Source organism: Clostridium sp. (genome assembly GCF_036569345.1).
In the GTDB taxonomy this organism is placed as follows: domain Bacteria; phylum Bacillota; class Clostridia; order Clostridiales; family Clostridiaceae; genus Clostridium_AD.
On the sequence record NZ_DATCQT010000088.1, the window covers coordinates 1 to 46,914 of the forward strand.

Annotated in this window: 50 protein-coding genes and 2 pseudogenes; 11 read left to right on the plus strand and 41 right to left on the minus strand. The window is 27.6% G+C overall.

The genetic code is table 11. The features are described 5' to 3' along the window. Positions 1-229: 229 nt before the first annotated feature. From VIM70_RS08630 to VIM70_RS08680, 11 genes are all read right to left on the minus strand, one after another. A complete protein-coding gene (locus VIM70_RS08630) occupies positions 230-1,072 on the minus strand; it encodes an HNH endonuclease (RefSeq protein ID WP_331945345.1) in 843 nt (280 codons plus the stop codon). Positions 1,073-1,225: 153 nt separating this feature from the next. Beyond that, positions 1,226-3,751: an AAA family ATPase gene (locus VIM70_RS08635; protein ID WP_331945396.1), complete on the minus strand. Its 2,526-nt coding sequence runs from the start codon at positions 3,749-3,751 to the stop codon at positions 1,226-1,228. Between the two features lie 8 nt (positions 3,752-3,759). Continuing rightward, positions 3,760-4,281, minus strand: a complete 522-nt coding sequence (locus tag VIM70_RS08640) for a hypothetical protein (protein WP_331945346.1) — start codon at positions 4,279-4,281, stop codon at positions 3,760-3,762. Further along, on the minus strand, positions 4,247-5,836 hold the full coding sequence (locus VIM70_RS08645; protein WP_331945347.1) for a hypothetical protein: 1,590 nt from the start codon (positions 5,834-5,836) through the stop codon (positions 4,247-4,249). The genes VIM70_RS08640 and VIM70_RS08645 overlap by 35 nt, the downstream gene beginning before the upstream one ends. Before the next feature lie 213 nt (positions 5,837-6,049). Next, on the minus strand, positions 6,050-7,507 hold the full coding sequence (locus VIM70_RS08650) for a TnsD family Tn7-like transposition protein (RefSeq protein WP_331945348.1): 1,458 nt from the start codon (positions 7,505-7,507) through the stop codon (positions 6,050-6,052). 1 nt (position 7,508) lies between these two features. Next, positions 7,509-9,137, minus strand: a complete 1,629-nt coding sequence (locus VIM70_RS08655; RefSeq protein WP_331945350.1) for an ATP-binding protein — start codon at positions 9,135-9,137, stop codon at positions 7,509-7,511. Beyond that, positions 9,127-11,268, minus strand: a complete 2,142-nt coding sequence (locus VIM70_RS08660; protein WP_331945351.1) for a Mu transposase C-terminal domain-containing protein — start codon at positions 11,266-11,268, stop codon at positions 9,127-9,129. The genes VIM70_RS08655 and VIM70_RS08660 overlap by 11 nt, the downstream gene beginning before the upstream one ends. Then, entirely contained in the window at positions 11,258-12,031 is a 774-nt protein-coding gene (locus VIM70_RS08665) for a TnsA endonuclease C-terminal domain-containing protein (protein ID WP_331945352.1), read from the minus strand. The genes VIM70_RS08660 and VIM70_RS08665 overlap by 11 nt, the downstream gene beginning before the upstream one ends. Positions 12,032-12,109: 78 nt before the next feature. Next, complete coding sequence (locus VIM70_RS08670) at positions 12,110-12,637, minus strand: DNA topology modulation protein (protein ID WP_331945353.1); 528 nt, start codon at positions 12,635-12,637, stop codon at positions 12,110-12,112. Positions 12,638-12,708: 71 nt separating this feature from the next. Next, a complete protein-coding gene (locus VIM70_RS08675) occupies positions 12,709-13,275 on the minus strand; it encodes a site-specific integrase (RefSeq protein ID WP_331945354.1) in 567 nt (188 codons plus the stop codon). Positions 13,276-13,742: 467 nt separating this feature from the next. Beyond that, on the minus strand, positions 13,743-15,236 hold the full coding sequence (locus VIM70_RS08680; RefSeq protein WP_331945355.1) for a PIN-like domain-containing protein: 1,494 nt from the start codon (positions 15,234-15,236) through the stop codon (positions 13,743-13,745). A gap of 545 nt (positions 15,237-15,781) precedes the next feature. Between VIM70_RS08680 and VIM70_RS08685 the strand changes: the two genes are divergently transcribed. Continuing rightward, positions 15,782-16,096, plus strand: a complete 315-nt coding sequence (locus VIM70_RS08685) for a hypothetical protein (protein WP_331945357.1) — start codon at positions 15,782-15,784, stop codon at positions 16,094-16,096. A gap of 1,423 nt (positions 16,097-17,519) precedes the next feature. On the opposite strand, the gene VIM70_RS08690 is transcribed toward VIM70_RS08685, so the two are convergent. From VIM70_RS08690 to VIM70_RS08820, 27 genes and pseudogenes are all read right to left on the minus strand, one after another. Further along, positions 17,520-17,975, minus strand: a complete 456-nt coding sequence (locus tag VIM70_RS08690; protein ID WP_331945358.1) for a GNAT family N-acetyltransferase — start codon at positions 17,973-17,975, stop codon at positions 17,520-17,522. Between the two features lie 67 nt (positions 17,976-18,042). Further along, a complete protein-coding gene (locus tag VIM70_RS08695) occupies positions 18,043-18,570 on the minus strand; it encodes a GNAT family protein (protein ID WP_331945359.1) in 528 nt (175 codons plus the stop codon). Positions 18,571-18,848: 278 nt separating this feature from the next. After that, positions 18,849-19,472, minus strand: a complete 624-nt coding sequence (locus VIM70_RS08700) for an HD domain-containing protein (protein ID WP_331945360.1) — start codon at positions 19,470-19,472, stop codon at positions 18,849-18,851. An 87-nt stretch (positions 19,473-19,559) separates the two neighbouring features. Further along, complete coding sequence (locus VIM70_RS08705) at positions 19,560-20,066, minus strand: hypothetical protein (protein ID WP_331945361.1); 507 nt, start codon at positions 20,064-20,066, stop codon at positions 19,560-19,562. Positions 20,067-20,190: 124 nt separating this feature from the next. Next, on the minus strand, positions 20,191-20,922 hold the full coding sequence (locus tag VIM70_RS08710; protein ID WP_331945362.1) for an immunoglobulin-like domain-containing protein: 732 nt from the start codon (positions 20,920-20,922) through the stop codon (positions 20,191-20,193). Between the two features lie 218 nt (positions 20,923-21,140). Further along, entirely contained in the window at positions 21,141-21,617 is a 477-nt protein-coding gene (locus VIM70_RS08715) for a GNAT family N-acetyltransferase (protein WP_331945363.1), read from the minus strand. A gap of 98 nt (positions 21,618-21,715) precedes the next feature. Next, positions 21,716-22,105, minus strand: coding sequence for a carboxymuconolactone decarboxylase family protein (locus VIM70_RS08720; RefSeq protein ID WP_331945364.1), 390 nt, complete (start codon positions 22,103-22,105; stop codon positions 21,716-21,718). Between the two features lie 78 nt (positions 22,106-22,183). Then, positions 22,184-22,312: pseudogene (locus tag VIM70_RS08725) on the minus strand (dCTP deaminase); the annotation flags it as partial. A 101-nt stretch (positions 22,313-22,413) separates the two neighbouring features. Continuing rightward, a complete protein-coding gene (locus tag VIM70_RS08730; protein ID WP_331945365.1) occupies positions 22,414-22,788 on the minus strand; it encodes a DUF4440 domain-containing protein in 375 nt (124 codons plus the stop codon). 149 nt (positions 22,789-22,937) lie between these two features. Beyond that, entirely contained in the window at positions 22,938-23,450 is a 513-nt protein-coding gene (locus VIM70_RS08735; RefSeq protein WP_331945366.1) for a GNAT family N-acetyltransferase, read from the minus strand. Between the two features lie 84 nt (positions 23,451-23,534). Beyond that, positions 23,535-24,383 carry a Nif3-like dinuclear metal center hexameric protein gene (locus VIM70_RS08740; protein WP_331945367.1) on the minus strand — a complete coding sequence of 283 codons (849 nt, stop codon included), beginning with the start codon at positions 24,381-24,383 and terminating at the stop codon, positions 23,535-23,537. A gap of 140 nt (positions 24,384-24,523) precedes the next feature. Then, on the minus strand, positions 24,524-25,036 hold the full coding sequence (locus VIM70_RS08745) for a GNAT family protein (protein ID WP_331945368.1): 513 nt from the start codon (positions 25,034-25,036) through the stop codon (positions 24,524-24,526). A 120-nt stretch (positions 25,037-25,156) separates the two neighbouring features. After that, complete coding sequence (locus VIM70_RS08750; protein ID WP_331945369.1) at positions 25,157-25,336, minus strand: hypothetical protein; 180 nt, start codon at positions 25,334-25,336, stop codon at positions 25,157-25,159. Positions 25,337-25,416: 80 nt separating this feature from the next. Continuing rightward, complete coding sequence (locus VIM70_RS08755; RefSeq protein ID WP_331945370.1) at positions 25,417-26,220, minus strand: hypothetical protein; 804 nt, start codon at positions 26,218-26,220, stop codon at positions 25,417-25,419. 147 nt (positions 26,221-26,367) lie between these two features. Continuing rightward, positions 26,368-27,360 (minus strand): S66 peptidase family protein, encoded by a 993-nt coding sequence (locus VIM70_RS08760; RefSeq protein WP_331945371.1) that lies wholly within the window; start codon positions 27,358-27,360, stop codon positions 26,368-26,370. A 20-nt stretch (positions 27,361-27,380) separates the two neighbouring features. Continuing rightward, complete coding sequence (locus VIM70_RS08765) at positions 27,381-27,899, minus strand: GNAT family N-acetyltransferase (RefSeq protein WP_331945372.1); 519 nt, start codon at positions 27,897-27,899, stop codon at positions 27,381-27,383. Positions 27,900-28,191: 292 nt separating this feature from the next. After that, positions 28,192-29,049 carry a DUF2268 domain-containing putative Zn-dependent protease gene (locus VIM70_RS08770; RefSeq protein ID WP_331945373.1) on the minus strand — a complete coding sequence of 286 codons (858 nt, stop codon included), beginning with the start codon at positions 29,047-29,049 and terminating at the stop codon, positions 28,192-28,194. 124 nt (positions 29,050-29,173) lie between these two features. Next, complete coding sequence (locus VIM70_RS08775; protein WP_331945374.1) at positions 29,174-29,728, minus strand: histidine phosphatase family protein; 555 nt, start codon at positions 29,726-29,728, stop codon at positions 29,174-29,176. A 123-nt stretch (positions 29,729-29,851) separates the two neighbouring features. After that, entirely contained in the window at positions 29,852-30,412 is a 561-nt protein-coding gene (locus tag VIM70_RS08780; RefSeq protein WP_331945375.1) for a GNAT family protein, read from the minus strand. A gap of 95 nt (positions 30,413-30,507) precedes the next feature. Then, on the minus strand, positions 30,508-31,074 hold the full coding sequence (locus tag VIM70_RS08785) for an AAA family ATPase (RefSeq protein WP_331945376.1): 567 nt from the start codon (positions 31,072-31,074) through the stop codon (positions 30,508-30,510). A gap of 117 nt (positions 31,075-31,191) precedes the next feature. Continuing rightward, a complete protein-coding gene (locus VIM70_RS08790) occupies positions 31,192-31,644 on the minus strand; it encodes a GNAT family N-acetyltransferase (RefSeq protein WP_331945377.1) in 453 nt (150 codons plus the stop codon). Positions 31,645-31,910: 266 nt separating this feature from the next. After that, positions 31,911-32,279, minus strand: a complete 369-nt coding sequence (locus tag VIM70_RS08795) for a hypothetical protein (RefSeq protein WP_331945378.1) — start codon at positions 32,277-32,279, stop codon at positions 31,911-31,913. Positions 32,280-32,330: 51 nt separating this feature from the next. Then, positions 32,331-33,173 (minus strand): hypothetical protein, encoded by an 843-nt coding sequence (locus tag VIM70_RS08800; protein ID WP_331945379.1) that lies wholly within the window; start codon positions 33,171-33,173, stop codon positions 32,331-32,333. A gap of 213 nt (positions 33,174-33,386) precedes the next feature. After that, positions 33,387-34,031 (minus strand): GNAT family protein, encoded by a 645-nt coding sequence (locus tag VIM70_RS08805; RefSeq protein ID WP_331945380.1) that lies wholly within the window; start codon positions 34,029-34,031, stop codon positions 33,387-33,389. Between the two features lie 35 nt (positions 34,032-34,066). Next, positions 34,067-34,525 carry an NUDIX hydrolase gene (locus tag VIM70_RS08810; protein WP_331945381.1) on the minus strand — a complete coding sequence of 153 codons (459 nt, stop codon included), beginning with the start codon at positions 34,523-34,525 and terminating at the stop codon, positions 34,067-34,069. Between the two features lie 241 nt (positions 34,526-34,766). Continuing rightward, positions 34,767-34,994: a hypothetical protein gene (locus VIM70_RS08815; protein ID WP_331945382.1), complete on the minus strand. Its 228-nt coding sequence runs from the start codon at positions 34,992-34,994 to the stop codon at positions 34,767-34,769. A gap of 421 nt (positions 34,995-35,415) precedes the next feature. Then, positions 35,416-35,778: a hypothetical protein gene (locus tag VIM70_RS08820; protein ID WP_331945383.1), complete on the minus strand. Its 363-nt coding sequence runs from the start codon at positions 35,776-35,778 to the stop codon at positions 35,416-35,418. A 491-nt stretch (positions 35,779-36,269) separates the two neighbouring features. Between VIM70_RS08820 and VIM70_RS08825 the strand changes: the two genes are divergently transcribed. The 6 genes and pseudogenes from VIM70_RS08825 to VIM70_RS08845 all read left to right on the plus strand — a co-directional run. Beyond that, on the plus strand, positions 36,270-37,253 hold the full coding sequence (locus tag VIM70_RS08825; protein WP_331945384.1) for a ParM/StbA family protein: 984 nt from the start codon (positions 36,270-36,272) through the stop codon (positions 37,251-37,253). Further along, on the plus strand, positions 37,240-37,521 hold the full coding sequence (locus VIM70_RS08830; protein WP_331945386.1) for a hypothetical protein: 282 nt from the start codon (positions 37,240-37,242) through the stop codon (positions 37,519-37,521). The genes VIM70_RS08825 and VIM70_RS08830 overlap by 14 nt, the downstream gene beginning before the upstream one ends. A gap of 213 nt (positions 37,522-37,734) precedes the next feature. Next, the gene (locus VIM70_RS08835; RefSeq protein WP_331945387.1) at positions 37,735-38,184 is read left to right on the plus strand and encodes a helix-turn-helix transcriptional regulator; all 450 of its coding nucleotides are present in this window, start codon (positions 37,735-37,737) and stop codon (positions 38,182-38,184) included. 106 nt (positions 38,185-38,290) lie between these two features. Beyond that, complete coding sequence (locus VIM70_RS23420) at positions 38,291-38,542, plus strand: DUF2651 family protein (protein ID WP_414648694.1); 252 nt, start codon at positions 38,291-38,293, stop codon at positions 38,540-38,542. A 186-nt stretch (positions 38,543-38,728) separates the two neighbouring features. Next, complete coding sequence (locus tag VIM70_RS08840) at positions 38,729-39,433, plus strand: hypothetical protein (protein ID WP_331945388.1); 705 nt, start codon at positions 38,729-38,731, stop codon at positions 39,431-39,433. Positions 39,434-39,597: 164 nt separating this feature from the next. Next, positions 39,598-40,049 (plus strand): annotated as a pseudogene (locus tag VIM70_RS08845) (IS1595 family transposase); the annotation flags it as partial. Positions 40,050-40,301: 252 nt separating this feature from the next. Here the strand turns inward: VIM70_RS08845 and VIM70_RS08850 are convergent. After that, complete coding sequence (locus VIM70_RS08850; RefSeq protein ID WP_331945389.1) at positions 40,302-40,481, minus strand: DUF7662 domain-containing protein; 180 nt, start codon at positions 40,479-40,481, stop codon at positions 40,302-40,304. A gap of 80 nt (positions 40,482-40,561) precedes the next feature. Beyond that, on the minus strand, positions 40,562-40,972 hold the full coding sequence (locus VIM70_RS08855) for a PC4/YdbC family ssDNA-binding protein (RefSeq protein ID WP_331945390.1): 411 nt from the start codon (positions 40,970-40,972) through the stop codon (positions 40,562-40,564). 498 nt (positions 40,973-41,470) lie between these two features. On the opposite strand from VIM70_RS08855, the gene VIM70_RS08860 reads away from it, so the two are divergent. Continuing rightward, complete coding sequence (locus VIM70_RS08860; RefSeq protein ID WP_331945391.1) at positions 41,471-42,451, plus strand: hypothetical protein; 981 nt, start codon at positions 41,471-41,473, stop codon at positions 42,449-42,451. After that, a complete protein-coding gene (locus tag VIM70_RS08865) occupies positions 42,444-43,352 on the plus strand; it encodes an S-4TM family putative pore-forming effector (RefSeq protein WP_331945392.1) in 909 nt (302 codons plus the stop codon). The genes VIM70_RS08860 and VIM70_RS08865 overlap by 8 nt, the downstream gene beginning before the upstream one ends. Positions 43,353-43,638: 286 nt before the next feature. Here VIM70_RS08865 and VIM70_RS08870 read toward each other — a convergent pair whose 3' ends face one another. Then, positions 43,639-44,226: a hypothetical protein gene (locus VIM70_RS08870; RefSeq protein ID WP_331945393.1), complete on the minus strand. Its 588-nt coding sequence runs from the start codon at positions 44,224-44,226 to the stop codon at positions 43,639-43,641. 426 nt (positions 44,227-44,652) lie between these two features. Here VIM70_RS08870 and VIM70_RS08875 point away from each other — a divergent pair, with 426 nt between their 5' ends. Both VIM70_RS08875 and VIM70_RS08880 read left to right on the plus strand, forming a co-directional pair. After that, a complete protein-coding gene (locus tag VIM70_RS08875) occupies positions 44,653-45,084 on the plus strand; it encodes a hypothetical protein (protein ID WP_331945394.1) in 432 nt (143 codons plus the stop codon). Positions 45,085-45,311: 227 nt separating this feature from the next. After that, positions 45,312-46,196: a hypothetical protein gene (locus tag VIM70_RS08880; RefSeq protein ID WP_331945395.1), complete on the plus strand. Its 885-nt coding sequence runs from the start codon at positions 45,312-45,314 to the stop codon at positions 46,194-46,196. Positions 46,197-46,914: the final 718 nt, after the last annotated feature.

The following is a 46,914-nucleotide window of genomic DNA, read 5'->3' on the forward strand; positions in this document are numbered from 1 at the left end:
AGCCCCGCATTTAGCCAATTATTACTAAATGTGGGGCTTGTCCGTCATCTATTTTTCCCAAACTTTATTATGAGTTTGTGGAACTTTATTATTAGATGGGGAACTTTATTATTAGATGGGGAACTTTATTATTATGGTACATAGTTAGGAAAGAAGTCTTAAATATAAATATAGTTATTTATTAATAAATAAATATCACAAAAATATTTTTTTAATTACAGTATTTCATTTAGCTATCAATATACTTTAAATTTAGATTTACTAATAAATCATAAAAATATTGACAGTTATCAATGTATTTTAAAATTTTAAATAAGATGTATCCTCTTTCTTTTAATTGCCATATGCCATTATACATTTTATATGGATAATTCTCAGAAACTATTTCAATGTTATCTTCATCAGATTCAATAAAACTTCTCATGGAGTTATCATAATAAGTTTCATCTATAAAGTCATTTTGTACAAGTAACCTTAACTGTGATGAAAATTCAATGTCACTAAGGCCTGTTTCATTGCAAATACATTCCATATTAAGATTACTATTTTCATAATAATATTCTATTATTTTATACAAGATTTCAAGTGTAACTGGTTTTTGACTACTAATCTTTTTAAATAATTTATTTAAATATTTTTTATCTAAATTATAGTCTGGATTGCTATTTATATATTCAATTAACGAATCACACCCAATGTTATCAAAATTTATAATTGGAGCATTAAGTATCTTCTTATACAATAGGCAATCTATCTTCTTCTCGTGAGATTCTTTAAGACTTTTAAGAAAATCAACAGAATATATATCTTCATTTTGGTCAATATATCCATGATGAATTGTACATAATAAAATAAGATTTGAAACATCATTAGCTTTAACCTCAGATAAATTGGCATTATATCTTGCACTCTTTTCATTATATCCTTCAATATGACAAATATTACTTATATGATTTCTTCCATTTTCATCATCAGAGAACAGCTTATTAGTACATCCTATAAAAGCACATGTGTTACCACATTTGGAGTATAATTCCTTAATGGCACTTGATTTAATATCTTTTCTTCCCAATACATCCCCACCCTTCACTACCTTTAATAATATTTTAAAAAACCTAAATTTATATATTTCCCCCTGATTAGCTCATTGTATCAATACACAACTTATAAATTATTATTTATAAACTATTTTTATTATAGTCTTTCGTTTTTCTATAATCATTAATTAAATTATTCTCTCATACCTTCCCTGCCCTTGAAAGTTATAATTACATATTGGTATATTAAAGCTTTTAATTTTATGCACTATTAATTTTTCTAAATCGTTATCACAGGTAGAAATAATTAACTGGTCAATAAACCTATCTTCTTCATCTCTCTCTAATTCAAATCTAATTAAATCAATAAATGATATTATATTTAAGTCATCCATTGTCTGTATTGGTTCATCCATTAAATAACATCTCAAATCTCCATTATTCAATAATGCTTTGGAAAGAAAAATTGAAAGTGATAGTGTCGAAAGCTGACCTGCACTTAAAATATTAGCAAATGGTGCAACCTTACCGTTTGAATCTAAAATTTGTAACTCAGATAAGTTTTGACCATTTCCCCTATTCAATTTTATTTCCTTAATATTTGTATTACGTGTAATCTTTCGGTATATCTTATCTAATGGTTCTGCAATTCTTTCTATTTCCTTTTTTTCGTTTTCTCTAATTGTTTTATTAATACTACTTACAATACTATTTAATTTAGTTATCTGTTTTCGGGTATCTATAAATTGTTTTTCCTTGTCTTTCCCTTTTTTTTCAAGTTCAATAATCATTTGATATATTTTATTTTTATTAATTATTGAATTAATAAATTTGCATATATTGAGCTTAGTCTCTATATTCTTCAAATCTAAAGATTCAATATTTATTTCTAATGTATTTTGCAATTTTATATCGTGACTTTTGAACTCTTGCATAATCTTATTTAATAAAATGGAACACTCTTCAAGTCCAAGTGTAGAGCACCTTTTTAAATCTTCTTTATATTTAATTACAGATGGTAAATCAATCATTTCTAAAGCAAATATTGTTTGTTGCACATTATAGCTATCAATAATATTAACCTTTTCAATTTCTTGTGCATAAAATACCTTTGTTGTTGCAATTGATATGTTAGAAGTATCTTTTAATGACATATTTAATAAATTGCATAAATGGAATGTAACTTTCAAATCATCTTTTAATAATAAAATTTCTTCATAATGCTTATCTAACTCTTGAAATTTCAGTGTTAATAAATCACAGAATTTTTTAAAAATAACATCATTTTCTGCTTGAATATCCTTAATCAGTTTTGAAACTTCTTGTCTTACTATGTCTTTATCGCCTAAAAACTTCTTAGCAATAGCTCCCACTTCACTATTTTTAAACTCTATACTACCACATACAGGACATTCATCGTTTTCTTTTCTATATTCTTTTAAAGTTTCAGTATTATCTACAATGTGTCTCATTACTAACATAACTGGACTTTTAGTATCATATAACAGTTTTTTCTCGTTATACAAATTCTTTTTACTTAAATTACTTTCTATATTCTTTTTATAACCTAATAGAATATCAATATTTTTCTTTTTTATGTATTCATTAATCTTTTCTTCTTGTATTACTTTTTTTAAATATATTTCTATATTTTCTGCTGTTAACGATTTTTTAATGTTATTATACAGCCCTTTTGTTTTTTCTTTTTCAATCATAATATCTTCAAAATTAACTTTCTTAACCTTCTCTATTACATCTTTCTTTAACTCTATTTCCTCTTCTAATTTGTTTAATAACTGTAATTTATATTGATAAGCTAATTTTAAATGAATTTTTTCTATATTATCTTTAATTTTTAAGTAAAACAAGCTCTGTAAAATATCTATCTGTATTTTTAAATTTTTAAGAGAATCAACTAATATATTATCTATAAATTGATAAGGTGTAATCACTTCAATATCAAACAATTTATTTATCGGATATTGCTCTCTTAATTCAAAATTAATATTCTCAATTTCCTTACTTAATTTTTCATATTTACTTTTTTCTATAGAAACACTGGTAATTTCTTTATTTAAATTATCTTTTTCTTCTGATAATTTACCTTTAACCGTTACTAATGTATTTTTAATAATATTAGCCTCTTTGAATTCTGTATATAAACACGAAAATATGTCATATATATCTCTTCGACCTTTAGTATACATTTCTATATTTTTATCATAAGAACAAATAAAGTTATCATTAAACTTTTCTATTTTCACTTTTAAAATTTTTAACAATTCTTCTACAATACTCTTATCATCACCTTCAATATTAGGTGTAGATAAGAGTTTTAATCCATCAACCTCTTTATCAATTACATGAAACTTTCTTTCTAAAAATACGCCTTTACCTTTATAAATAATATTAATCCTTACGTAAATTTCTTCATCTAAGCTATTTATATTTTTAATTAATCCCTTATCTGAATCTTGAATCTGTTGTTCCTTTGCATTAGAACACCTTTTTAAATAATCATCGTATATCCTTTTTATTGTTCCCGTTAAACACCATTCTATTGCATCTAACAAAGATGTTTTACCATAACCATTCGCTCCCGAAAGTAAAATTAAATTATTTGGTTGATTGTTAGTAGTAAAATCAAATTCTTTTTCTCCTTCATAGCCTCTGAAATTCTTTAGATAAATTCTTCTAATATATAAATTTTTGATATAATCACCTACCTACTAAATAATTCCTTTTTTAATAAATCTAAATCAAATTCATCTTTTAAAAGTTCCTTATATACTATATCTGTATTTAATATATTAATGATTTCTTTTTTTAAATCACTGGCACTTACCTTGCTATCTGATAATTGGATTTTGTTAAATGGTAATAAATCAATGCAATTATCATTATCTAAATTCAAAAAAATTTTCCTACATATATGAGAATCTCTCTCAAATTTAAATATATATTTATTGACTTCTTTCTTGTTTACTTGTGAAGATTTATATGGGATTAAAATATTTATATTATATCTTAAAACCTCATTATCATTCCAATTTTGAAACCAAAGAATCTTTTTTTGACATTCATATATAGACTCCTCACTAATTAATCCATCAAATAATATATACGCCTCTTTATTATCTTTCAAATATATATTTTCGAAAACTTTAACACCTTCTCCAATCTCTAAGTTACTTTTATTAAATCCATTGCTAATCAAAAGATTCTCTATCTTTGCTTTGTCCATTTAGTTTACACCTCTCACAAAATATGCAACTTATTCTACCATTTTCAAATGGGTATTTTAAATCCAAACACTCCATACATTCTATATAATACTTATCATCATAAGGCTCTTTTATATCTATATTTACACTTTTAGGTTTAAATATATTTAAATCATACACTGGATTAGGTATATCTAATTTATCGAAATACCATACTTTTGGCTTTATCTTAGATTGATTGATTCTCTCCAATACCATCTCATGGTCATATTCTGGATTTTTAATTGTATTAGGCAATAATACACAACTTCTTTTTTCAAGTGGATGTTTAAAGAATAATATATCGTTATTAAAATCAAGCATAATATTAATATCTAAAATACTATTAATACCATTTTCTACATTTTGATTTATAAATTTCAATATTCTATTAATATATGATTCTAAATATACTTGTTTCTTTGAAAAATACACATATTCCTCAATTAAACTTAATTTAAAATATTCCTCTTTACCTATAAATTCATTTAGAGATATAGTATTTAATAATTTACATCTATTCAATTTATCCTTTAATATTACACTTAGTTTTTCAAATAGTTTATCTGCATATTTATAATAAGTATTTTGTAATAATACTTTAACCTTTTCTTCATCTTTATCCTTATCTTGTTTGAGCAATGTCCATGTTATTTCTTTTAAATTCTGGTCTATTGCCTCTTTTATGTTATTTATAATGGAGTAAGTGATAACCTTCTCCTCACTTATCACTATTTCCTTTACATAATTAATTATGTCATCTATTTTTATTTCTACTGTATCTATTTTACTTTTTTTACTTTGCCATTTATCTATGATGAAGCTTATAGACAGGGAATATAAAATATCTTTTTTATTTTGATTTGAAAAGTTAATAAATTCATCATTAAATATTTTATCTAATCTTACTTTAATAAGATTAATAAGTTTTTGCCTTTGCTCCTCCCAATGAATTATCAAACTATGATTCAAAAAATTCTCTAAAGCTATTTCGGAGTGGTACTTATTTAATATATTTATCACTCGCTTATTATGATTATCTTCGTTGATATTCACACTACTCATTGCCACTTCTTTCATATAAATTGAAATAAAATTTCCAATTATTTCTTTGCCATTATCAATTATTTGTTGTTTCTCAAATGATACCTTTCTAATTGTATTAAAAATAATTGCACATTTTATGTTTATATCTCCCTCAGACATATTACTTAAATATAAGTAATCATAATATAAATCAATGATTACCCCCCAGTTATTAAAGTCTTTTGCTAATGAAGAATATTTTACTTGTGCGATTCTAATATAATCTTTATTCAGTAACGAAAATGTTTTTATATAATCCTCAATTACCTCTATCTGGTATGTTGCTTTGCTACTATTAGGTTCATCATTAAATAAATCATTTTCTGTGTTATGACATAACATATCATACAATGTTAAATCAAATTGATATAAATATCCCCATATTGAATAATCAGCTTTTCTATTTACTTCTAATTTATCCAGACTCCTAATACATCCATCAGCATTCATCAGTTATCCCCCTGCACACAAAATACTATAGTCAACATTATATCACAAATTAGGTTTTTATGTAATATTTTATATATTTTTTATATATTTTGTAATAAATGCTTTGTCTATTTTTTACGAAATAACTCATGGTTAATTTCACTATATATATTTTTTTGTTGATAGCTATAGTATTTTAATTGCTTGAACTATTTAATTAATAATTACTACATATCATCTTATTCCACCAAGTCTCTTTATTTCCCATTCTCTCGGTATTCTTTCATCATCAAAATTTAATATAATCCAATTCATCCTTCTATTTTGGAATTCCTGAACACATTCAATTTTATTTTCTAAATATTTTTTAACTTTTGGCATTTTGTCTAAGTATTTTTGCAATAAATATAACTTATCTATTTTCCTACCAACTAACCCAACAGTAACTCTCTCTGGTTTTCCCTTACTACTATATATATCATCTACCACAACTCTTATTTCTTTCAAAATATCTTTATCCCTTTTATCCCAGTCAATCTTTTTACTAAACCCATAAGTTTTCATACAAGGTGAATTATCCGATAACCATTTTGTATCATGCCTAATTAACCAAGTATATGTGGCAATATCCATGTCTCTTATAAAGCTTTTACTCTTATCTGGATACGTTTTTCTGAATTTCAGCCACTTACATCTATATTCTACCTTTTCTTCATCAGTTTTAACTTGGTATGACTTGCTTTTCCTTACCTCAACATAATTAGACTCAAATAAATTCACAATGTCGATACCAAGGTAATCTATGATAAGTAAGTGCTGAATTGGTTGAAAGCTCGTCCTATGTTTTCTTGAAATTGCAGTAACCCAATTATATTTATTAGTAATTTCAAAATTACAACCTATTAAGCTTAAATACTCTTCACCATAATAATATTTAAAACCTTCTAATAAATCTTCTTGATTGATGTTACTTCTACTTTGAGCTATGTTCTTCTCTATTAATTTACTTAAATAAAATTCTCTAAAGAAATTTATTTCTCTATTCTTTAAATCTCCATTTAAGATTTTGTTTACATTATTACAAAATAATGTTTGATGTCTTCTTATGTTATCATTTAATTCTACCATTATTTTATCTTCACCACATATACTAAATTCTAAATTTAAATACGCTTGTCTGTTTTTATAATCCATGGACTTTTCACAAACCCTTAATTCGGTAAAATGTTTATGACACATCAATATTCCAGCAATTTGATGTTCTAAATGAAAGTATGCCTCACCCAAGGTATATCTATCTTCTTCAACACAAGTGGAACAATATTTCAAGTTAGTATCCATCTTTATGGTATTATTGCACATGCCTAATGTTGTATAGATTAAAGAACCTTCCCCCTTATCCATTAAATCATATACACTCTTAGCTTTTTCATTGGGTAAAAACGCAGTATAATATTTGTATAAGGTGTGCTTCGTAATAATTTCATCTACAGTAAGAGTACAATCTTCAGGTAAATTACTTAGCAATAAATTAATATTAGCAGGTAATTCCCTACCTGCTGTTACTGAGGTTGTATTAAATAAATCCCGTAAAGTTGTTTTGCAATTTACATTTCCACCCCACACATGAAATCTTGATATAACTCCATATAAAGTTTCCCCTAAATATGGAGTAGGAAAGAAGGTAGGCATATTAAACAACCTCCCTTATTAAACTTTCAAAATCTTTAATATAACTATTATTCTTTAATCCATCATATATTGATGTCTCCTCTTTTTTACACCGTCTTGCAATAAATCTTATATCATCTTCATCTTTTAAAACTATTTTTTCTCTTTTTGATGTCTTTTTTTTCGCAACATTACTATTCCCTGTTTTCATTAAGAGATTTAGTAATGTTCTTGTTAATTTATTAATACCCGTTTCATCCAAATTTGGAATTTGCTCTATATATCTATTAATTTCACTTTCTTCAAATCCTAAATCTATTAATTTAATGACTACCACTTCTTTTATATCAATATCTTGTATTTTCCTTTTTTCTTCTTTTGCCCTTTTAAATTCATCAACGCTACTATTTAAATTAATCTGATTTTGTTCATTATTTATAAAATTTGAAACATCTAATACCATAAAATCGTTGTATGAGGTCATATTTCGCCCATTTTTTAATGATTGTAGCATAGGCTTAACTAATTTTAAATTTTCATCTGCTACCTTTTTAATTAATGCACAAGTAATAATTTCTTTTCTTGAAGAAATAGCCCTTACCTGTGCCATGAAAAATATTTTTATGGCGATGTCAATTATTCCCTGACTTTCATCATATAACACATCTAAAAACTCTTGTGATATTTTTTGTGGTTTTTTAACCCACTGATAATCCCACAAACCTTCTATTAATAAATTCCAATGTTCATCTTTATGAAGTCTATCCCACACCATATCACCCTGGCCCCTACGTGCTTGTCTAAATTCACTTTGTAAAATTGGCATTGCCTTTGGAGTTCCTACTAATATAACTGGAATTGATAAATTAATGAGAGAAACAAAATAATTTAACATTTTTTCAGACCCTCCCCCTTTTGATAAACTGAGGTTCTGTATTTCATCCACTACAATTAAGCCTAACCCAACCGTCCTCGATATTTGATTAATAATTGGTAGCATTGCATTTGCAGATAATCTCGCTAAATGATATTTTTGAAAATAGTTACTTCCTAATATAGAATCAATCTTTCCAAAATATTCTAAGCAAAGAGCTTTAAGTGAACCATCAAATGGACAATCGAGCTTTAAATAAGTAAGTTGTGTCATTGTGAATGGTTTGCCTTTATATTTTGAATGTACAATAACTTCTGGCATTAAATTCAATATTTTAGATATTATGGTTGACTTTCCCATACCGCTTACCCCAATTAACGAAAATCCACTGGATGTGGTTACAAAATTATCTGAACTGTTATAATTAAGATTTCCACTTTGTATATCTCTATACCCATTATTAAAACTTCTAACATACTCAGGTGTAATTGGATTTCTACTAATATATCCACCTCTAATTATCCTCGATATTTTAGCTTCTAAATCTAAATGAACAGGTAATGGTTGGAAATATTGAAATATTCGTTGCACTAAATGTAGCCTGATATGTGCCTCATATTCCCGTTCCTTTCCATCAAATTTAGGATAACATGCTATCATATTTATTACATCTGGTTTACTGTTTATTAATGGCAAAGCTTCTATGAACGGATTCCCCGAATATTCATCAATTATTTGTTCATTATATATAGCTTCAACATTATTGTTATTCCTCATTATATTTTCCTCCCTTTTGCCTTACTTTTAACATCATCAAGTCATCTTCACTTTCATCTTCCACTTTATAATTTATAACTACTCCACGTTTTTCTTCTTTGTTACCAAGTATAAAAGTTTCTTTTTTTCTATTAATAAATTTCTCTGCCTGTCTATTTTCCCTAATACCTTTCATATCTGATGGTTTTAATTCTATTCCACTTGATTGCATTGTTGCCTCTTTTACAATTGCTTCTATATCATTTATCAGATTTATTTTCTTCTCTACCTCCACTTTATCAACATCTTTTAACATTAATAATTCCTTTTGCCTTAGATATTCAACCTCTTCAATTGCTTTATCTAAATATCTATATTCCTTATTCAATAAAAAACATTTTTCATATTTCGTACTATCTTTATTAATCCAATAAATATTATTAAGACTACGTGGGTCATAAACTATATCTATTGGGAAATTCCCCTTTGACCTTGCAGTCTCAAAAATTCTATCCTTTATAGCTGTTAAAGAGCTATAAAAGATACCTTTAAACCTAATTCCATTTTTTGTAACTATAGCTTTGTCTCTGGGCATTAAGCTCAGCTTTATTACATCCTCTTGAACTGTTCTTAGTATTCCACTTTTGTTTTCAACTCCCCAATTCCACAATTTAACTGGAATAGATTCAACCTCGTCCGCAATCATTCCTTTTTCTCTTTTATATCCTTTTAAAATATGATGATTGTTATGATATAAAATACACCGTATTATTATTTTAGTAAATTGCTTTATGTTGAGTTTAGCGTCTAAAGAATAACACTTTGCACCTCTTTCTCTGAAATCTGGGGATATTGAACCTGGAATTCCGTTAGTATCTATATTTAGTAGATTAAATGTTTGTTCGACTATTGGTTTCCATTCAGGGCGAAATGGTGGTGTATTGGAGAGCTTTATGCCAAGATTATTAACTAAATTGTCAGAATTAAATCCCATTACTTCCGTTCCTCTATCCCCTAATATAGAAAATGGAACATGTTTTGATGGCCACTCTTCTTCACTAATCTCAATCCCATATTCTTCTTTACAAAATTTAACTTTATCCGTCATTGCATTTGCTAAAGCAACCATAGCTCCAACCCAAGAGGCTGATTCCAATGTAATATTAAATCCAGTAATTAGCCTACTATATGTATCCACGATTATATAAATTGTAGGTCTACCTATTATCCATTTCTTGTTAAATTCAGAAACCAAGTAAACATCTCCAATCGTTGCGTCAATTTGATACTCCATTCCGCTTCCAATTATTGAATCATTAACTGAATTTAGTACAGCCCTATATTTTTGATAAAAGATTCTTCCCCCATTCCTTGTTGTTATTTCCTTTTTCAAATCTCTGCTTATATTGAACCAATATCTAAACTGTGCTAATGAAGGTATATTTTGTTTATCTTTCAAAATTATTTCTGTTCTTCCCTTTTCACTTATAATTTCCTCACTAAAATATTGTTTTAGCATTAAGTTATAAGCTGTAACTAAAGAATTTTTCTTCTGATTATTATAGAACTTATTTATTGAAGTTTTAAATATCTTTTTCATTTTTTCATCAATATTAATACCCGTATTAATTTCATTAACTTTAGGCCTCCCTCGCTTTAAAACTCCTGAGCCTTTATCCTTCTTTGCATTTCCACAATGGTGATAATCTGTTAATAATGAATTTATTGTTTTACCCCGCTTCCAGAATTTTTTAACGTAGTCTTCAACTGTGCTTCTACTTATTCCATACTTGCTAATTACATTATTAATAAATTTATTTCTTTCTCTTGTCATAAAAATATTAGGTTCGTCTATATTTTTGTAAAATTCCATTACAACCTGATATGATTTATTTCTTCTTTCAACATCCTTATCACTAATGTCAACTTCATCTACTACTCTAAAATGGATTTCATTTGTTATGACATCTATTTCTTCTTCTATTAGTAGTGTATATAGTTTAGAAAGTTTAATTTCATATGGCCAACTCCTATCAAATATATTTATTAAAAATACTATATCTATTTCCTCAGAAATCCATAAAACTCTTTCGATTAATTTTTCATCTTTATTCCATTGAACCAAGCTATTTAACATTATATTATAATGCACGTTTAGTCACCTCTTTGAAATTTACAATTATATCACTTGTTAGCATTTCAATATCAATAGGAATATCCATATTTACTATTAGTTCCTTGTCGATAATCATATTTTTCAATACTCCAAGTGACGTACCTACAATTAGTAAAAGTTCTTTATCTATATAACTTAATATATCTTTCAACATAAATTGATTTAAATTTATTCTGCTTGTAATCATCTGCCTTATATACTGTTCTTTATCAAAATCAATATCTGTATATCCTAAGTATAGCCACTTAATATTTTTAACTTTAATCATTGGTAAATCCTTGTTTGTGATTATCGCCCAACCAATCCTTTTCTTATTCCAATATCGTCTTTCTAATTCAAGTTTCTCCAATGTCAAATCTCTATACAATTCCGATTCATTCCTCACAGATAAGGCTAAATATTTTTCTCCTGACATACTTTTCAAAGTAATAACAAACGTTGTTGTAAAAACATACTTTTCACCTGTTTTTTTATCTATAAACTTATCTAATCTAATATCAGCCAAATCAGATACTACTTCTTCTAAATCCAGCAATGGATAATGCTCTTTTATATCGGTTATACTTTCTTCATAATCAAGTAGGTAAAATAAATTTGTTTGTAAATCACTTATGAGGTGGTGAATTCTATTTGTTGTTTTCCCTTTTATCCTTGATACCCTTCCACGTGATGAAAAATCTTGCACTTTTATACCTGGAACATAAGCTTCTTTTTCATAATCGAAAATTCCATTTGTCATTTTACATCCTCCAATATTGACTAAATTAAATAAAAGAAAAAACCATATACAATAAGCAACTGAACTGATTTTTTTTTATCAGCTAATGCTTGTGTATATGGTTTTAATATATTTATTTACTTCTCTTCTATTTTTAAAAACTATTATTTGTTTAGTTTTATTTTTATTGATTCTGTCAATGTTTCCTTGTCCTGATTTCTCGGGGAAGTTCCAAATATACTTCATAAATTCATAGTCAAACTTTTCGGGACAACCCTCTGGCATATCAGGTCTTATTTTATTTATATTTGTTATAACTCTTTTAAAGTAACTCAATAAGCATACTGTTCTACTTAATTTAAAACAAATTACAGTATCGGCCTTTTCAAGACGAATATCCATAGTCCCACCATAATTACCATCTACTATCCATTCATCCCCTGATATTAATAATTTTTGTTTTCTTACCCACTCCTCCCTTGGAGTTTCAATCCAACCATTATTCCAAAACTCTTTATCAAGATGAATAAGTGGGCGAAGTGTTATCTCTGCAAGTTTTCTTGAAAATGTACTCTTACCGCTACCTGGTGAACCTATAACCATTATTCGCTTTCCTATATTATTCATTTTTATCACCTTTTATTTATATTCTAAAAAATTCTTTCCTATTATAAGCTATTTTTATTTGCTTAAATGTTCTATAAGTTCAATGACATATAAACATTATCTAAGTCATCTTGAGTAATCCCCAGATACTTCCTTGTATTCGCCATACTACTATGATTTAAAGCTTCCATTATAAGAGCTAACGACACACCTGATTTATATGCCCAATAACCCCAAGTTTTTCGCATAGAGTGTGTTGATATTGGTTCTTTAATACCTACGTAATCTCCTGCTTGGCTCAATATGTAGGCCGCATGTTGACGGGTAATCGCCTTTCCATTTCCTTTTCTTGATTGGAATACATAATCATCCTGTTCTAAGTCATGTTCCTTCATAAATAAAATTATACATTTATTTAAATTCTTAGTAATCGGAAACCTCTTAGCCTTACCAGTTTTCTTTTCATTTAGCATTATAAATTCTGTTGGCTTTCTTCCTGTCCAAATATCCTTAGTCCTCATACATAATATGTCAGAAATTCTTAACGCACTGGAAATTCCTACCATGAGCATTAAATAATCTCGTACATCCTTTCCCTTTAAGAAATTTTTCATAGCCTCCAATTGTTTCTTATCTCGGATTGGACTTACTGTATTCATCATATCACCCCCTATTTTACACAATATTAGTTTTTAAGCTATTATGTCATATTCAAAGTATGCTTTTTCATCAGATTCCTTGAAAGGCCCTGAAACAGCCATTCTTAATCTTCCTCCGTAACTTTCTGTCAGATTCAGAAACCTTAATAAATAATGCAGATATTAATTAGACTATCTGCATTACCTTACATATCAAATATTGTTTTTTATTTCCATATATAAACTATACATGTATTAGTAACTGTATTCAATACAAATGATATTATTTAGCTATTGCAGATAGTCAACGGCTTTATATCTCGAGATTTTTCTTAGAAACTCAGTTTGCAATCATTTTTAGTCCCTAATTCAAAAAACTTCCTTTCTGGAAAGTGTTTCTATCATTTATATAATTCTACATTTATTTAGTATATTATGTTGTAGGCACTATTCAGTACATATACTGTTATACTGCTATTTTATTGATTTTAATGTTCTGAAGCACACTCAATGCAAAATCCATTTCCTCCACCACTTCCTTCAATAAATTCTTCCCCACAATCAGGGCAAATACTCATACGATGTGACCTCCCATTGTAATCATCTTCATCTATAAAATGAGTGCGTCCATCGTATTCCCTATATTCAATATCCTTAACTTTGAAATTATGAAATTCCACAGTCTCATACTCGATAGCTTTTTTCGGCTCTTTTTCGTTATCAATATTTAGATAGAGAGAGGCCTCTACTTTAACTATGGTGGATATATTCATTGATACATTATCCACTCTTCCAAAAGATACAATTACATCAGAACTATTTTCCACAATTACTCCTGTATTTACTGTGATTTGACATTCATTTTGGTTATAATCGAACGAACTTTCCATCACCTTAATTTCAATTATCTCAATATGTTCCACATCTGAAATACTGCCACCTCCAAGTCCTTCCCCTATTAAAATATTTTTAATATTATCTATGATTTGCTCAATGGCGTTGTCTTCAATATAACTTTGTACTATATCATATTGATTTAACGTTAAGTAAGCCTCCATCCCCCTTATAAAGTCCATTCTTTTATTTACCTCTAAAATAGAATTAGGTTGGATATTTAGGAGATTTCCAAAATGACTTATTAATTCATCAACCGTTACCATGCAAAAATCCGAATTATCTCCTGCTTCCTTAAAGAATTCTTCTTCCAACATTAATGGAATCCTTTTGGGTCTATTTTTACTATAAGTCCACCAGTCCTCTTTAACTTCATTTTCAATAAATATAAGATTTACGTCTTTGTCTTTTATTTTTCTAAGTATTTCCTTCCAAATAATCAAATCTCCATATTTTCTCATTACAAAATCAGAATACTCTTCACCCTTATCTGGTTTATTAATATCAGTAAATCCAGGTGGCATTTTATACTTGTACCTTTTTTCTCCCTCCTCATAAATATCAATTAGCTCTAACATTGAAAACCCATCAGCACAACTGACTTTTCTTATATTTGTTACAAATTTATATACAATATCATTCTGCTCACTTATACATGCTATTCGTTCACTATGTCCAACTTGCAGTTTATCTAAATCTTGTTTTGCAGTTTTCATCGCATTGTTTATATTTTCTATAAGTTTATTTCTACTATCATCTACTTCTGGTAATTTATATTTGTTAAAAGCACTATAGTTTTTTGAGACCGCACCTATTGAATCAGAAAGTGCCTTGCAGATTTCCTCCTTCAAATTCTGAAATCGGTTTGCTTCACGTTTGCGTATGTGTTCATAATGTCTTGTATATTCTAAATATACCTGATTAGGTATCCAAAAAAAGTTCAGATTTTTTTCAAATGAGCCAATAATATCTTCTATAGTTTCTGGTGTAAAACTATACAGCCCTAAAAGGACATTTGTATCCATTACAATGACTGGCTGTTTATCAAACAATTTTTCAAATTCTTCTTTCTCATATATAAACCCCATATTCCAATCCCCCTTCAACTTTCTTAATTCTCCTATTTATTCTTATATTTATTTGAATTAAAAAAAGCACCATTAAGGTGCTGAACTTTTGCTTTCAGCTCTATGTTGATTTAACTTTATCACATGCTCTACCTCTGAGCTAACTCCCCGCAAAAACCACATAGAGCTATAGTTACAAATAGAATATTCATAACGGACCACATCCTTTCGTATTTTCCTTTGAGAGTTCCAATTAAGTTTCCAATAACAACCTTAATCGTAGCTTCTCCAAGTAGCTTAATAGCACAAATACTTATGATTGTAGGTGTAGGGAGTGAAGGACTCGAACCAACGACCTGAGCAAACAAATTTAATACCAACAAATTATACCATAAGTTATATAAAAAAGGAATATTAATACTTATTAATTATATACTGTAATAATCCGTTGATGGTTGTAACCCACGAAAATAAAGGATTAATAGTTTTATTTATCGTAAATACGATATTGTCTCATTGAAAATTAACCTTAAAAATGAACAAAGCCAACTACAAGATATATTGCCTTGCTTAAATCAGAAACAGAAAAGGCAATGATAGCCACAGCCAACAAATATTTTAAATTTGATGAAGAAGATGATGTGAAAACTTTTAATAAACGAGAAAACTTATTAGACCAACCAAAATCCAATTTATACGCTATTTGCAAGGTACATTCTATGAAAAAATATAAGCAGTTAGCCTTATATAGTCTTGTAAGTGCGATAACAAAGTTACCAAGCATAGATAATATCATCTATAAATTGATTACGACAGATAGGCATTATGATATAGATGATGAAGATTTAGAAACAATTAAAAGTATGGAATATAAAGTTTAGGAGTTTAGGATGTATTTAAAATTAATATTTTTATGTTAAATATTCGAAGTTTATATTAATATCCTATATAATTGAATAAGGACATACTTATAGTAAAAATTGAAAGTTTAGTTAAAAGGCAACTGCTATTATTATTAAATACTTATAATATTAGAAACTAAGAGGAAGTGGTATTATTACGAATAATATATTTATACTGTTCATGGTTATAGTAGGATTGTGCATTATTCTGTATGGAATAACGAGAACAGAAACAAATTTTGATATGCTTAAATATGCCTTAACTACAAATACAAAAATTAAAAATAAAAAGGGATTTGTAAAATCTTATAAAATCAGCTCTTTAATAATAGGGTTTTTATTATTAACGTTAAGTTTTTTATCGTATGCTGAGGTATTTTCTTTTAATTATACGTCTTTATGTTTTTTTTCAATAATTTTATTGATATCCATAATGAGAATATTTATTCAATTTAAATATTCTAAAAAATCTACACCGTAAGGGATGTTTAAATATATTAATATTTTGGGTGCTTTTCATATAAAGCGAATAAATTAATAAAAATAAGTAGCAGAAGTTATTACAACTCATGCTACTTTCTTTGCTATAATATATATTATTTAGGGGGCTAATTATTATGTAAATTATTAAATGTAAAACATTTTTATTTCTATGCGAGACAACGCAAATAAAAGGCATATCTAAGAGTTTTTCTTAAATATGCCTTTATTTATGTGCGTTCCCGTCATCAACGGTTATCTACCGTATATAACTTATTACTTACACTTTTTTATATTAAACACATAATAATTATTTAGTTTATATCTAATTCCGTTACACTTACTTCTTCATGATTTTGCGTATTTATGTTTCACCCATCAACTAATTTTCTAATAATATTAATGGAATCATATAATATCACACCATATTTACTATTATGTTGCGTTGAAGATAGTCAATATTCTAACCATGTTATATATAAGTTAAAGTCGTTATAATATTGCAACTTATTCTAATTCAAATTTATCATCTCAACTTACAAAATAGAAATCTCCTTATTGCCAATAGTGCTGATTCAATTGGCTTCATTGCCTATTGTGTTCGTTACATTTTGCATATTATTTGTTATACTAAATACATAATCTAAATCTTTTAAAATATAAAAGATACCATTATTATCTCCCTGTACAAAGATTTTTACTGTTTAGCGTGTGAATTAATATGTTTTTTAGAAACTCCAATTTCTTTAAACATATAATTGTGTTAAGTGTAAATAATATAACCCCTTAGCTTATTTTGAAAAATAATTAAGCTGAGGGGTTAAAATTTTGTTATTTAAATATGGTAAGGAGATATAAACATTATTACTTCACATTTATTTTCCATTGTTATATAAGATACGAAGAAAGTGGATTTATATAGTTATGGTCTTGTTGTCATAATACTTGAACGTAGATAAAATCCAAATTTCTCATAAAATGATACTACTTCATTCCCATATACTACTGTAAGTTCTATTTCATTTATATGATTTTCCACAAACCATTCCATGGCACTATCCATTAATTTTATACCCAATCCATTTCTTCTGTATTTTTCATCAACGAAAAGCACTTCTATCTTTCCAAATATTTTTGTTCTATACGCTATACAAAATCCTACAATATTGCTTGTATCTCTGTCATTCAATAATTCAATTCTGTATTTTCCTAATTTTGCATTTTTTTTATATTGTTCTATACGCTCTTCAAATGTTATTCTTGGATAACTCCCAGAAAAATATACTGATTTATTGTTATGGTATTCATGTAGTTTATCTAATGATTCTCTTAAAATTCCTATATTTTCAATAGTAATCTGTTTTGTTATAATTTCCACGCTAACCCCACCCAATATTTATTTCATCATATTATATAATTCTGCCTTATTAAAGTAATCTCAATTATTAATTACTTATTTGCCATTCAGTCTTTGAAATAGACATTTCATATAAATTCCAATAACCCGTTGATGATTTCCTTGAATTCTCTAAGAATTTTTCTTTCATAAACCCTGCGTTTTCATAACATTTAATCGCACCATAGTTAAAATCAAATACGCCAAGTGTTATCTTTTCAAATTTAAAATCTTTAAATCCAATTCTTAATATTTCCTTTAATACCTCAGTTCCAATCCCCTTACCTCTATAATTTTCTTCCCCAATTAAAAATCTACATACCCTACCAATTTTATTGCTTTTATCTGTTTCACATAATTCAATAGTTCCAATAAATTCATCAGTATCAATTGATAGTATTTTATAAACAAATATATTAGAATTATTGCTTATAAAATAATCCTCAACTTGCTCAATTGTTAAAGGATAACTATATGCAGGTCCAGACCATTGTAATAAATAATCCGCAGATTTTTTAACATTCCATTCCACTATTTTTTTTAAATCTTCCTTTTGTAAATATTCAAGTTTTAGCATTTTTAAATACCTCCCAATAACATATAATTTAATTATAAATTATTACGCTACGTAAGGTTCAAGACTAAAATGTGAAATTTATTATTTCATTAAGAAATGCGGATGAATCTTCCTATTCTTCCTTCACTTTAACACAAACAAAAACGCCACAAATGTTATTACTTGTGACGTTTATATAAAACAATTTGAAATAATCTATCTAAAGATTATTACATGTCTTTAGACATACAATACTTCCTTTCAGACACAATATTTGAAAACTGTTCATCAAAACCTTTTCAAAAACCAAAAGTAGTTTCTTTTACATTAGGCAAAATACTATAAATAGACGTTCCTATTCTTTCCTCAAAATATCTTTGTATTTCAAATGTTACTTTCCATTTTTCAAGCGTAAATTCATTAAAGCCATATCTCAACACAACATCTACAATCCTTTTTTCTAATAAGCAAAATCCTGATGGTAGTGCTAAGGCATCACATAATTGAATTAATTTATCGTACGCTGTAAATTCAATATTATCTAAATATTCTTTAGTAAAATTACGTTCCTCAATCGTGCAATCTTTCTTCCCGCATATGTCATCAACGTTCTTACATAAATATCCATGTGTCATGCAGATTCTTGCCCATAAATCATATCCCTTTTCCATAGCAAATCTATAACCATCTATACTATGTCTCTCATTAGTTACACCGTATCTTCTTCCAATGTCATGCAACATGCCGAGTATTAATGCTACATTTGAATCTAACTCTTTATCCTCTTTTGCAATTAATTCTGCTACTTTACCTACATATAAAGAATGGTCTATCCATGCACCTGGATTTAATTTACTACCTTCCTCTAATATTATCTTTGCTTCTTCTAATGTAGGTATACCTTCTACTAAACAATTTCTCATATTTGTACATCCTCACCTTCATTAAATTTGTTACGTATATTTATACCGATACTTCTAAAATGAAAACTACATCACACTACATTACTATTAAAAATACAAACTATAATCACCTGTTGGAATAGCCCCTTCTAATCCTATAACTTTAGGCCATAATCCTGTTTCAGCAATTATAAATCCCATAATCATTCCCATGTGAGTGTATAAATGCCTATGTTGTGCAAGAATTAATGTAAAGATTGTCCACTCACAGCTTTCAGGGTTAGTAAGGAGTATGTCATCAGTTATACTATTGTTATATTGATTTATTTTCTTTTCAATTAATTTATAATAATGTTTTAGTTCTTCTCTTGATAATAATTTTTCTGTCTCAACATCCAAATTGTTTAAATTTTCAATGTGAAATGATGGTTCAGAATATTTTCGTGGATTGATATACCACATATCCAAAGAATGTAATGTGTGATAAATATGTTTCCATAAAGGCATTTTACAATAACTTTTATTCCAATATCCATCTGGCACACAATCAATAACGTTGTTGATACTCCAAAGAGAACGCTCTGTTTGTTCTTTAATTATTTTGGTATAATTCATTTCACTTGTCAGAGTAGTATACCTCCTTCTTTAGATTTGTTAATAATCTTTGTAACGCATATATAAAAAATAAGTAATACCATTATTAACTCTTATCTTCCGAGTTATCATTAATACAAATCTTTTAATTAATATTAAAATCACAACTGATATTAACTTTCTCTTTGTCTTTACTCAAAATAACTTTAATTATTCTATATTTTCCTGTGTTAAATGTAAAATCAGATAGACTTAAAAGTGCACTACTTTCATATTTTCCTTTTGGTTTTAATAGAATCGCTTCCGCAGTAAACGAAAAGTCTTTCTTAAACGGAATATCGAACCACTTTCCATCCTTATACTTTTGGAGAACATAATACTCTCCAAGAGCTACAGGAGTATCCCCATTATTTATTATTCTAAATTTGATAGATTTAATAGTAGATTTATAATTTACATTTTCAGTAGACATTTGTACTTGTAGAGCATTTTGTTTTATGTTTTGAGAATATTTTGTCCAAAATAATTTTTCGTCTTCGCTTTTGTTACCCTGTAGGTACATATTATTTATATTACTAAGGTCATTATTTAAGGTAATATTGAATCCTCCACCATGATGAAATGAACTTCCAAGACTATATCTTAACTTTAAATACAATGAATCACCTTTGATTTTATAGCTATATCCAGCATATACTAAAGCACTATTGCTTGTCGACCCAGTGATTTGTAGAGTTTTATTGTCTTTAGTGATATTATCAACAAAAATTCCATACGTATCAATCCCAGTGCCAATAGCTAAATACATTGTGCTACTAATTATAATAGCTGAAATTAAAATTATTATTACTAAAGAAATCTTTTTAAAATTACTCACTATAGCCCAACCCCCTACATTAGCATTATTGTACTAATTAGTTTAGTAGATTCCCCTGTAAGTCTCTTATTTACTCAACTCAGATGTTTATTATATTTTAAAGTTCATATATTTTTAATGAATTAAATAAATATATTTTTAACACTACAAATAGTCTGCCAGTTTATCTACTGACTGTTTTTCATAGTACCTCCATCAATGATATATATGTTCTTATTCTATCTGAATTTTTCTAATCGGTAATGTCCTTCACCATCCAATTTTACTATTCCATCTTTATAATCATATCCCATTTTTTTATAGAACTCACATGCAGTAATTGATGATGGAATCTCTATTCTTTTTGCCCTTAAAAAGTATTCATCACTTTCTAATGTTTTTATTATTATTCTTCCAATACCCTTACCATGTAATTCAGGTAGAACGAATATTGTTAAAAGTATACTTTCATCTTGTCTTCCCCAAAAGCTTGAAATTGCACCACAACCAATAATTTTCTTATCTATACATACAACATACATATGAGCATAATCACTAATCTCTAATACTTTGTCAGAATTATAAATTTCTGATAAATACTCCATTTCTTCTTTAGGATAATCCTTTATATTAACCTCCAAAAAATTTTTACAAATTATTTTTGATACTGTAATTGCGTCATCATTATCAAATTTTCTTATATCTAAATTTTCCATATAGCCCCCATTACTTTTTGATAAAATAATTTACATATATAATCTATGCCTTACAGTTTCCTACCACTCCTTCATAACATGCAAATATCCCAATTTTTTTATTGTTGATTTTCCTTGGTCAATTTTATTTCCTCAAATCTTTTCTCGGCTACTTTTATTGCTTCAACGCCTGTTTTACATAACACATTAATACCTTTTACAAGAGTTACAATTACAAATGCTTCTACTAACTCTTCCATAGTTAAACCTGCTTCTATGGCCGCAACAGCATGTGCTTTTGCACCGCTTACTTCGCCATCTAAACTATCCAATATTGTAAAAATCAATTCACTTGTCTTTTTAGGCAAATGACCATTTTGGATGGATTCACGCATTACCAAATAGCCTTTTAATCCCTCTGGTGAATATTTAGAGAGTATGTCAGCAAAAGGTGGATTCCATTTTAATTCATCCTTGTAATAATTAAGTACACTCTCAACATTATCCATATTAAATTTAGCCTCCATTTTCATCAGCAACAATATACTACTGTAAAACAAAATAATACTATTGCAAATTATAGTTATTTAACTTTCAAAATCTTTATACAGTAAACTTGGTTGAACACCCTCATTATTTTGATACTTTCCACTGCAATATTCATCATATTCATCCTAAATACTCTGGTAATATATTTGACATATTTCCAATTTTGGCTACGTTAGGCATTTTATAGATTAATCTCAACAGTTTTAAAGTTAATTGGTTTAGTTTTGGAACACTTTATATTTTTCACATAAAATTCTGTTATTCCCTCTTACATTTTAGATGTCAATGTACCCTGATGAAAAATCATTTTCCATTTTCCATCTAAACATTTCCATATGGAACTACGAAGTGAATATTTCATATGTTCGTTCAATTCACTATGCTTTATTAACTTATAAGTTGCCAATATACAATCAATTGACATTTGTATTGCTGTAAATTGTTTTATTTCCCACTTTATTTCAGATAAATTAATATTCTTATCAAAGACATCACCTTTATTATAATTATATATCTTTCCCGAACTGCAAAATTCAGTACAATCGTCTGACAGTAATTTACTTATTTTTTCTGCCGATTGCCTTGTTTCAGATTTTAACAACTCATTTTCCAGTTCAAATATATGTTTTTCGAGTAATACCAATTTTTTATTCCCCCTCTCTTATTTGTTCCTCATATATACCATTGTTACACTGTTTAAGAAAGATGTGAAATAACATTGATTTTCTATTGGGAGTTTTATCTACATTCACTACTTATTTATCGTTATATAATGCTGTGTTCTGTTATAACTTACACACGAATCCAATATACCAAATATACTTCACCATCATCAAATATTTCCTTTTCCAATATGCCCTTGTTTCTTTCAATTACCTTTTGTGAAGCAATGTTACTTTTTTTGCAGGATAGCAATAATTTTTCAAGGTTAATATCTTTTGCTTTTTCTATCCCCAATTGTAGAATCTCTGTACCATAACCTTTACACCGTAAATTCGGACGAATAGAATATCCAATATGCCCACTATAATAATATTTTTCATTTAAATAATGCCTTATATCAATAATTCCAACTATTGATTTTGAGATTGCATCTATTGCTACAAAGGTACTTGATGGAGTCCTATCCATAAGCCCATTTTCGACTTGCCTAATATACTCCATCCACTCATAATAATCATTACACCTCATTAATCCACAACAACCATTAATTGTATCTTCTTTGTGTACCTTAAATTCAGAAACTAACTCAAATATCATTGTTTCCATTTCATCTGAAGGTTTTACTAATTCTATTTTCACCATCTTCACTCCTTCAAAAAAGTTAATAATGTTTACTGCGTACTTTTAGAATATCCCGTCATACCATTACATCACAATATAACAAACTTACATATCCTCACATACTGGTTCACCCTCAATAAAAGTAGAAGCAATACCAAGATTTTCAAAGTAAGTACACATTTTTTGACAAGCAAATTTTTCAGTAGAATAATGAGTGCCTCCTAAAACATTAATACAATTATTTTGTTCAAGTTCATGAACTGCTGAATAACTTTCATTATTTACTGAAATGCCTGTTATAAGAACATTAATATTATTTTCAATCATTTCAGTAACAGTATCTTTATTATTGCCACCACCTGCTACAATAGCTATTCTTCCGTCCTTTATATTGCTATCCCCGTATAAATAAAGACTTGTTTCATGACCCAATACTTTTGAAAACTTATTATGCAATTCTTCCATGCTTTTGCACTTGGTTTTCCCAATTACACCACTTAAAGCTCCACAATACTCCTTAAATGGTTTTTCAATTTCTATATCTAACGCATCGGCTAAAGTTTTACTTGTTGAATACTCACAAAAATTATCTAAAGGTACATGCAAATTATATATAGATATTCTGTTTTTTCTAAATTTTTCTAATAATGCTTTGTCCATTTGATAGAATGGTTTGAGTCTTGTAATGTCCCAAATAGAAGGATGGTGTAAAAATAACATGGCATCTGTTATTCCATCATCAATTATTTTCTGCATAATATCTTCAGTAGGAAACACAGCAGAGTAAACTTCTTTAATTTCACTTGCAAAATCACATACCAAACCCATACTTCTTTCCTTAAAATTTATGCAAAGGTAATCATCCATGTCACGCATATACCTTGCCCAATCATCCCTCAACTCTTTAGTGATAAAATCTCTTTCTAAATGATTATATAATTCAATAGAATTCATAAAATCTCCACCCTTATCTTATTTATAGATATTATTATAAAAAAATAATTAATTTATGATTTTGTTTTGTTGCGTCATATTTTACTATTGTTCAACTATCGTAAAATTGCCATTAATACGCTATTTTTGAATGTTACGAATTAATACTCTTCTTTTAAAATTGCCATAATAATCTTATCATGGAATTCTCCATTTCTGTAAAAGGCTTGTCTCATAACTCCTTCTGTTTTGAAGTTAGCATTAGTATAAGCTTTAATTGCTCCTATATTTTTTTCTGAGACAGTAAGCATAATTCTATTGAGTCCTAATTCATAAAAAGCATTTTTAGTTATTTCTTTCGTAATAAATGTACCAACACCTTTTCTATGATAAGATTTGTCACCAATAAATATAAAGTATTCTCCAGATAAATTTGTTTCGCTTATTTGTGTTATTCCAGTATATCCAATTAACTTTTTGTTTGTGGTATCTACTATTGCTTTATTATATGAAGATTTATCTAATAAAAGCGTATCAAACCAATGTGATATTTCATTATCAGTATTCATTTTCTGAAATAGAGATAATGAGTATCTTATAACTTCTTTATCCTTTATCCATAAAAAGAAATATTCTTTATCTGATTTTTCTAAAGTTCTTAATTTAATGTCCATATAAATTTCCTCCTATTACACTCATATCAGCAGTTAATCAAGTTTCAATATTTTACTAACATGTCATAAAATGTTAATTTGATTAAACTATTATTGCTATTAAATGTTCACTTATAAATATTATTTATCTTCCTTATTTTCTAATTTATTTAAAATAACATCTATCTTTTTCTCCATCTCTTTATTTCTATTAACAAAACGTGTAATTCCTTGTATTACTTTATATATCACTACTATGATTGCAAATAATAGTGCAAGGTTAATGACTGTAAAAATAATTATGGTGTAACTATTTCCCATATGAATCATCCTTTCTTTATTTATTGTTGGGTCATACTATTCTTCAGTTGTGACACAATAAAATAATGTTCCATATATCCTCATAACCCCTCCACATGTTTTAGAAAAAACTCATTTGAAAAATGAGTATATGTCGTAGGTGTCCAAATTCGCCTTGTTAACATTTTATCTTCTATAGCTAAAGCCATATACTTATCAAGTGGCAATCTTTCAAATACTTTAAGTACATGAAGTCCATCTCTTGTTGCTAATCCATAAGATATTATCTTATGAGCATTAAAATATATCCTTACGCCAGGTATATACTCAATATTAGGGTCAAGACATATATATCCACGTTGCCTTGAATTAACAACAAGTTCCCCACATCCATCTACCACATCAAGCATTATAAAATCCGAATAATCCATGGGTTCTAATAATGCTTTTAGTCCAATTTCATTTACCTCCTTTCCATTGTGTTTTAAACAACTTGGAGATAATAACTCTCCTGTTATTTTTATCTTCTCCCATAACTGTTTTGTTGTACTATGAACTAACCACTTTATATCAGTAGCTCTTATAATATTTTTATTGTTTTTAGATAAAGTCTCCAACTTCGCTAAAATAACTTCTTTAGAATTATTAGGTATTTTTAATATAATATTTCTACCATAAGATGTTTCATAAATAACAAAATCAATTAATCGTTCAAATTCTTTATCAATCTGAGGTTTAACTATTAGTGAGTATACTTTGGTATTAGGGAATACATTTGTATATAAGTTGTTAATAGAATCATCATAAATAAAAGCAGACCATTTTTCTCCATAACTACCATCAGCTATAAATGGGTTGTTTTCTGTAGGTTTCCAATTAGAAGAAGCAAAATATACATTTAGCATTTAATTACACTCCTCAACATTTCTATAATAATTATATCTCCTTCATCATTAGGTACTCCGTTAATCCTCTTTTATACAAGTATCATTTATATCTTTATCTATAATCTTAATTCAAAAATCATTTTGGCCCATCAAATATTACTTGACTCAATTACTTACAACACTTACTTTCTTATTTGTAGCATCAAGTTCAATCTCACATCCTATTGGTAAAGTCATCATTGGATGTGTATGACAGCAATCAAAATCTGCAATGAATGGTACTTTTTTATCTCCCATTACTTCTAATAATATTTCATATGGTTTTCTCCCAGTTTTTAAATCATCAAATAACTCATGTTTACCAAGGATTATTCCTGAAATTCTATCTAATACTCCATTAACTTTTAAAAATGAAAAACTTCTTTCAATTGTTGCAGAATCTTTTAAAGAATCTTCTATAAAAAGTATATCCCCATCCTTTATTTCAGGCATATATTTACTACCCCATATTCCTTGTATTGTATTCAGGTTTCCACCTATTACCCTGCCTCTGACATTTCCTTCATAGACTGTAATACATTGATTTTTTCTTTTTTCTTTGCTCCTATCTTGTGTTTCCCAATTAACGTGTTCATCTGTCCAGTATTCAGGAGTTTCAAATACATAAGGAATTTTCATTTTATCCATAGTGATTTCTTTGAAATATTTATAGGTAGAATCAACAAATGGTGGTAATTCTCCAAATGAAGCCACTAATGCAGGACCATAATATGTACTTATTCCTGTTTGTGCATATATAGCAAGTAGAATTGCTGTAACATCAGAGTATCCTATTATAATTTTAGGATTTCTTTTAAATTCATCATAATCTATATAAGGAAGAATCGAATTTGAGTTCATTCCTCCAATAGTTGCCATGATACATTTTACTTCTGGATTTCTAATTAAATTATTTAATTCCTCTGCCCTTTGTATAATACTCCCTGACCTGTAGAAGTCATACTTTCCTGTTAAACTTCCCTCTACTATTTTAAAACCCTTATTCTGCAAATATTTCTTGGCTCTATCAAACCTATTTGGACATGAATATGTTATAGGCGATGATGGTGAAAAAATACCTATGGAATCACCAGATTTTAATTTTGTTATATTATCCATTTTGCCCCTCATTTCAATTATTAAATTACTGTATTAATAAGTTCCCAATAAATCAAATCTTGGTCCCGACTAATTTCTCTCATACCAACTTTTTCTAATGTTCGTGCAGAAGGTTTATTACTAATCAAACAATCTGCACGTATAAATTTAACACCATGTTGAAAACTTAACCAATTAATAATAGCTTTTAATGCCTCAAACGCAATTCCCCTTCCTCTTTCCCGTTCTACTAACCCAAAGCCAACTTCAACTTCACCTTCTGCATTAGGTTTTCCATGAAACCCTATATCCCCAACTACTTGCATATTGTCTTTTTTTACAATCATCCAAAATTCAAATCCACTTGGGTTCTTTTCCTTTTCTAATGACTCATTTATATTAGGCAAAATATCCAAAGTGTCCTTTGTAGGCCAGTTTTTATCTGTTTTTATTCCAAGTCTTTCAATTTCTTTACAGCTTCCTACTAATAGAGATTGAGTTATTTCGATTGTTACAGGTACTATTAATAATCTTTCTGTATGTATGTTTTTTAAATTCATTTAATTTTCCACCTTTCGACACTCATATGACTGAGTATATAGAATTACTGATATTAATTCAGCAAATGTTATAAGTAACCAATAAATACCTGACTCAATACTCTTCCCATTTTTCATTTCATCCTTTTAAAATATTCTCAATCAGAAATATATACGCATTATAAATTTATTTTCCATAAAATATAACTCTGAAATTGATATACTAAAAACTCACATCTTAATTGCTATGGGTACTACTTGTGTCATCCGTTATGAATATTACACCTTAGTAATTTAATAATAGAATGACCATTTATACAATTTTAATTTTAAAATAAGCATTTATATATTTTTTAATATCCTTGAATTCAAGTCTAAATACTTCATTAATACTATTTTCATAATATATCATCTTTACTATTTGGCAACCATAATAATATCCTATTCTATAAGAAGTGAAATTTTCGGATTTAATAATACAAAATAATCTATCATATATATTCTTATCAAATTCTCTATTAGAAATTAATTCTTTAAGATTAATTCCTATATTTGTTTTCATATTTTCACAATTACAAACCCATTCATTAACTTCATGTTTTGCTAAAAGTCCAACCCAATATGCTGAATTCTCTGATATTCCAAATAGAGATATACTCATATATGTAGCCATACCTTCTACAATTAATGTTTTCAAATACTTATCTTCTGTTAAATTATAGTTTTCTGGATAAAACTCTTTATTTAAATCATAATGTACTGCATGGATAATTTCGTGAGATAGAAAAGCTTCTAAATCATATTTTTTGTTAAAGCGTGAACTAATTGCATATAAATCAATAAAAACATAAGTAGAATTATTTAAAAATATACTATGGCCATCTATATGCCCGTCTCCAATAAAAATAATTAGTCCAATATCACTTTTGATATTATTTCTCGATAAAATATTAGTTTTTTTTTCAAACTTGCTTATCAATGTGTTTGACAAGTTAATTACATCATTTAATTCTAAATTATGCTGTATAGAATTAATAATATTTTCGTCAAATTCTTTATACTCACGAAAAACTTTGAAGTATTCTTCAAAAAACGATTCTTGTCTAAATATCTCATTTATGTTATTAGATTTCATTTGTTCTATTGCTAAATTTATTGTTTTATTTTTCAAATAAATCTCCTATCTATGCAATCTAACATTACATATAAATTAATTATTTTTAATTATTACTTTTACACAATATGAATAGGTTTGGATTCAGATTGCGAACTTACATGTTTAATAAATTAGAGCATTATAACAAAATACGTTTTACATCCTTTAATATTACATCTTGAAACCTTAATTTGTATATATCTGGCATATTCAAACAATTCCAGAAATCGTAATTATATTTTTTATCATAGTAATTCATTATTAGCACCATAATATTTCCATGAGTACCAATAACAACATTTCTTCCACAATATTTATTTAAAACACTTTTAAGAGCTTGTACACCTCTATCTTGTGCCAAATGTCCATTTTCACCTCCAAAAAGAGAGAAATCAAAGTTTTCCCAGTATTTTATAATTACTTTTTCAAAATTTACAACAGAACTATCAGCAAGTTTTCTTTCTCTAAAACCTTCATCTATTGAAATAGTCAATCCAAAGTAGTTTGCTGTACCTTCAACTGTTTGAATAGCCCGTTTATATGGACTTGATATAACCTTTGTTATATTTTCATGTGAGAGTAATTCAGTCACTTTTTTAGCATCCATTAATCCTTTTTCAGATAATGGTCTATTCAATTCATCAGGAGAATATGATGATTTAGCGTGTCTAAGAAAATAGATATTAGTAATCATTTATTATTTATCCCACCTCGTTTAATTCCCCATAATGTACAATTCCGACTAATAATATATATTCAATCATGCCATAATTAAACTCAATTATATTTGTGTTACATTCAAAATATCAATATGCACTTAAAGCAAATTTTCATTCTTAATTCTACCCATAATAATAGAATCTACATACATACCATTTTCTAAATACTTATCATATTTTAATATTCCTTCTTGTACAAATTTAAATTTATTATACAAATTTATTGCCCTTGAATTATCGGAATCTACTTCCAAACTAATTTTTACAAACCCTTCTTTATCTGCCCAATTTATTAATGTGTCTATTAAATTATATCCAATTCCGTAATTCCAAAATTCTTCTGAAATAGATATACCAAATTGTCCTTTATGTTTGTACCTACTATAAGGAGATGTATTAAATCCTAATGTTCCTACTACTTTTCCGTTTACCTTAGCAACCAAAAATACATCTTTCGCACTTTTACGTTTGTTTTCAATGAATATTATTTCATCTTCCACACTCTTATTATATTCTCCAATTTCTCTCATTAGAAATTTCGTTTCGCTTTCAACTTGTTTTATAAAAGTAATTATTTCTTTAGAATCTTTAATTTGGGCAGATTCAATTACCAATTCTCCTATACTCAAACTATATTGTCTCAACTTAACTATTGCCATTGTAAAACCCCCTTTTAAATAAATAGCTTCCCTTATTTAAAAATCTTCCTAAAATACTATTGTGACATCTAATAAATACAAAGTTGTAACATAATTTATAAGTTAATATTTCCTATTATTTCATTATAAATTTTTTGTAATCTAATATCTTCAAATTTTGTTGTATCCACATCTATATTTATACAATTATCTATTTTTAACTTAAAGTTCTTATTTGTAACCCTTTTCTTGAATTCATCAAGTCCACTTATCTGAATAATATGCCCTGGATGTCTTTCCCCTGAATTATCACGTTCAATATATCTTTTATATAATATTTCTTCTGGGGCATGACAATATAATTGTAATATTTTGTAGTTATATTTCGTTTTTAAGTCAGATATAATTTGGGTTGTAAATTTATCTTCAAAATTACCTTCAACAATAAATGCCTTGCCAGTTTGACATAATTTTTCAACAAACAGATATAAAAGTTCAAAACTTGTTACTCCTAACCGTACTGCCCATTCTTCATCTTTAGTACCTAAACAATCAAAAAGTAATTCTTTAATTTCATCTTTATTTATTAAAGGTAGTTTAAATTTATTTGCTAATTTCTTACTTAATATTGTTTTACCAGTAGCAGATGTACCTGTAACTATTATAATTAAATTTTCCCCCACTAAAATCACCTCCGCTATTATATTCAAGGTTAGCTATAAATACTTCATATTCTAAAATGTTGAATAAATCTTATTTTTAGGATATATTCAACATATACGAAAATTTCGAAACAACTACTATTTTAAAATCCATTCATATACACACTTTTGCCTTTCACCCTTTCGATACATTTCATTATGTGATGGCAAATCTACTATTTCTTTAAGTTTAAGCCCCGCCTTCTCGCAAGTTTTTCGAGATGGAAAGTTATCTGGATTGCAAGTTATTATTAAACTATCCATTCCATGGGCAATTGCTACCTGTTTTATAATTTTACAAGCCTTTGAAGCATAATTGTTGCCTCTATAAGCTTCTTTAATTGCATAACCAATATGCCCACCATAATATAGATTATCGTTATACCCGATACGAATATCAATAATACCTATATTGTCATCTGAATTATGTAGGGTAATCCTATATTTATATGAAGGTACATAACCTTTTTCCTCATTAGATGGTGTTTTATCGTCAATCTTCAAATCAATCACACCATCTGTTAAATTATCAAAGTCTTTGAACTTAAACATCTGTATCCACCTTTTAGTTTCGTCATAATAGAATATCGTTGTGACGCAAAAATAAATATGTTGATAATTTACTTAAATACTGATTATACTCATAAAAAGAGTTTATAAGGAAAATTCCAATTGAAAATCTCTTGTGTCACTTTCGTATAGTTCTTTGTTTATTTCTTCCGACTCTTTACACCCTATTGCAAAGTAAAATGCAATTGTTTCCTCAGCCGAACCCTCACAAATATAAATTTTATCTGAATTCCACTCCTTAGACATATTTACAGAAAGCATAAACAATTTTTACCTATTCCTTTATTTCTACATTCTAATGTTATAAACAATTGGTCTAATAAAACATATTTATGCTTTTCGCCAAAAAACTGGTGATTAGTTGTTGCGAATCCTAATAATTTATCACCGCTATCAAAAGCACCAATTGCACTTCCTCCATTTAAAATAGTTTCTTTTAAATGACTAATATGATATTCATAACCATTCGGCCAATCGCAATCTTGGTAATTTATTTCCACTAACTGGCGTTTTCCATCTACTTCTCTCCACGCTTTTCCTACATATTGAGATGGGTTCATTTCATTTATACACTCACACTCTTCTATTGCTAATTTTCTATATATAATACTACTCATAAATTCACCTCCACATATACATGTTATTCATCATCTATCCCCCTAAATGGACTATAAGTTGACTTCTATAATAGAGTTAATCTTCTGTTTAAGAAACTCAATATTAAATGAAGTATTATCAATTTTATATTTAGATAATTTAAGTGAATCATATACTTCACTTTCAATCTTAATTCTTTCTTCAATTACTTTCATAACTCCCTCTAACCCCTTTAAATTATTAGCTAACCCATACCCTTGATTTGTATAATAGTCTATAAATCCCTCAATCCATTCATTTGGCCTTTCGCATATAGCTCTATTAAAAGATACATTAATATCCTCTTGTTCCACATATATTAAGACAGGCTCTAATGGCAGAATTTTTTCAGCTAACCTACTGATATAACTCAACGTAACATCTTTAGATGAATTATTCATAATCATACTTACTGTTACTGGATTTTGTATAAAACAACATTCAAATATAACTACCTTGTCTTCATTAATATATTTATTAATAAAGTCACTCCATCTGCTTATTATTAATTCTATGTGAATCTCTAATGGCAACATATATATATCATTTTTTGTTATATCATCAAACACTTGCTCTTCAAATGATATTTGTTGTTCTTCAATAGCTTTTCTATATGGAATTAGGTAACCATTATAATAATTAATTTTTATGCTATTCAACAAATCCCTACTTGTTGAATGAACTTGTTGCAATACATTGAAGTCCTCACTATTAAAATAGGCTACTCCATCAAAATCCGCAGGATGATTATAATTACCTTCACAATAGAGTTCTGTATTAATACCTTTATTTTTAAGAATCTCATATACGCTCAGAGCTGTTGTAGATTTTCCTGACCCTGGTAATCCCTCTATAATAATCAACTTCGTTGCCATCTTTTATCTCCTTTGTTTATCTACATAATATCTTATCGTTATTGCAAAATTTGAAGATTGTGTCCCAGATTAAAACTCCTTATATAAGTAATTCATTGTATATCAGCGATTTGTCGAGAATTGCAGTGTCAACCTAATGATATATTAGAATAAAAAGAATAATATTTCTTATTGATATATATTTTTTCTAATTACGTAGTTAAATAGGTTATATTACTTTGGCGATATATGCTGAGAAATCGTATCAAAAATACGTGAGCAAACATCTTCAATATTAGCTTGATTTTCAATATCATTATATAAACCGTATCCCCAAAAATTCAATTTATCACCATTATACATTATACCTGTTGCATATGATTGTTCATCAAACTTACCATTAATTAATGTACCTTCTCTATCTACACCTTCTTTAATAAATCCACATTTCTCATAACATTTTATTGCTCTTGCATTATAATCTAAAACTCTTAAATATATTTTGTGATATTCTAAAACTTCAAAGGCATAATTTAAAACCATTTTAGTAACTTTTGTTCCTATTCCACAGCTATAGACACTATTGTCATAAATCTCAATAGAGAACTTTGCTTTATTATCATCTGTAGATGGTCGGAGTCCAACCACTCCAATACAATTACCTTTGTACTCTATAACCCATTTACAAGGATGTTGAACTATTCTTTCATACCATTTTACAGAGTCATCCATAGTGAATTTATCTGAATCAGAAATAATATCACCGCACATCTTAATACACTCTCTATTTATTCCTAATTTTTTACGGGCTCTAATATCTTCATTTATTGGTTTACGTAATATAATATTACAACTTTCCAATTGGGGAGCATCATTCATACTGCCACCTCCTAATTATATATTACTAAGTTGAACTAACCTTTAAACTTTAGAGCTTCTGCAACCGCCCATGCCTGATGCTCCAAAAACAAGCACTTTATACACTCACCAATTTCAATCCATAATAGCTCATGGTCTTCTTCAATTTTTTCATTCGTCTTACATTTTAAATTAACAATATAAAAATATCCAATTCCATGTAAATACTGATTCGCCTTTGATATATGGTACAAGGAAGCCTTACCAATGTAATTTTCTATTGAAATTTCATAGCCTGTCTCTTCTATAAATTCTCTTTCAAGGCATTCCTTGTGAGTTTCCCCATTCTCAATACCACCCCCAGGAAGAAAATATCCTGTTGGTGTTTTTATCGTAGCAATTTTATCTTCATCATTAATCGCTATCCCATATACACCAGCTCTATCAATGTAATTTACACCATTAAGTTTTTCACCGAATACTTTTCCATACTCATTAATAACTGTTTCAGGCATATTAATCCTCCTACTTAAAATTTAAATAATTTTATTCAATTTATAACTTAAATACCAAATATTTATTAATTATATCATTAATCCAAATATTATCCATATTTACAATTTTCTTTATATTTAATTTTAATCCAAAATTAGATTCATTTATAAATAATAACTTATAAAAAAATAGCTCTGGATTTCTCCGAGCTAATCATACTTTATTTTCAATGGTAATAATATTTCTTTACTCCTATTTTGTTTAATCTAAATAATCCTTAAAATAATTACTAAAATATAGAGTAAATATAAAAAGAGCTACCATCTCGAAACAGAATATAACATTTTCCATTTGCTTATCTAATATTGCTCTAAATACAAATATACAGCATAAAAACAAACCTACATTTGCTAAAACAATCTCAAAACAACATATTTTTATTGCTATCTTTCTTAATTTATTTCTGAAAATCTGTCTCTTATTATTCATTTAAACACCTGTATGGAACTAACATATGATTCTACATTATAAAAAGAAATTCTCATTTTATCCATTACATCCTCCTGTATTTACTTCAAATATTTTAAACTTTTCTGCATTATTACCATTCCTTAATCTTGTCCTTTAAGACTCTCACTTTTGCCTTGCTCAAATTTATTCCTGAATTCTAAAATATAACCTTTCCACTTTTCCTCTCCAAATCCTAAGACGTTATATATCTCTTCATTTGTAAATTTAGTGTTGGAGAAAAATATGCTACATATTTTCGCCTTTAAAGTAAGTTTTCAAGTTTTCATCATCACTACCGTACTTAGTTTTCTTTCTTTTCTCTATTTTTTCATCCAACCAAAAACATATCTTCTTCCATTACTTCTTCCAATAAGTAACTGCTATGTTAGAACCCCTATATCTAATCAATAAAAACCTCTTCATTTATTTCGTATTTAATTTTATTATCTATTAGGGCTTTTAAATACCCTTCAACGAAACAGTTAAAAGTGTCTTTATTTTCTTTATATTTTGCAATCAGATTTCCCCTCTGATTAGAAAATTCCCTTGCTTTATAATCACCATTGGAGCAATTTTCTTTATTTTTATAGATAGAGGTAATTGTTAAGATTAAGGGTTCATTTTTACTAACCCCAATTAATTTCAGTATTTCTTTGTTCCTTCTTTGTACTTCACCCTCAAAGATTTCTGGTGGCATTATAGTGTGCTTTTTTTTAAGTAATAAAGTATCAGATGTTTTATTCATATCTCTTCTAATTGCCATTTTACGTATCCCCTTCTTTTTATAATTTTTTATTCAATTCGTTCAACCTATTAGTAATTGCTCCTGCCTACCTTCCTCCTTAGACCTTATTTGACCTCAACACGATGCTTATTTATAATGTTGCCTTAGTAACAATAAGAAAAATGCACAGTTAGCTTTTAATTGCTATCTGTGCATTTTTTATATTTATACTTATTTAGTTTTTCATTTAAAAGTTTTCTATGTTTTCCTAAAGGGTTTAGAGTTTTAATCATTCTAAGCATGATTGCCTCCTAAAAGATTATTAATGGTATTTCTATATCTTTTCACAATTTATTATAGCACATCAATCATTTAAAAAGATTACATTTAATCAATATAATGTATTTTTGTCATAGTCGCACCTATTCCCCCTTTATAGCACCATGTTGAACAAGTTAAGTAGGATTTTATAGCATATTAGAGCACCTAATTAAGTATTATATAAAAACGAAATTAATGGAGGAAAAAGAGTGAATGACTTACTTATTTCAGTAGATACAGGAAAGAATAGTACAAAATACATATCTAAGATTAATGGTGTTATAGACAAGGATATATTCAGGACGAAAGTACAAAAAATAAATAATCTGGGTGTCGAACTTACTAAAAACTCTTACTACATAGAGTTCGGAAGCGAATCATACTTAATTGGCGACATGTTGAGTGAGGATAAATGTGATTATAACATCAGTAAGAGTTCCATAAATCACCAGGTATGTATATACTTAGCCATTTGCAAAATAATTGAGAAGACTGGGGTTATGTCTTTAGGTGTTCCTAATGTATATTTGGCAATAAATGTACCTATAAATATTTATAAGAACAAAATACTTAAACAGGAGTACACTGAACTAATACAAAAATCAGGTCAAGTAATACCAATGAAGGTAAATGGTAGGTCATACGTATTTAAAATAAACTTAGTATTACCTCTCCCAGAAGCAACAGCTTCAATATATTCAAATATTTCTAACTTTAGAGATAAAAAAGCTACTATTATAGATTGTGGTTCATTAAATACAAGTTATTGCACATTTAATAGCTTAGTTCCATTACTTGAAACAATGGTTATAGCAAACTCTGGGATTAATGTTTTAAGGTCAACAATAGCAGAAAGATTAACTACATTTTGCGGTACATTGGTGTCTAATGACGATACAGAAGAAACACTTAAAAATGGTTACTTATATGTTGACGGAGCTAAAGTAGAAGAAAGTAAGGCAATAGTTGAAGGTTTAATTAGAGAACACGTTCTTGAAATATTTAATTACGCTAAGAGTAGAGGTCTAAGTTTCAACAATACCACAGTAATATTTACTGGTGGTGGTACTATTCTATTAAAAAAATATATTCTCGAAATATATCCAAATGCTATTTTTGAGGAAGACCCTCAATATGCTAATGTCCTTAGTTATTTTAGTGTATTGGAGATAAAATATAATGGCAGAAAATAAAATATCAGTTAGTTTTTCTAAGAGGAATTTGGATTTGTTCATACTTCTTAAAAATAAAGATAATGGTAGTAGTTATGTATGCAATTTAATAAGAAAAGGCATGGAAAAATATTGTAATAATGATGATTTTGAAGCTAAAATAGAACAAACACTTGAAAAACTCTTAAAAGACAATAAGTTAATCTTTAATAATTCAGATAAGCTCTCTCATAATAAGGAAAACAATCCTACGAATGAAGATGTGGATTTAATCCTAAATCTTTTCTAACCAAAACTTAAACAAGCAAATTGCATTTATTATAATTGCAATTTGCTTAGTTTTTTATATAAATATATCCTAACATAGTGAACTATTACTTAATATATTTTAAATTTAGTTGCAAATGTATTCTTATAGTGTATAATTACACTATAAGAATACATTTATATTTATTGTGTAATGTATAATCGCTACGTTATCAATTGAAAGGTGATGAAATTAATGACAAGGGTTGAATTTATAAAGAAGGTAGATGAAAAAGTAAGGCTTATAAGAACTGAAAAAGGGTATACGCAAGATAAAATGGCAGAGATACTTGGAATTTCTAAAAAGACACTGATACAAGCTGAAAAGGAAAGAAGCAGTCTGGGATGGGCCGTTGCAATTGCGGTCTGTATTATTTTTAAAGATAGTGAGATATTGGAATTAACTTTTGGTGGAGGTGTTGAAGATATTATTCTCTCATTATCATTTCCAAACAATGAGAGAAATTATATACCAACACTCGGAGGTAGAATTTGGTGGAAAGATATAGAAACTAAAAATGGGTTTACAGTTCAGCAAAACATGCTTTCAAATCATTACAGGATTTTATCAAACAATCATAGAAGAGTATGTTTTTCATTTGAACTTGAATATATAAACAAAAGGCTCAAAGAACTTACTGATTAATATTTATTTATACTAAAAAAGCTGTTTAAAATGTACCCTAAAGCAATATATTGCAACACTCTAAAGGAGGTATACTCATATGTTTAATCTAAATAATATAGACCCTATGGGATTGGTCTTATTTACACTTCCATTATTAGTTTTTGTAGTATCTTTCCTAATGCAACTTATATTTAAAAAGAGACTAATTATTTTATTAATTAACTTTTCATGTTGGTTGATTGCAACATTTACTATCTTTAATTCAAGCTTCATAATTTACTGTTTTATATATACTTTCATTTCATTTATCGGAACACTTATATGTGATTTAATTATATATCTAAGAAAAAATCTATTGCATAAGAATAGTAAATAATTAACTTAAATTCTTAAAATGGATGAATGTATATAACAGTTTTAGCTCAAAAATTACGTTCGTTATTTTAGTATCAATGATTATCAGTAATAGTAGATAAAATAAGTGGCTAATAAAAATTTTGTATTAGTTTGGTCACAGTAATCTTTATAATGTATTAAAATTCTAAACTGGAAGGAGATATTTATGAGTGTTAAACGTATTCTAATAAAAATTCTACCATTGCTTTTTATTGCCTCAATCGTGATATTTGTCTACTCAATTTTCAACGGTATACCCTTTGGAAACTATATTGCTAAATCAAAAATAAAAAATTATGTGAAGCAGGTCTATGTCATAACGGAAGTCTCAACGCCAAAATATAACTTTTTAAATGGAACATATAGTGCAAATATACAAAAAAATAGTAATTTTGAGATAACCTACAACCTTAAAAACAATACACTCTATGACGTTAGAGTAGCTAATGAATATCAAAAACAGTTAGATAAGGAATACTATGAGCTACAAAAGTCATATCGTGGCAATATTAAGTTACCATTTTCAGTCTATGTTTATAATGTGATTTTAGCAAATGGCAAATACTCACGTGATTTTTATAAACTTACATGCTTTCAAAAAATGAATTTTAGTATTGTAAACCGTCAGAAAATTTCACCTGCTGATAGCATTAAGATTCCTGCTATAGTAACTAAAACTGTATTAGAAAAGCTGGGTAACCGATTTAATATTACATCACTTCAAGTAGGTTATATCGACTTAAATGGCTATCTTGAGATTATTGTAGATGGTAAGGATGTGCTTACTGTAAAGCAAATGCAAAAGCATACTTCTAAATTGGATAAAATAGGTGAAAAAGATAAGGAATTAATTCGTAAACTAAATAAGTAAATATCCTATTTATAAGCTTGTTTTAATTGACGAAATACTTACATTTAATACAAACGGGTTAACAGCCTTCTGCTTATCTTTTTTCTTTTAAAACTTTTAAAAGAATCATAAACTTTTGTGTTTCCTTTAAGTCGGATTTTAAGAAAGATGTGAATTACCACTAAAATGAACAGATATGTGTAGCCATAGCGATAGATAGAAATAACAATATTATTCTTGAAATGGTATGCAAGGGTAGAGTTGGTTATAGAGACCTTGAAAGGCTTTATGACGGTCACATAGACAATAATTCTATTATTTGTACTGATATTATATTCGGTTTGGTAGAAACCTCAATTTATACCATAAACGCATTATGAGAGACCATAATAAAAATGGTATTTATCATATTAACCATGTAAATAGTTGGCACAGTCAGTTTAAAAAATGGATGGGTAAATTTAATGGGGTATTAACTAAATTTTTGTAAAATTTTCTCAATTGGTTCAAGTGGTAACAATGTTTTAAAGATGATAAAGATATAATAAAAAGTGAAAATATTATAATTCATAATACAACTAATTTTGTAGATACCAGAATCGCTACTTACAAAGGTAGAGCACCAATTTTCAGATGATTTAATCCCACATACTTGAAGTTTATGTTATTATTAGTGTATAAATAAACTATAATGGAGGTGTACTGTATGCAAAATAAAATAAAGTTAAGGTCAAAAGTAACACCATATGACTAAATTGTCCATTTTCTATACTCCTTATTTCTTACGAAATATATGTTACCATCAAAACTATGAAATTTACCAAGTACCTTTCGTAAACTCTACCTACTCGTCCAATTTCAATTTTGTTTTCTAAGTTCCATTTTCTGCCTAAGACCTTGTTATAGTATGTGTCTCACTTACACCCCAATAGGCACTATACTGATATGCGGATTTAGGAAGTTTAAACCCTACTATTTCTTCAATTTTATCATAAGTTAATATTACTTTATCTTCTTTCAAATCCTCAAAATATTTCATCAACAATTCATATTTATAGTCACCTAACACTGCCTTTACCTTTCCTTATATTTAAATATTTATAATCATAATGACTGCAAAAATATTATTCCCGCAGTCATCATAATCACTTATCCTATATCCAATTCCACTATATTAATCGCATTTAAAATCTCTTTCAATTTGTTTAATTCCTCTTTACTTACTGTAATCCCTTTTCTCATTTTAAGATGGTCTTCATCCCAATCTCTAATATCAATTTTCGGCTTTCTATCGTTCCAACTTACTATATTTATCTCTCTTTTCCAACCCTTTGCATCCTCAGACAAAACTCCAGTGCCTACCCTTTGAATAACAGTGGGGCTAAATTCATACGAGCCATTGAACATTTTCTCACCGACATTATCAGCCCATGTCAATATAATATTTTCCAATTCATTCTCATTAATTCTACGGGCAATATAATCATCACAAGCTCTTTTAATCTCCTCAATTAGTATTTTTGTTGTCTGAGGATACTTAATATAATCAAGATTTTTCATATGAGCCTCCTTGCGTCTGTATTCATTTTGTATTATTTGTATTGATTTTGAATTAGTTTTGTAATGTAATGTAGGTCATAATTCAAGAGTGTGCCAAATAGATTTTGATGGTTTTATATAAATGAAAATAGTAATAAGATATGAACATCAAACAGAGCAACGAGATGATTATTTTAAATTAACCTTCAATATTAAGGTTGAATAATGACTGTATACCATGATTGATTGATGACTTTTAATTTGGAATGTTATTTTAAAGCGTCACAACTAACTACTAATACCTAATAATCAATAAAAGCACCATATTATTCATAACTGAATTTACGGTGTTTTTATGAATGTGGTACAATATTACTGGGATATATTACTTAATTTTATGAATTTTTTATAAAAAAATGTTGATGAAAAATCGCATTAAAATATAAATATAAAATTCAATTAATTCATGTGTAAATCTATTTAAGTTGTTACAGAAAATTTATAAGGAGGACAGAGTTTATGAGTATAAACGGAGAGTTTATTAAGTTTATAAACAATAACATTATATTATCTCAGAATGATATTTCCATAAAGGTTAAGAGTAGACAATGGGTAGTTGATAAGGTGATAGCCAGAATAAAAGAGAGGACAAATTGTCCACAACTATATAAAGAAGGTGGATGTGAGTATATTTATTATGGTAGCTGTTTTAAAGGTACAAAGGTATCTATAATAGATGAATTTGATGTAATGCTAATTATTGACACTAATTTAGGGCAGTTAAGTCTTCATGGAAGGAAATTTGCAGATGGGGTTGGAATAAAAAACCCAAATCCAAAATATAATGGAAATTTTAACAAAGGTGACAATAGTGGAATTAGTCCGAGAAAATTAATGAGTTGGCTAAAGAATACAATTGATGAAGCACTATCACCCTATGGCTGTGAGGTATGTGAAAAAAATGGTCAAGCCATAACTGTTCATATAATTATGCATAACTACTATATAGATTTTGTTCCAGGGGGGATATTTAAGAAGACTAATACTTACGATATTTTCTATAATATACCCAAAGGTGATTCAAATGGAGGTTGGATTGAAACAAATCCAAGAATTGATAAAAAGATACTCAATGATGTTAGTTCACTTTATACACAATTTAAAAATACTATAAGACTTTTTAAATACATTTTCAAACGAAGTTATCATGTAACAATTGGCTCATATGCTATAGAATCTTGTGTAATAGATTATGAACTTACGTATGTATTTTATGATGACTTTCAATATGACTTTGCAAATATTCTTAATCACATTATTGGCTTAGTTGAATCTGATAAGATTCCAGATATGAGAGACAATAATATAAATTTATTAGTTAATATAAATAAACAAGCTACATTAATGAAGTTGAATAACATAATGGCAAGATACAGAAATTTAGACGAATACTCATATAATTTTTCGGATGATGTGGAGGTTTTTTTAAAAAATGAATAATATAAATCAAAAGCAGAACAAAGAAAAAATATTAAAATATTTATTTGCTCAAAGAACATTATATAAAAAATGTAAAAAATTATTTGGTATTACTCTTGTTATAAGCATTTTTGTTTATCTAATCGGAGTTATACCACACTTTTCAAAAAGCTTTAGTATGGCCAGTTTAATTTTCTCTTCTGTTTGTGTAATAGCATATCTATTCATAGAAATTAAAAATCAAAGTATTAAAAAAAATGCTGTTGATTTTCAGGAATATATTGATAGAACTTTATTTGAATTTAAAATTAATAAAAAGATAATACCAAATTTAAATAAATTAGATAATAAATCAAATGAAATAATTCTTTCTAATTATAAAAAATATCAGCAATCAATAGACCCTAACTATAAATATACTGTATATAATTGGTATAGCAACACATCATCTCTTCCAATAGATATAGCAAGAGTGGTATGCCAAAATGAGAACATTAGATGGGAGAATAGACAAAGAGAATTGTATACTATAATATTGGGGGGAGTAATAATTTTATTGGTTTTGTTAACAGGGGCTAAAGTTTATAGATATAATGAACCTGCTATTAATTTACTGTATGCAATTCCTGTGGCAATAGAATTTATTAAAATAATTATATTTAATATAAAGGCAATAAAAGCTATTGGGGAAGCAGAAGAAATTATAACTGGTTTATATATAAATATAGAAATGAAAGGAAATAGATATAATAAAAGAAAAATTGCAGAGCAATCGTTAATAGTACAAGAAAAAATAAGAGAGTATAGGTTAAATAATATTTCAATACCAGAGTTTTTATATAAAAAAATGAAGCTGAAAGAACAACAGAAATCTACTGATTTTATAAGCTTAAAAATTACAGAAATACTTAATAATATATAACGTTTCAAAATATATTATTATAAAAGGTAAGCTATGATACAAACAGTTGGGTTAATGGGACTTGGGTATCAGGACATCATGTTCCATCCTTTTCAATTGCTTGTTCTTAAATATTAGATTTCGTAATAAGAAACCAAGAAAAGTTCTTCAATGGAACAAGTGAGGAAAAGAGATACATATTTGAATGGCTATATAAATATTTTAAAGTGGAAAACTTGCATTTATAGAAAATTAACAATAGTAATAATAAATGGAATATCGTCTCTTATAATTATTTATTCATCATTCACTTTGATAATAATTCTATAATATTATAGTCAGTTAATTCTATGTCATCTATTAAAGGATGTACAAAATTATCATTTAGATATGTTTTTAAACAAAACAATGTATCTCCTACACAAACTTGACCGATATTAACTAACCACACTGGCTTAAAGGATTCCCCCAGTATATCAACTGCGTGTTGTATAAATACATTGCTAATACTTTTATCTTTAAAGTAATCTTTTAAACCTTTAGTAAAATATAAAACAGCCTCATTATATGTCTCAAAACTAAATGAATTAAGTATTCCATCACCAGATAATATTTTTTCAATAATCTGTGCTACAATTTTTTTCTTATATGCAATTGAATAGTTATCTAAAGTATTTATACCAGTAGCTATACAAGAAATAAATAGCTCTCTTAAAATAAAAATATCTTGCTTTAAAATATTAGGCTTAACAAATTTATGAAAAAATGAACCACGCTGAGGTTTTTTTTTGTATCCCAATACCCTCCAAGTTTTATCATCTAAAATAAAACTACATGAAAAACTTAAAATCTTATCTCCAAAGACTTCTCCACTATCACTTTTAATTTCATCCATTAAAACATCCCCCCTTAATTAACACTTATCCTATTAGGTTTAAATTCACCATCAAAATCTTGCTTACGAGATTCAAGATATTTTAATCTCGTTTTCTCCTTTGCAAACAAATAAATTCCACCTATAAAACATATAACAATATTATACATCTAAATATATAGAATGACATAGGTAGATATATAGTTTTTATTAAAAATATTATTTGTTTATATAACCAATTTTAGGTAAAAGTAGTATAATTATATAAATACTTGGTGTCATAATGGGAAACATAGTGTTTGTTAAATTAATTAAATATATTTGTTAGGAAGCAGGATTGAAATTGAATTAACAAGCAAAAAAGCTGAATAATGCTAATTTTATATAAAGGTGGAATATAAGGCTTAAAAGGCGGTTTTAATGGTTAAAACAAATAGGGGGTTTGGTATGAGTATTTTATTAATAATCGGATTGTGGTTAATGTCATGGATATTAATTATTATTCTTAGTGGATTTGCAACAAAAAATTATAATACTGACATTGAAAAATATGGAGAAGATTATATTGAAGCCTTATCATATCCAACTTGTAAACAAGAAATGCTTTCAGACGGAAATAATTTATTTGCAACAGGGATACCTTATATTATTGCGTTAGGAGCATGTTTATTTTTTAAAAATAATATATTGAATTATATTTGTTTAGGAGCAGGTATTATTTTTTGTATACCGTCAATCATATCTTTATTCAAAATAATTATTCCTCAAATGTTTGTTCTAAAAAATAAATACATTACTTTAATGACAATTTCTTCAATAGTAAGTACATTTGTACCATTGGGAATAGCACTAAATATTTATTTTTTACTGATTGCATAAAAGCATGTTAAATGACTTGAGCAGGAGATAGATATAGACCAAACAATCTTATCAAGGGTTGAAAATCAAGAAAGAGAAATATACGATTATGAAATATATGCAATTGCTAAGGCACTTGGAATAGACTTTAACGAGCTGTTTAAGAACATACCCAGATAGAAATAAATAAATTTTATATTATAACTACTAAATATTTAAAAACAAATTAGAATGTGGAGGAAGTAATTGTGAAAACATTTAAGGAACAATTTTTAGGTTTTAGCTCATTTCAAAATGATAAGTTTTTAATGAATAAAACAACTAATGATTTGCTGAGACAATTGTCTTATGTTATAGTACAGGAATTATCTAATAAAGTTGAAAACTATAAAGGCAGAGGAAGATTAAGCTTTGATGGCAGTTTAAGAACTCTATGTGATATTATTTCTGTATATACCAATACAGAAAAAACTTCAAATTGGGGAATGCCAAATTTAAAATCAGATTTTGAAAATAGCATTTATTATTTTATGAATAAACCATTCAATAAGTTTATGGACGCTATGAGTCAAATAGCATTAGAATTTTTTAATGGTAGTTCTATAGATAAAATGAACGAAGCTTTGGAAGAAAATAATTTTGGTTATAGATTGCAAATGAATTTAGATAGACCATGGATTTGTATAAATCCTAATGTAGAAATGGTCACTGATATTGCTGAAATAATTATTACAACAGAGGAATTAAGTAAACAAGCGTCAGAACATATTAGACAAGCAATGGAACAGTTAAAAAGGACAAATGATGATAGAGCAAGAAAAGATACTATTAGAGATGGTTTGTCCGCTATGGAAACCTTAATGAAAAAATTTACTAATGCAAAGGATATAAAAGAAGCTGACAGATTGTTGAGAGAAAATGAGGAAAAGTGGGGACCTAAAGTAATTATATGTGAGGGAATTAAACTATGGAAGTTATTCCATGAGGAATATACAGATATTAGGCATGGCAATGATGAAATAAGCAATATAACTATAGAGCAATCATTATATTTCTTTGATAGAATTTTGGCATATGTAAACTATATTTGTAAAATTGAAAAGTTAACGAATACAGATAAACAAGTGTTATAACTTTCATGTGAAAGTTATTTGTAATTTATTAACATTAAGCACAATAAAATTTATAAATCAATTTTATTGTATTTAATGTTGTATTTTGACCATAACGGTTTTGTATATCAGTGTAACTATAACCAAATAGCTAAAGAGTAAATTGAGTGTGTATAAATAAAGGAATAATACTATGTCTATAAGTAAAGTTTTCATGGATATTAAGAATGAGGCTTACACCTTAATCGGTTTTTGAGAATATCCATTAGATTTTTTACAGCAAGGTTAGAGTCATTTGTATATTATGTCAAAAAATTTATCAGAGTTAAATAGGACAAGTGATTGTTTATCACTTATTGCACTAAGTTTATATATGTTGTTTGTATTAAGATTTAACCTCTTGATTGCTACTGAAATGGTAATATTTTATCCCATCATATCCAAGATTTTTTTCAGCATATTCAGCTATCTTTGTTGCATTAACTTGACCATGTACTTTGTTATTAGCAAAGTAAGATGATTATACAAAGTTTAATCAATTAAGAATTATGCTACTTTTAAAGGACGTAGCTCTTTAGTGGTAGTTGCTTTATTGGTAGCGATTCCTTCCACTAATTTTATCAAAGCACTAATAATCTATCTTCTGTCTCTTATGTTCCATTACTACTCTCCTATATATACTCCCCCTCTAAGAATACTGTCTAACTCTATTATATAAAAAAAGTATATAATCTTATAT

Bases quoted from the DNA above. Each gene is read 5' to 3' on its own strand.
- VIM70_RS08810 (WP_331945381.1), bottom strand. From the start codon at position 34,525: ATGCCTGAAACAGTTATTAATGAGTATGGAAAAGTATTCGGTGAAAAA.
- VIM70_RS08670 (WP_331945353.1), bottom strand. From the start codon at position 12,637: ATGAATAATATAGGAAAGCGAATAATGGTTATAGGTTCACCAGGTAGC.
- VIM70_RS08645 (WP_331945347.1), bottom strand. From the start codon at position 5,836: ATGAATGCTGATGGATGTATTAGGAGTCTGGATAAATTAGAAGTAAAT.
- VIM70_RS23420 (WP_414648694.1), top strand. From the start codon at position 38,291: ATGGGATTGGTCTTATTTACACTTCCATTATTAGTTTTTGTAGTATCT.
- VIM70_RS08860 (WP_331945391.1), top strand. From the start codon at position 41,471: ATGAGTATAAACGGAGAGTTTATTAAGTTTATAAACAATAACATTATA.
- VIM70_RS08765 (WP_331945372.1), bottom strand. From the start codon at position 27,899: ATGAATTTAAAAAACATACATACAGAAAGATTATTAATAGTACCTGTA.
- VIM70_RS08745 (WP_331945368.1), bottom strand. From the start codon at position 25,036: ATGGACATTAAATTAAGAACTTTAGAAAAATCAGATAAAGAATATTTC.
- VIM70_RS08855 (WP_331945390.1), bottom strand. From the start codon at position 40,972: ATGAAAAATCTTGATTATATTAAGTATCCTCAGACAACAAAAATACTA.
- VIM70_RS08755 (WP_331945370.1), bottom strand. From the start codon at position 26,220: ATGCTAAATGTATATTTTGCTTCTTCTAATTGGAAACCTACAGAAAAC.
- VIM70_RS08795 (WP_331945378.1), bottom strand. From the start codon at position 32,279: ATGAGTAGTATTATATATAGAAAATTAGCAATAGAAGAGTGTGAGTGT.
- VIM70_RS08695 (WP_331945359.1), bottom strand. From the start codon at position 18,570: ATGCTAAAACTTGAATATTTACAAAAGGAAGATTTAAAAAAAATAGTG.
- VIM70_RS08870 (WP_331945393.1), bottom strand. From the start codon at position 44,226: ATGGATGAAATTAAAAGTGATAGTGGAGAAGTCTTTGGAGATAAGATT.
- VIM70_RS08705 (WP_331945361.1), bottom strand. From the start codon at position 20,066: ATGAATTATACCAAAATAATTAAAGAACAAACAGAGCGTTCTCTTTGG.
- VIM70_RS08820 (WP_331945383.1), bottom strand. From the start codon at position 35,778: ATGGCAATTAGAAGAGATATGAATAAAACATCTGATACTTTATTACTT.
- VIM70_RS08680 (WP_331945355.1), bottom strand. From the start codon at position 15,236: ATGGGGTTTATATATGAGAAAGAAGAATTTGAAAAATTGTTTGATAAA.
- VIM70_RS08740 (WP_331945367.1), bottom strand. From the start codon at position 24,383: ATGAATTCTATTGAATTATATAATCATTTAGAAAGAGATTTTATCACT.
- VIM70_RS08875 (WP_331945394.1), top strand. From the start codon at position 44,653: ATGAGTATTTTATTAATAATCGGATTGTGGTTAATGTCATGGATATTA.
- VIM70_RS08655 (WP_331945350.1), bottom strand. From the start codon at position 9,137: ATGAGGAATAACAATAATGTTGAAGCTATATATAATGAACAAATAATT.
- VIM70_RS08800 (WP_331945379.1), bottom strand. From the start codon at position 33,173: ATGGCAACGAAGTTGATTATTATAGAGGGATTACCAGGGTCAGGAAAA.
- VIM70_RS08700 (WP_331945360.1), bottom strand. From the start codon at position 19,472: ATGAGAAATTGTTTAGTAGAAGGTATACCTACATTAGAAGAAGCAAAG.
- VIM70_RS08650 (WP_331945348.1), bottom strand. From the start codon at position 7,507: ATGCCTACCTTCTTTCCTACTCCATATTTAGGGGAAACTTTATATGGA.
- VIM70_RS08790 (WP_331945377.1), bottom strand. From the start codon at position 31,644: ATGTTTAAGTTCAAAGACTTTGATAATTTAACAGATGGTGTGATTGAT.
- VIM70_RS08760 (WP_331945371.1), bottom strand. From the start codon at position 27,360: ATGGATAATATAACAAAATTAAAATCTGGTGATTCCATAGGTATTTTT.
- VIM70_RS08675 (WP_331945354.1), bottom strand. From the start codon at position 13,275: ATGAATACAGTAAGTCCAATCCGAGATAAGAAACAATTGGAGGCTATG.
- VIM70_RS08750 (WP_331945369.1), bottom strand. From the start codon at position 25,336: ATGGGAAATAGTTACACCATAATTATTTTTACAGTCATTAACCTTGCA.
- VIM70_RS08780 (WP_331945375.1), bottom strand. From the start codon at position 30,412: ATGGCAATAGTTAAGTTGAGACAATATAGTTTGAGTATAGGAGAATTG.
- VIM70_RS08835 (WP_331945387.1), top strand. From the start codon at position 37,735: ATGACAAGGGTTGAATTTATAAAGAAGGTAGATGAAAAAGTAAGGCTT.
- VIM70_RS08665 (WP_331945352.1), bottom strand. From the start codon at position 12,031: ATGACAAATGGAATTTTCGATTATGAAAAAGAAGCTTATGTTCCAGGT.
- VIM70_RS08715 (WP_331945363.1), bottom strand. From the start codon at position 21,617: ATGGAAAATTTAGATATAAGAAAATTTGATAATGATGACGCAATTACA.
- VIM70_RS08865 (WP_331945392.1), top strand. From the start codon at position 42,444: ATGAATAATATAAATCAAAAGCAGAACAAAGAAAAAATATTAAAATAT.
- VIM70_RS08735 (WP_331945366.1), bottom strand. From the start codon at position 23,450: ATGGTGAAAATAGAATTAGTAAAACCTTCAGATGAAATGGAAACAATG.
- VIM70_RS08640 (WP_331945346.1), bottom strand. From the start codon at position 4,281: ATGGACAAAGCAAAGATAGAGAATCTTTTGATTAGCAATGGATTTAAT.
- VIM70_RS08775 (WP_331945374.1), bottom strand. From the start codon at position 29,728: ATGATTACTAATATCTATTTTCTTAGACACGCTAAATCATCATATTCT.
- VIM70_RS08815 (WP_331945382.1), bottom strand. From the start codon at position 34,994: ATGAATAATAAGAGACAGATTTTCAGAAATAAATTAAGAAAGATAGCA.
- VIM70_RS08805 (WP_331945380.1), bottom strand. From the start codon at position 34,031: ATGAATGATGCTCCCCAATTGGAAAGTTGTAATATTATATTACGTAAA.
- VIM70_RS08720 (WP_331945364.1), bottom strand. From the start codon at position 22,105: ATGGATAATGTTGAGAGTGTACTTAATTATTACAAGGATGAATTAAAA.
- VIM70_RS08830 (WP_331945386.1), top strand. From the start codon at position 37,240: ATGGCAGAAAATAAAATATCAGTTAGTTTTTCTAAGAGGAATTTGGAT.
- VIM70_RS08840 (WP_331945388.1), top strand. From the start codon at position 38,729: ATGAGTGTTAAACGTATTCTAATAAAAATTCTACCATTGCTTTTTATT.